Annotated in this window: 50 protein-coding genes and 2 pseudogenes (2 of these 52 cut by a window edge); 34 read left to right on the top strand and 18 right to left on the bottom strand. The window is 39.4% G+C overall.

What is annotated here, in order from left to right; translation table 11 throughout:
• A protein-coding gene (purH, locus tag MKY71_RS16420; protein WP_340733361.1) for a bifunctional phosphoribosylaminoimidazolecarboxamide formyltransferase/IMP cyclohydrolase crosses the window boundary here: on the top strand, positions 1–1,043 show its 3' portion. Its footprint begins 493 nt before the window's first position; 1,043 of the gene's 1,536 nt are visible here — the last part of the coding sequence; its start codon lies off the left edge, out of view; the stop codon is at positions 1,041–1,043.
• 371 nt (positions 1,044–1,414) lie between these two features.
• Positions 1,415–2,665, top strand: a complete 1,251-nt coding sequence (gene purD, locus MKY71_RS16415; protein WP_340733359.1) for a phosphoribosylamine--glycine ligase — start codon at positions 1,415–1,417, stop codon at positions 2,663–2,665.
• 53 nt (positions 2,666–2,718) lie between these two features.
• Here the strand turns inward: purD and MKY71_RS16410 are convergent, their stop codons facing one another.
• The 4 genes from MKY71_RS16410 to MKY71_RS16395 form a co-directional block, all read right to left on the bottom strand.
• Entirely contained in the window at positions 2,719–3,495 is a 777-nt protein-coding gene (locus tag MKY71_RS16410; RefSeq protein ID WP_340733357.1) for a multidrug ABC transporter ATPase, read from the bottom strand.
• Between the two features lie 14 nt (positions 3,496–3,509).
• Positions 3,510–3,752, bottom strand: a complete 243-nt coding sequence (locus tag MKY71_RS16405; RefSeq protein ID WP_339173883.1) for a hypothetical protein — start codon at positions 3,750–3,752, stop codon at positions 3,510–3,512.
• Between the two features lie 65 nt (positions 3,753–3,817).
• Positions 3,818–4,390 (bottom strand): hypothetical protein, encoded by a 573-nt coding sequence (locus MKY71_RS16400; protein WP_340733355.1) that lies wholly within the window; start codon positions 4,388–4,390, stop codon positions 3,818–3,820.
• 121 nt (positions 4,391–4,511) lie between these two features.
• On the bottom strand, positions 4,512–5,141 hold the full coding sequence (locus MKY71_RS16395; protein ID WP_339173879.1) for a hypothetical protein: 630 nt from the start codon (positions 5,139–5,141) through the stop codon (positions 4,512–4,514).
• Positions 5,142–5,393: 252 nt separating this feature from the next.
• Between MKY71_RS16395 and MKY71_RS16390 the strand changes: the two genes are divergently transcribed.
• Together MKY71_RS16390 and MKY71_RS16385 are read left to right on the top strand one after the other, a co-directional pair.
• Positions 5,394–6,407, top strand: coding sequence for a hypothetical protein (locus MKY71_RS16390; RefSeq protein WP_340733354.1), 1,014 nt, complete (start codon positions 5,394–5,396; stop codon positions 6,405–6,407).
• Between the two features lie 168 nt (positions 6,408–6,575).
• Complete coding sequence (locus MKY71_RS16385) at positions 6,576–7,193, top strand: exosporium glycoprotein BclB-related protein (RefSeq protein WP_340733352.1); 618 nt, start codon at positions 6,576–6,578, stop codon at positions 7,191–7,193.
• A gap of 128 nt (positions 7,194–7,321) precedes the next feature.
• On the opposite strand, the gene MKY71_RS16380 is transcribed toward MKY71_RS16385, so the two are convergent.
• Positions 7,322–7,552, bottom strand: a complete 231-nt coding sequence (locus MKY71_RS16380; RefSeq protein ID WP_339173874.1) for a YgaP family membrane protein — start codon at positions 7,550–7,552, stop codon at positions 7,322–7,324.
• Positions 7,553–7,865: 313 nt separating this feature from the next.
• Between MKY71_RS16380 and MKY71_RS16375 the strand changes: the two genes are divergently transcribed.
• The 14 genes and pseudogenes from MKY71_RS16375 to MKY71_RS16310 all read left to right on the top strand — a co-directional run bounded on the left by MKY71_RS16375 (position 7,866) and on the right by MKY71_RS16310 (position 25,618).
• Complete coding sequence (locus MKY71_RS16375) at positions 7,866–9,596, top strand: adenine deaminase C-terminal domain-containing protein (protein WP_340733350.1); 1,731 nt, start codon at positions 7,866–7,868, stop codon at positions 9,594–9,596.
• Between the two features lie 27 nt (positions 9,597–9,623).
• On the top strand, positions 9,624–10,682 hold the full coding sequence (locus MKY71_RS16370) for a DUF3048 domain-containing protein (protein WP_340733348.1): 1,059 nt from the start codon (positions 9,624–9,626) through the stop codon (positions 10,680–10,682).
• A gap of 18 nt (positions 10,683–10,700) precedes the next feature.
• Positions 10,701–11,015 (top strand): YerC/YecD family TrpR-related protein, encoded by a 315-nt coding sequence (locus MKY71_RS16365; protein ID WP_008408714.1) that lies wholly within the window; start codon positions 10,701–10,703, stop codon positions 11,013–11,015.
• Between the two features lie 166 nt (positions 11,016–11,181).
• The gene (locus tag MKY71_RS16360; RefSeq protein ID WP_339173864.1) at positions 11,182–11,871 is read left to right on the top strand and encodes a heptaprenylglyceryl phosphate synthase; all 690 of its coding nucleotides are present in this window, start codon (positions 11,182–11,184) and stop codon (positions 11,869–11,871) included.
• Positions 11,872–11,906: 35 nt separating this feature from the next.
• Positions 11,907–13,724, top strand: a pseudogene (gene pcrA, locus MKY71_RS16355) (DNA helicase PcrA); the annotation flags it as partial.
• A 650-nt stretch (positions 13,725–14,374) separates the two neighbouring features.
• Positions 14,375–16,150, top strand: a complete 1,776-nt coding sequence (locus MKY71_RS16350) for a reverse transcriptase domain-containing protein (protein WP_340716540.1) — start codon at positions 14,375–14,377, stop codon at positions 16,148–16,150.
• A gap of 112 nt (positions 16,151–16,262) precedes the next feature.
• Positions 16,263–16,703 (top strand): annotated as a pseudogene (locus MKY71_RS16345) (ATP-dependent DNA helicase PcrA); the annotation flags it as partial.
• A 12-nt stretch (positions 16,704–16,715) separates the two neighbouring features.
• Positions 16,716–18,713, top strand: coding sequence for an NAD-dependent DNA ligase LigA (gene ligA / locus MKY71_RS16340; RefSeq protein WP_340733344.1), 1,998 nt, complete (start codon positions 16,716–16,718; stop codon positions 18,711–18,713).
• Between the two features lie 18 nt (positions 18,714–18,731).
• On the top strand, positions 18,732–19,907 hold the full coding sequence (locus MKY71_RS16335) for a CamS family sex pheromone protein (protein WP_340733342.1): 1,176 nt from the start codon (positions 18,732–18,734) through the stop codon (positions 19,905–19,907).
• Positions 19,908–20,200: 293 nt separating this feature from the next.
• Positions 20,201–20,491 (top strand): Asp-tRNA(Asn)/Glu-tRNA(Gln) amidotransferase subunit GatC, encoded by a 291-nt coding sequence (gatC, locus tag MKY71_RS16330; RefSeq protein ID WP_079523753.1) that lies wholly within the window; start codon positions 20,201–20,203, stop codon positions 20,489–20,491.
• A gap of 17 nt (positions 20,492–20,508) precedes the next feature.
• Positions 20,509–21,972, top strand: a complete 1,464-nt coding sequence (gene gatA / locus MKY71_RS16325) for an Asp-tRNA(Asn)/Glu-tRNA(Gln) amidotransferase subunit GatA (RefSeq protein WP_339196243.1) — start codon at positions 20,509–20,511, stop codon at positions 21,970–21,972.
• A 1-nt stretch (position 21,973) separates the two neighbouring features.
• Complete coding sequence (gatB, locus tag MKY71_RS16320; RefSeq protein ID WP_339173851.1) at positions 21,974–23,419, top strand: Asp-tRNA(Asn)/Glu-tRNA(Gln) amidotransferase subunit GatB; 1,446 nt, start codon at positions 21,974–21,976, stop codon at positions 23,417–23,419.
• Positions 23,420–23,557: 138 nt separating this feature from the next.
• The gene (gene nagA / locus MKY71_RS16315) at positions 23,558–24,730 is read left to right on the top strand and encodes an N-acetylglucosamine-6-phosphate deacetylase (protein WP_340733340.1); all 1,173 of its coding nucleotides are present in this window, start codon (positions 23,558–23,560) and stop codon (positions 24,728–24,730) included.
• A gap of 15 nt (positions 24,731–24,745) precedes the next feature.
• Entirely contained in the window at positions 24,746–25,618 is an 873-nt protein-coding gene (locus MKY71_RS16310; RefSeq protein WP_340733337.1) for a GNAT family N-acetyltransferase, read from the top strand.
• 43 nt (positions 25,619–25,661) lie between these two features.
• Here the strand turns inward: MKY71_RS16310 and MKY71_RS16305 are convergent, their stop codons facing one another.
• Both MKY71_RS16305 and MKY71_RS16300 read right to left on the bottom strand, forming a co-directional pair.
• The gene (locus MKY71_RS16305) at positions 25,662–26,558 is read right to left on the bottom strand and encodes an alpha/beta hydrolase (RefSeq protein WP_340733335.1); all 897 of its coding nucleotides are present in this window, start codon (positions 26,556–26,558) and stop codon (positions 25,662–25,664) included.
• Positions 26,555–27,172 (bottom strand): YesL family protein, encoded by a 618-nt coding sequence (locus tag MKY71_RS16300; protein WP_340733333.1) that lies wholly within the window; start codon positions 27,170–27,172, stop codon positions 26,555–26,557. The genes MKY71_RS16305 and MKY71_RS16300 overlap by 4 nt, the downstream gene beginning before the upstream one ends.
• A 166-nt stretch (positions 27,173–27,338) precedes the next feature.
• Between MKY71_RS16300 and MKY71_RS16295 the strand changes: the two genes are divergently transcribed.
• The 4 genes from MKY71_RS16295 (at position 27,339) to MKY71_RS16280 (ending at position 31,301) form a co-directional block, all read left to right on the top strand.
• Complete coding sequence (locus tag MKY71_RS16295) at positions 27,339–28,640, top strand: sugar ABC transporter substrate-binding protein (protein WP_340733331.1); 1,302 nt, start codon at positions 27,339–27,341, stop codon at positions 28,638–28,640.
• Between the two features lie 69 nt (positions 28,641–28,709).
• A complete protein-coding gene (locus MKY71_RS16290; protein WP_339173841.1) occupies positions 28,710–29,627 on the top strand; it encodes a carbohydrate ABC transporter permease in 918 nt (305 codons plus the stop codon).
• 24 nt (positions 29,628–29,651) lie between these two features.
• Positions 29,652–30,455, top strand: coding sequence for a carbohydrate ABC transporter permease (locus tag MKY71_RS16285; protein WP_339173840.1), 804 nt, complete (start codon positions 29,652–29,654; stop codon positions 30,453–30,455).
• 9 nt (positions 30,456–30,464) lie between these two features.
• A complete protein-coding gene (locus MKY71_RS16280; protein WP_339196230.1) occupies positions 30,465–31,301 on the top strand; it encodes a Gfo/Idh/MocA family protein in 837 nt (278 codons plus the stop codon).
• On the opposite strand, the gene MKY71_RS16275 is transcribed toward MKY71_RS16280, so the two are convergent.
• A complete protein-coding gene (locus tag MKY71_RS16275) occupies positions 31,295–32,587 on the bottom strand; it encodes a transcriptional regulator (protein WP_340733328.1) in 1,293 nt (430 codons plus the stop codon). The genes MKY71_RS16280 and MKY71_RS16275 overlap by 7 nt on opposite strands.
• Positions 32,588–32,670: 83 nt before the next feature.
• Here MKY71_RS16275 and MKY71_RS16270 point away from each other — a divergent pair, with 83 nt between their 5' ends.
• From MKY71_RS16270 to MKY71_RS16225, 10 genes are all read left to right on the top strand, one after another.
• Positions 32,671–33,687, top strand: coding sequence for an NAD-dependent epimerase/dehydratase family protein (locus tag MKY71_RS16270; RefSeq protein WP_339196228.1), 1,017 nt, complete (start codon positions 32,671–32,673; stop codon positions 33,685–33,687).
• On the top strand, positions 33,688–34,767 hold the full coding sequence (locus MKY71_RS16265; protein ID WP_340733326.1) for a dihydrodipicolinate synthase family protein: 1,080 nt from the start codon (positions 33,688–33,690) through the stop codon (positions 34,765–34,767). It abuts the gene before it with no gap.
• Positions 34,736–35,749, top strand: coding sequence for a zinc-dependent alcohol dehydrogenase (locus MKY71_RS16260; protein ID WP_340733324.1), 1,014 nt, complete (start codon positions 34,736–34,738; stop codon positions 35,747–35,749). The genes MKY71_RS16265 and MKY71_RS16260 overlap by 32 nt, the downstream gene beginning before the upstream one ends.
• A 1-nt stretch (position 35,750) precedes the next feature.
• Positions 35,751–36,803 carry a Gfo/Idh/MocA family protein gene (locus tag MKY71_RS16255; RefSeq protein WP_340733323.1) on the top strand — a complete coding sequence of 351 codons (1,053 nt, stop codon included), beginning with the start codon at positions 35,751–35,753 and terminating at the stop codon, positions 36,801–36,803.
• Between the two features lie 9 nt (positions 36,804–36,812).
• Entirely contained in the window at positions 36,813–37,442 is a 630-nt protein-coding gene (locus MKY71_RS16250; RefSeq protein ID WP_340733321.1) for a peptide ABC transporter substrate-binding protein, read from the top strand.
• Positions 37,439–38,413 carry a Gfo/Idh/MocA family protein gene (locus MKY71_RS16245; RefSeq protein ID WP_340733319.1) on the top strand — a complete coding sequence of 325 codons (975 nt, stop codon included), beginning with the start codon at positions 37,439–37,441 and terminating at the stop codon, positions 38,411–38,413. The genes MKY71_RS16250 and MKY71_RS16245 overlap by 4 nt, the downstream gene beginning before the upstream one ends.
• Positions 38,414–38,487: 74 nt before the next feature.
• The gene (locus MKY71_RS16240) at positions 38,488–40,011 is read left to right on the top strand and encodes a hypothetical protein (protein WP_340733318.1); all 1,524 of its coding nucleotides are present in this window, start codon (positions 38,488–38,490) and stop codon (positions 40,009–40,011) included.
• Positions 40,012–41,586 carry an FAD-dependent oxidoreductase gene (locus MKY71_RS16235; protein ID WP_340733317.1) on the top strand — a complete coding sequence of 525 codons (1,575 nt, stop codon included), beginning with the start codon at positions 40,012–40,014 and terminating at the stop codon, positions 41,584–41,586.
• Positions 41,587–42,525, top strand: a complete 939-nt coding sequence (locus MKY71_RS16230; RefSeq protein ID WP_340733316.1) for a GNAT family N-acetyltransferase — start codon at positions 41,587–41,589, stop codon at positions 42,523–42,525.
• Entirely contained in the window at positions 42,526–43,386 is an 861-nt protein-coding gene (locus MKY71_RS16225) for an ROK family protein (protein WP_340733315.1), read from the top strand.
• A gap of 126 nt (positions 43,387–43,512) precedes the next feature.
• Here MKY71_RS16225 and MKY71_RS16220 read toward each other — a convergent pair whose 3' ends face one another.
• The 5 genes from MKY71_RS16220 to MKY71_RS16200 form a co-directional block, all read right to left on the bottom strand.
• Positions 43,513–44,595, bottom strand: a complete 1,083-nt coding sequence (locus MKY71_RS16220) for an ABC transporter ATP-binding protein (protein ID WP_339196212.1) — start codon at positions 44,593–44,595, stop codon at positions 43,513–43,515.
• Between the two features lie 75 nt (positions 44,596–44,670).
• Positions 44,671–45,522: a PucR family transcriptional regulator gene (locus MKY71_RS16215; RefSeq protein ID WP_340733314.1), complete on the bottom strand. Its 852-nt coding sequence runs from the start codon at positions 45,520–45,522 to the stop codon at positions 44,671–44,673.
• A 78-nt stretch (positions 45,523–45,600) separates the two neighbouring features.
• Entirely contained in the window at positions 45,601–47,085 is a 1,485-nt protein-coding gene (gene putP / locus MKY71_RS16210) for a sodium/proline symporter PutP (RefSeq protein WP_339173820.1), read from the bottom strand.
• A gap of 89 nt (positions 47,086–47,174) precedes the next feature.
• A complete protein-coding gene (locus MKY71_RS16205) occupies positions 47,175–48,149 on the bottom strand; it encodes a proline dehydrogenase family protein (RefSeq protein ID WP_339196209.1) in 975 nt (324 codons plus the stop codon).
• A gap of 300 nt (positions 48,150–48,449) precedes the next feature.
• A complete protein-coding gene (locus MKY71_RS16200) occupies positions 48,450–49,745 on the bottom strand; it encodes a sigma 54-interacting transcriptional regulator (protein ID WP_339196208.1) in 1,296 nt (431 codons plus the stop codon).
• Between the two features lie 168 nt (positions 49,746–49,913).
• Here MKY71_RS16200 and pruA point away from each other — a divergent pair, with 168 nt between their 5' ends.
• Positions 49,914–51,458, top strand: a complete 1,545-nt coding sequence (pruA, locus tag MKY71_RS16195) for an L-glutamate gamma-semialdehyde dehydrogenase (protein ID WP_339173815.1) — start codon at positions 49,914–49,916, stop codon at positions 51,456–51,458.
• An 87-nt stretch (positions 51,459–51,545) separates the two neighbouring features.
• Here pruA and MKY71_RS16190 read toward each other — a convergent pair whose 3' ends face one another.
• The 5 genes from MKY71_RS16190 to MKY71_RS16170 form a co-directional block, all read right to left on the bottom strand.
• The gene (locus tag MKY71_RS16190) at positions 51,546–52,454 is read right to left on the bottom strand and encodes an ABC transporter ATP-binding protein (protein WP_339173813.1); all 909 of its coding nucleotides are present in this window, start codon (positions 52,452–52,454) and stop codon (positions 51,546–51,548) included.
• Between the two features lie 2 nt (positions 52,455–52,456).
• Entirely contained in the window at positions 52,457–53,503 is a 1,047-nt protein-coding gene (locus MKY71_RS16185) for an ABC transporter ATP-binding protein (protein ID WP_339196206.1), read from the bottom strand.
• A 14-nt stretch (positions 53,504–53,517) separates the two neighbouring features.
• Positions 53,518–54,450 (bottom strand): ABC transporter permease, encoded by a 933-nt coding sequence (locus MKY71_RS16180; protein WP_339173811.1) that lies wholly within the window; start codon positions 54,448–54,450, stop codon positions 53,518–53,520.
• The gene (locus tag MKY71_RS16175) at positions 54,450–55,379 is read right to left on the bottom strand and encodes an ABC transporter permease (protein ID WP_008405519.1); all 930 of its coding nucleotides are present in this window, start codon (positions 55,377–55,379) and stop codon (positions 54,450–54,452) included. Before MKY71_RS16175 ends, MKY71_RS16180 begins: the two co-directional genes overlap by 1 nt.
• Before the next feature lie 149 nt (positions 55,380–55,528).
• Positions 55,529–57,148, bottom strand: a complete 1,620-nt coding sequence (locus MKY71_RS16170; RefSeq protein ID WP_339173809.1) for a peptide ABC transporter substrate-binding protein — start codon at positions 57,146–57,148, stop codon at positions 55,529–55,531.
• A gap of 355 nt (positions 57,149–57,503) precedes the next feature.
• Here MKY71_RS16170 and MKY71_RS16165 point away from each other — a divergent pair, with 355 nt between their 5' ends.
• Positions 57,504–57,671, top strand: the 5' end (the start) of a protein-coding gene (locus tag MKY71_RS16165; protein WP_340733311.1) for a thioredoxin family protein. Its footprint extends 390 nt past the window's final position; 168 of the gene's 558 nt are visible here — the first part of the coding sequence; it begins with the start codon at positions 57,504–57,506; its stop codon lies beyond the right edge, outside the window.

Here is a 57,671-nt window from a genome sequence, read left to right as displayed (position 1 = left end):
TAACAACACGTCGTCGTTTAGCAGCAAAAGTATTCCGCCATACAGCTGCATATGATTCGTACATTTCCAATCATTTATCAAATGCAATTGGCGAAGAGTTCCCGGAAAATATGACGTTAACATATGAACTGAAGCAAACATTACGCTATGGTGAAAACCCTCACCAAAAAGCGGCATTCTATGCAAAACGTTTAGGTTCGGATTTCTCGATTGCCTATGCAACTCAATTACACGGTAAAGAATTATCGTACAACAATATCCAGGATGCAAATGCAGCATTGCAAATCGTAAAAGAATTTGAAATGCCTGCAGCGGTTGCCGTGAAACATATGAACCCTTGTGGTGTCGGTACTGGTGAAACTATCGAAGAAGCATTCAACAAGGCATACGAAGCAGATTCAACATCGATTTTCGGCGGTATCATCGCATTAAACAAAGAAGTGGACAAAGCAACTGCAGAAAAATTATCAGGTATTTTCCTTGAAATCATTATTGCGCCAAGCTTTACTGCAGAGGCATTAGAGATTTTAACGCAAAAGAAAAATATTCGCCTGTTAACAATCGACTTCACACAGGAAAAGCAGGATCAATTCAATGTTGTTGCTGTTGAAGGTGGATTACTTGTACAGGAGCCGGACCGTTTAGGCTTTAAAGATGCCAACATTCAAGTTGTGACAGACCGTGAACCGACTGAAGAAGAGTGGGAAGCATTAAAACTGGGCTGGGCAGTTGTGAAGCATGTAAAATCAAACGCCATTGTTGTTACGGATAAACAAATGACATTAGGTGTTGGTGCTGGTCAAATGAACCGTGTTGGCGCAGCGAAAATTGCCTTTGAACAAGCTGGGGAAAAAGCACAGGGCGCGGCATTGGCTTCGGATGCATTCTTCCCAATGGGCGACACAGTGGAAGCAGCGGCTAAAGCCGGTATTAAAGCGATTATTCAACCAGGCGGCTCAATTAAAGATCAGGAATCAATCGATGCAGCAAACAAGTACGGTATTGCAATGGTATTTACAGGAGTTCGTCACTTTAAACATTAATTAATAAGTTAGCAGTAGAGAAATTATTAAATTTACGTTATAATAGAATAAAGTTTCGCTAATGTTCTGGCCGGACGTTAGCAGAAGCGTTTGCAAATGCTTTATTTATTCTTCTTTCTGGCCGGGAGAGGGGTAAATAAGACGATTGGGTGATTCTTGGCCGGGTCCCCATCGTAACCTAATTTTATTAACAACTGTATCGACTTTGGCCGGGAGGTACGCTGTTAATAATAAAATAATCATTGATTGTAAGATGCACAGCACTACTTTTGGTCGGGTAGCGCAGTGTAAACGACCATTAATGAAAAACGCTCGCCTAAAATTTGGCGGGCGTTTTTTTTATCCAAATTTCTATAAAAGGGGAAGCTAATATGAACATTCTTGTAATCGGTAGTGGTGGTCGTGAACATGCGATCGCGAAGCAATTCAACAATGCACCATCTGTACAAAAGGTATTCGTAGCACCAGGAAATGACGGAATGAAGCAGGATGCACAAGTTGTTGCAATCGATGCACTGGATTTCGCAGCACTTGCACAGTTTGCAAAAGAAAATGATGTGGCTTTAACATTTGTAGGTCCCGAGCAGCCATTAGCAGAAGGAATCGTTGACTACTTCAATGAGCAGGGCTTGGTTATTTTCGGTCCAACAAAAGCGGCGGCTAAAATCGAAGGTTCGAAGTCTTATGCAAAAGAGATTATGAACAAATATAATATTCCGACGGCATCGCATGAAACATTTACAGAAGCAGATAAAGCAGTAGCTTATATTAAAGCGCAAGGTGCTCCAATTGTTATTAAAGCGGACGGGTTAGCTGCCGGAAAAGGTGTAATTGTAGCCATGACGGAACAAGAAGCAATTGAAGCGGTGGAAGATATGATCGGTAACCAGCGTTTTGGCGATTCTTCTTCACGTGTTGTTGTGGAAGAATTCCTGGATGGCGAAGAATTCAGCTTCATGAGTTTTGTACATAAAGGGCAAATTTACCCAATGGTCATTGCACAAGATCATAAGCGTGCATATGACGGTGATAGAGGACCAAATACTGGCGGAATGGGTGCTTATTCACCTGTACCGCAAATTTCTGAAGACATTGTAAAAGTAGCATACGACACAATCGTTGAGCCAACTGTAAAAGCAATGGATGCAGAAGGTGTCTCATTCACTGGTATACTGTATGCTGGCTTAATTTTAACGTCTAAAGGTCCGAAAGTCATCGAGTTTAACGCACGTTTCGGTGACCCGGAAACACAAGTTGTATTACCACGTATGGAATCTGACTTCGGTGAATTTATGATTAGCTTAATGGAAGAAAAACCATTTGATCTACAATGGAAAGATGCAGCAATGCTAGGAGTAGTAGTAGCAGCTGAAGGCTATCCAGGAGATGTCGTAAAAGGCAATGCACTTCCTAGCTTAAATGACATCGAACTACCAGTATTCCATGCAGGTACGAAGCTGGTAGATGGCCAGTTCGTCGGGAACGGAGGCCGTGTGCTACTAGTCGCAGCAGAAGCAGCGGATTTAAAGGAAGCGCAGGAAAAAGTATATGCTGAACTTGCGAAAAAAGAGTGGACGAACTTCTTCTTCCGTGGGGATATTGGGTGGAGAACGTTTAAATAAAAGAAAGGCGATACGTTTTGACGTGTCGCCTTTTCTACTCTCTCAGTTGTCTGCTAAATATCGCTTTTTTTATGTTTCTCAATTTCCATGGCGAGTAATAGTAACTTGTCATCAAATTCATCGAGTATACGTAATTTTTCATCAAGCTCTGTTTCAAAACTGGTAGCTTGAATGAATAAATTTTGGAGCTGGTTTTCAAGATTGATGCGGGTTATGGATTGTTCATCGGTTGGCGAATAATTACTATGTTCAGGCTCTTTGATTTGTGCCATTTCTTCAAGGGTAAATTGAATTTCATCATTCTTATTTTTAATATCCTTTAATAGATCGTGCTGTTGATTGATCGTTTCACTCAGAGAAATTAATTGTTCATTGTTATTGTTCATGAATGAACGCAGCAAATGATCCAGTTCTTCTACGGCCTGGATATAGTTTTCTGAACGGGCTTCAGGAATTTCGGCTTTAGCTGTTTTTTCGATTGTTTCTTTTAATTGTTTGTTTTCTTTCTGTAAGTTTTCTTTTTTTTCCACGAGTGATTCAATGGAAGAAATCAATTTTATTCTTTGCTCTTCACGTAACTGAATATTTTCATGCAGCTCACTCAGCTCTTTTTCAAAGCTTTTCCTCATCATCATTAGTTCCATTGAAAGTTCTTTTTTCTCGTTTACTAACTGACTGAGTTCCTGCTCTAGACTATTTACCATTGAATAATAGTCCATACTTTGTAGGGTGGATATCTCGTTTTGATATTTCGCGATTTCTGATTTTAAAAAGATAATAGTTTGCTGCAGTTGTAGTACGTCCTTATTTTTCACACTTTCAATATCCACATGGATCCCTCCTATCATGTCATATCTTTCAGTAAGCCTATAATCTCCTGAAATTCTTTTTCATTTTCATTAATGAGCTGATTTATTTTTTCCACAGCTTTTTTTTCATCTTCTTCATTCACAGGGGATGAAGTTTCATATTTATTGTTTGATAACAAATAGGCCAATAATAAATTAAGTGAACTTTTTTCAAGAAAAATGAAGCTATTATTATTTTCCTGAAGCTCATCTTTTATCGATGAAAAATGTTCTTTCATGAATTGCTTTAATATCTTTTCGATTGGTAGTACTTCAGATTGTTCTTGTTTATCTTCAAATTCGTTTATGTTGTTTCCTCCTGTTCCAAATGAATGACACTTAAATTAATAGGGTTTACAACAGCAACCCCATCTTGAAACTGGTCACAATAAGTAAAGCCTGTAATACTTCCAGCATAAGATTTATTTGGAGCCCATCTTATCTGGAAATTTGTAAAAGAAATGATTTCATTCGGTTCGATTGATGTTTTGCTCACTGGTTTAAGCCAGTACTCGTTTTTGTTTGGTGTTTTTGAGAATCGCAGCCATTCATTCTGCCCTGTTAGCCGTTGTTGGAGCTTTTCGTGTACATACCGGCCACTAAATGAAAAAGGGGATGATTCAGGCAACGTTATACAAATAGAAGGGTTTAGTAATGGTTCATTACCGATATTGTAAATATGATAAGAGCCTAAACATAAACTCTCCTGATCTAATTGATGGGATATATTAAAAGTGGAAGTAAAATAACTAATAACCTTGGTATTGTTGGAGTTAGGAAGTTTTCCGATGAGTTCTTTTATTTCGTGGAGATAAGTTTGGGTTTGATTTTGCAGCGCATTTAACTTTATTTCGAAAGGGTGGGAGCGTTTGGGCACTGGAAATGCCTCCTCCTTACGGTTAAATTTTATTTGCTTATGTAAGCAAAATAAAGAAAGGGTGTTTCTCCCTTTCTTTATTATATGACGATGAAGTTGGTGATAACACTGATTCATAATATTATGGGAAAACAACAGCACAGTTGTTAGGGCGAGATGCTGGTGCACAAGCAAATGGTAAATCTGCTCGTGGTTCACAGTAGTCTGCCAAAAATTCTACTGTTACTGGGAATGTTGATTGAATGCTTTGGCAAACTGCGATTGAAAGTGATAGATTCTCAAATGTAATTGTACCGTCCCCGTTGTTGAAGAATGGACCAGTTGAGCATACGAAGCAATCAAGATCTGTATATGTTACATCAACATTTGTCCCTTTAGGTGCACACATTACAACATGTTCGCAGCGTGAAATTTCAAAGCCGTTACTTGTGTAAGTTGTTCCATTCGCTAATGTGATGCAAATTGTCACAGTGAAGTTCTTTTGAATCATAAGTTGTTGTAAATAAACAGATGTTCCGTCAATCGTAAATGTACGGTTTTCACGGCTCATAATAACAACAGGGTTAACTGCTGCTGGTACTACTTGGCATGTAACTTGAGCTCCTCCGACAACTGCATCTACTGGTAAGCCAGGAAACGTGATTGGGCTTGTTGGAGTGAATTCAAAAGACATATCTTTCACAACCCAGTCATACACCTTTTCCACATTAATACAGATAAGTTCTTGTTGCGTTGGCATTTTTTCCTTCATTGTTCTTGTCACCTCCTTCTATATTTTTATCTTTCGTTTGTATTTTATGACGCTTAAATAGAAGTGCATAGGCAAAGAAATAGTTTAGCTGATGGGAATTCCAGAATTAGGCGATGTTCAGCCGTTAGTTGATCATAGCCTATTTTTGTGACTTTTTAATTAAAAACAACAGCAAAGATGAAGTGTTTGTCACATACATGAGTTAACGTCAATAAAATATGAGGAGATGCGGATTGAAAGGTGGTGAATGAAATGGAAGAATCCACAACCTATACTCTCCAGGAAATTGAAAAGTTGAAATTAAAAATCTCTGGGTACAGAAATACATTGATGACATTGAAAATGGGGACATCGTTTGAAGATTTCCAAGTAATGAAAAATGAATTCGAAGCATTAAAAAGCCAATTAACCTATATTGAAGAATTAACAAAAACGATGGAAGAAAAACAACAAACACAAACGGTTATTTATGAAGAGCAAGCGAAACAATTTGAAATGCAGATTGCTGCATTGACTAAGACGGTTGAAAAAATGGGGAAAGAAATTATTTTAATATCGAAGAAGTTAAATGGTGTAAAAGAGGAAAAGGCGGAAGCGGAAATTAAAGTGCAGCCGTTAGTAGAAGAAACTAGTGCTCCAAAGCTTGATAGTACGATGAGATATCTTCAAAACGGGACTAAGGAAAGCGCACCTGCACCTGCTTTACCAAATCAGCCTTCATATATGCAGTTGAGAAACTTAACAAATCAAGTAATCCAACTGCAAAAAGAGGAAGAAAAACCGAAAGCGGAAGAACAGATTGAATATAAAGCAGATCAAGTTGATGAACGCTATTTTAACCAGCATTATTTCCAAAAAAATTACCATCCACCACATCAAAGTGTAAGTAGGACTTCTTTAAATAAAGCTTCGCTCAAACCAACTAAATCATCAAAAGGTGATGCAGCCTTTTTACCGACTTTAAATAAAGTTTCAGACGACTCTGGGTCAGCGAATGATCCTGAAGAAACGCCTCCAGCTCTCATTAAGAACGTAACTGAAAGTAGTATCGTAAGTCCTCAACTTCTTGAAGTTGAGTCTGTTGTAATTGAAGAGTTACAAACAGTTGATTTAGATGAAACAAACGAAGGCAGTTCAATATGGGATGAAGAGCAGCTGGAAAGTATGGAATTAACGTTTGAAGAAAGTACGGATAATTCAGATTCTGGGGAAGAAAAGACAAAGAAACAATGGAATTCCTCGTTCTTTAATATTTTCCGAAAATAAATAGAAAAGCTTTTTAAAATCATCCTTTCACTAGGATGGTTTTTTTTTGCCCGAACAAGCTGTCGATTCGCCAATGCAAAAAACTAAAATACAAAATTTGATTACTAGTTAATTGCCCTTTGATTCTATTGATTGGTGAATAGAATAATTGCGAAGGAGGTGAAAAATATGTGTATGTGTTCTAAAAGTATGAACATGAGTAATTTACATCCGTGTGGATCAAATTGCGTAAACTTAGGACCTTTCAGAGCTATAAGACCTGGCTGTACACCACCAAATACAGGGTCGATCATTCCATTCTCTTCCGGTATTACACCAGCTGTTTTAACTACGCTTGCCGGGGGACTAGTTGGTACAACGAGTTTGATTGGATTCGGTACTGCGATTCCTGGAGTTACAATTGTAGGGAATACAATTGACTTGTCTGGTGTTGTTACTGAAGCATTTGCGGTTCCACGTAATGGTAGTATTACAGCAATCTCTGCATCATTCACTGCATTAGCTGCCCTTGACCTTGGTTTAGGATCGGTATCGGTTACAGCTCAAATTTACCGTGCACCTGCAGGAAGTTCAGTATTCACTGCTACAAATGCTAGAGTTACGTTGACACCACCATATGAAGGGCTTATCTCTATTGGTCAAACATCTTACGGATCAGCAAATGTGCCACCGGTTCCTGTTGCACAAGGCGACCGTTTATTAATGGTTTACTCAATTACTGGAACAGGAGTTACATTAGCTGCTGCACTGACAGGTACGGCAAGTGCTGGTATTACAATTTCATAAACGCATAAAAGTTATTACTGAAACCTATAAACCCGAAAGCGCTATATTCTTTCAATCGATATAGCGCTTTTTTAATTTATTGCTACTTTACTTACATAAAATTATTCCATATACCTTAGATCCACCTCTTAATCATTGACGGGCATCATTTCGTTCATCTGCTCTGATTTGGCCATTGCAACGACTGGGCAATATTGATAATATCCTTCCGCCACTTTCATCGAACCGGCAACAATCATCATTTTGCCAACCGTACATTGTGGTTTATGAGCGATTCTCCCGACACCGAATGCGGTCATGGCAACACCGCACATCATACGGATAAAAGCGTTTGTTTCGGAAATATTAGGGGTTAGCAATTGTCGTTCACTCCTTTTTTTAGAAAATTTCAAAATTATTTTGGAAACACTTTGCTTTATGAAAGTGCTATGTTACGATTAATTCACCAAAAGGAATATTGTAGCAATTGCCTACATAAAGCAAAATATATTGAATTAAGTATGTGTTCTTCTTTTAAATCGATACGCATTAATCTAGCTTCAGCAGCTGTTAACGACAATTGCTGAAGCTACTTGAATCGCAGCAGTATATTTTTTAGAGCTGGTATAAGCATCTTGGAAAAGTTATGAGCGTCCTTATATTATGGTGAGAAAGTTGAAAGGAGTGCAGAATATGCCGGAAATTAGTTGGAAGTTAAATAGTATTAGAGAGCAAGTTAGTATCATTGATGGGCATGCTGCTCCGAGTCTAGTTTTAAAAAATGCAAAGTACTTACATAGTATGATGAAAAGTTGGGCAACGGGAAACATCTGGATATCCAATGACCGCATCGTTTATGTAGGGAAGGAACTGCCTGCAAATATTGAAGGAACAGAGGTTGTTGATCTCGCTGGAAAAGTAGTGGTACCAGGCTATATTGAGCCGCATGTGCATCCATTCCAATTGTACAACCCTCACAGTTTCGCAGAATTTAGTGCACAGACCGGCACAACCACATTCATTTCAGACAATATGACACTTGTTTCTTTAATGAAAAATAAGAAAGCGTTTTCTTTTATGGACGAGCTTGCCAAATTGCCGTTTTCATTTTACTGGTGGAGTCGCTTTGATTCGCAAACAGAGCTTGAAAATGAAAGGGAACTATACTCAAATGCCTCAGTATTGGAATGGCTTGACCGTCATGACGTACTGCTTGGCGGAGAGCTGACAGGATGGCCTCGTCTAATGCGTGGGGATGACCAAATGCTTTACTGGATTCAGGCAGCTAAGCATAAAGGGAAAAAAATCGAAGGACATTTACCGGGAGCATCTGAAAAAACATTAGCTAAAATGCGTTTACTTGGAGTCGATGGTGATCATGAATCCATGACGATTGAAGATATTGAAGCGCGCTTGCAGCATGGTTATGCTGTTACTCTCCGCTACTCTTCTATTCGCCCGGATTTACCGCTATTATTAAAAGCGGTGGTCGATAAAGGCTACGAAATATTTGATCAGTTGATGATGACGACAGATGGATCCACACCAAGTTTCCATGAAGATGGTGTGATGGATAAATGTATTCGTGCAGCCCTTGAAGCTGGTGTGCGTCCGGTTGATGCCTATAATATGGCAAGTTATAATGTTGCGCGCTATTATAATATGACAAATCTGCACGGACTGCTTGCTACAGGGCGATATGCAAATATTAATATTTTGGCGGACGAATATTCGCCGACACCTGAAGCAGTCATATCAAAAGGCGTATGGCTTAAGAGAGACAATCATGATTTGAAAGCATTTCCGGCTGTTGACCTATCACTGTTCGGTGATTTGAAAATCGATTTTGATTTGCATGATGGAGATTTTCAATTCTCGATGCCGATTGGCGTGGAAATGGTGAATGATGTGATCACAAAGCCGTATAGTATAAAAAATCTCGGATATCATCATACATTATCTACAGCACATGATGAGAGCTATTTAATGCTTGTCGACCGCAATGGGAAATGGCGTATCAACTCGATGATCAAAGGATTTGCGACACATGTAAAAGGATTTGCTTCATCGTATTCCAATACCGGAGATATTATTTTAATCGGAAAATCGGTACAGGATATGCAGCATGCATTCCAGGAACTGAAAAAAATGAATGGCGGGATTGTACTTGTTGAAGACAATCAAATTGTAACAAGTATTCCATTAACATTGGCCGGATCTATATATGATGGGTCAGTGGAAGAAGTAATACCGCTGGAACTTGCATTAAAGAGTGCTTTGAAAAAACGTGGTTATCACCATACAGATGCAATTTATACATTGCTGTTTTTACAATCGACACATTTACCATATATTCGAATTACGACACGTGGGATTTTTGATGTCATGAAAAATAAGGTTATGCTACCTGCTGTAATGCGATAAACCGAAAAAAATGAGAGGAGTAGCACGATGAAACGCAGTATATTTTTGTTAGCGCTATTAGGCATAACCTTAACGGCAGGTTGTTCCGATAAAGAACAAACAGAGGAGCCTGTTGTAGAGATAGAAGAAACAGAGGTAGAGAAAGATATTATCGTAGCGGAGGCGGAAGAAATTTTGCCATTTGTTACACCATTTACAGGGGAACGTGTGGCAGAAGAAGTGACGATGCGCCCAATACTTGCAACGATTAATAATCATCCGCAAGCACGTCCGCAATCTGGACTTGCACAGGCGGATGTTGTATATGAAATGCTGGCGGAAGGTGATGTGACACGCTTTTTAGCACTTTACCAGTCTGAACTTCCTGAATCTATCGGACCGATTCGCAGTGCGCGATCGTACTTCGTTGATATCGCAAAAGGACTGGACGCATTTTATATTGCACACGGATACAGTCCTGAAGCGAAATCGATGCTTGAACGAAGAGTTGTCGATAATATTAATGGAATGCACTATGATGGTACTTACTTCAAGCGTTCATCATCACGGGTGGCTCCGCACAATTCCTATATTTCGGGTGAAAATGTAAAGGCCGGTGCCGAAAAAACGGGGACTTCACTACTTTATCAGAAAAAAGTGTCCTACCCATTCTATGAAGCCGAAGATAGTGTTAAAATAGGAACAACGGCTAATGAAGTATCGATGAAATATAATAATAGCGGTTCATTTAACAGTCAGTATGTTTACAATGCCGAAACGAATCAGTACAAGCGTTATTCTGCAAATGTAGAAACAATCGATTACGAAACAAATGAATCCATCGAATTAGCCAATATTTTATTTTTTGAAATGCCTCATCGAATTGTAGATAGCGCGGGGCGACGCGAGATTACAATTACAGGTGGCGGCAACGCGTATGTAGCCCAGGCTGGGACGATACGTGAAGTAAAATGGAAAAATGCAGATGGCCTGCTCGTGGCAGTTGAAGAAGATGGATCGGAAGTAAAGTTAGTTCAAGGAAAGACATGGATACATTTCGTACCAACATCTCCCGGTTTAGCGGCATCTGTTATATATTCAGAGTAGAGAGGAAATGGTGGGCACATGCAAATTGAAAAAATTCGCGGTCATCAAACAGATCAGTTATTTAAAGCTGTTCTAGAGTTAAAAGATATTGAGGAATGCTATAAATTTTTCGATGACTTGTGCACGATTAGTGAAATCCAATCATTGGCACAGCGATTTGAAGTTGCACATTTATTACGTTTGAAAAAAACGTATGAAACAATTAAAAAGGAAACTGGTGCTTCAACAGCAACAATTTCCCGTGTACGTCGTTGCTTTGATTACGGAAATGACACTTATGATGAAATGCTGGGCCGTCTTTATCCGGACGAAAAGCCATTTACGTCAAAGTAAAGAAGCGCCCAATCATAAATATATGAGCAAGCTTAAAAGACTGAGCAGATTCACCCGCTCAGTCTTTTAATATTTCATCGATTTTCGTTATACTAAGAGATGGTCAATAAAAACTAAGATAATGAAAAGTTCTATATAAAATTTTTGAGAATAGGTGGATTTATTCATGGAATATTTAAACTGGAGACATGTATTTAAACTGGACCCCGCAAAGGAAATCTCGGACGAAGCATTAGAGCAGATTTGCGAATCGGGTACGGATGTTATATTAGTTGGCGGGACAGATGATGTGACATTGGATGGCGTTTTGGATTTGCTCGTTCGCGTCCGTCGTTTTTCAGTACCGATTGCGCTTGAAATTTCAAATGTGGATAGCATTACACCGGGGTATGACTATTATTTCATTCCATCCGTATTGAATAGCCGTGATACAAAATGGGTGAAAGATCTGCACCATGAAGCGATTAAAGAATACGGCGATGTACTGATTTGGGAAGAGCTTGTAGCAGAGGGCTACTGTGTACTGAATCCGGATTGTAAAGTGGCACAGGTGACAGATGCAAAAACGGATTTGACGGTAGAAGATGTAGTGGCCTATGCACGAATGGCTGAAAATTACTTTAAATTGCCGATCTTTTATTTAGAGTACAGCGGTGCATATGGCGATATCGAAATGGTGAAAGCAACAGCTGAAGTTTTAAATGAAACAAAGCTCTTTTATGGAGGCGGCATTACGTCGGTAGAACAAGCGAAGGAAATGGCAGCACATGCCAATACTATAGTTGTTGGAAATATTATTTATGATGATTTAAAAGCGGCATTAAAAACCGTACAAGCAGTAAAAAGTGTTATATAATAGGAACAAATGTTCTTTAGATAGGAAGGTGCAATATGGAGCATATAGCAAAAAATTTAGTAGCGGGAATGAACCCACAGCAAGCTGAAGCGGTGAAAACAACGGAAGGCCCGCTTCTGATCATGGCGGGTGCCGGTTCTGGAAAAACACGGGTGCTGACTCACCGTATAGCCTATTTAGTCGTTGAGCGCGAAGTGTATCCTTCTAAAATTCTGGCCATTACGTTTACAAATAAAGCTGCCCGCGAAATGCGTGAACGAATTGACGGGATTTTAGGAAACGGAACAACGGAAAGCATGTGGGTATCTACATTCCACTCAATGTGTGTACGCATTTTGCGACGTAATATTGACCGGATCGGCTATTCGAAAAGCTTCTCAATTCTAGACAGTTCAGATCAGCTGACGGTTATAAAAAATATATTGAAACAGGATAATATCGATCCGAAAAAATATGATCCGCGAGCTATTTTAAATACAATCAGTTCGGCAAAAAACGAATGCATTACTGTGGACGGCTTTGAAGCGAATATGAATCCGCATAACCCATTCGAAAAGATTGTCGCACAAGTATATAAAGGCTATCAGAAACGATTAAGACAAAATCAAAGTCTCGATTTTGACGATTTAATTATGCTGACAATCCGTCTTTTCAATGAAGCGCCGGACGTACTTGAATTTTACCAAAACAAATTCCAGTATATTCACGTTGATGAGTATCAGGATACGAATAAATCGCAATACTTGCTCGTGCAATTACTGGCGAAGAAATTCCGAAATATTTGTGTTGTAGGGGATTCGGACCAATCGATCTATCGTTGGCGCGGTGCCGATATTTCGAATATATTATCGTTTGAAAAAGATTACAAAGAAGCAAAGGTTATTATGCTTGAGCAAAACTACCGTTCAACAAAGCGAATTTTACAAGCAGCAAACAGCGTCATTGAAAAGAATAAAGACCGCTATAAAAAAGTACTGCGAACAGAAAATCCGGAAGGCGAAAAGATCCAGCTTTATAAAGCTGGCAATGAGCAGGACGAAGCGCAGTATGTCGTACGCACGATTCAAAAACTCATGAAGGATGAAGATTACAAACTGGATGATTTTGCTATTTTATATCGTACGAATGCACAGTCACGTGTAATCGAGGATGTGCTCGTAAAATCGAATATGAACTACCAAATCGTTGGCGGTACAAAGTTCTATGACCGAAAAGAGATTAAAGATTTGCTTGCTTACTTACGTTTAATTGCAAACAATGATGATGACTTGTCGCTTGCTCGAATTATCAATGAACCTAAACGTGCGATCGGTGCGACTTCATTTGATAAAATGCTTGTTTATGCGATGGAACGCGACCGCTCAATTTTCGATGCGATGGGTGAGCTTGTATTTATGGGGCTTTCAGGGAAGGCAGCCAATTCCGCTGAAAATTTCTATAATATGATTCGTTCATTGAGCGAACGTCAGCATGAACTATCGGTAACAGAGATTGTGGAAGAAGTGCTTGAAAAATCAGGATACCGTCAAATGCTGAAAGCGGAAAAATCGATTGAAGCGGAAAGCCGACTTGAAAATATCGAAGAGTTTTTAACAGTAACCCAGGCTTTTGAAGCGCGCAGTGAAGACCAGTCATTAGTGGCATTTTTAACAGATCTTGCACTCATTGCTGATATTGATTCTTTAGATGAAGAGGAAAAAGCGAAAGGTACGATCATTTTAATGACGATGCATGCCGCAAAAGGGCTGGAATTCCCTGTTGTGTTCATTATCGGGATGGAGGAAAATATTTTCCCGCATTCACGTTCATTGGAAAGTGAAGATGAAATGGCCGAAGAACGCCGCTTAATGTATGGTATGAAACGTTTGCCAGAAATCGCTTAGGCGAAGGGATTGGCAGGGTTAGCAAGAATATTTTTGCTAACAACAACTGATATTACGACACCACGGCGGAGAACCCAAATAATCTCCGTGACAAGATGGAAGCTGATACTCCCACATGCAACACTGGTAACAGGTTGTGTGAAGTTGGGTGAAGTCGCGCTAAGTAGCCCTAACAGGTTAAGCTGAGGAAATGTTAAACATTACTGCGAAGATGGTGCGGGCTGGGCAGCTGTATATGGTTAGGATTTAGATAGCTAATGACGAACCACTGAATGTACGTCTCGTAGAGCGGGCAATAGAAATGTTGTCTAATTAACTATATTCCAAAAGATATTTATCGTACAGAGTCTGATGGATAGAACTAATGGGTTGTTCTACTTATTGATATAGTCGGGATAAAGGTGGAACCTAAGTACAGTTATATACCTAGTAATATCGGAACGTTTGAGACCCCTAACGTTTTAGTAATCGCTCGGGGATTGCAAATCGCATGAAAGAGCATGAATAGGGGAGTCAGTAGGGGCATAGTACTGTTGAAGCTTCGTAATGGAAGTGGAAGGAAGGCCCCAAGTCTAACATCAATAGTAATCGCTATCCCTTGTGGAAAGAAGGCGATACAGTTGAAAGTCAAAGAAAAGGATATTTGGCGATATGGTATTAATGATGTCGAACAAATATTATTTGAAAAAGCATTAACAAAAACACGATTTAACCACTTATGGCAATATGTCATTGATGAACAAAACATTATATGTTCAATTAAAATAATAGGTAGCAATAAAGGCAAGAAAACAGCAGGTCCAGATGGTATAACCTTTAATGACATTATGAAATTAGATATTGAAGATGTTATAAAGGAAATCAAAAATCGATTATTTGGTTCAAAACAAGGTAAAGCAAGACGTGTAATGATACCGAAAAGCAATGGGAAAATGCGACCGTTAGGCATAACAAATTTATATGACAGGATTGCACAGCAATGTGTTAGAAATATCCTTGAACCAATTCTTGAAGCACAATTTAATCCTGAAAGTTTTGGTTTTAGGAAAAATCGCAATGCCCAAGAATGTATGTCCTATATCGCAACTACTTTACAATACAACAATGAAGGACACATATACGACTGCGACTTGAAAGAATACTTTGATACAGTACAAATTGACAAAGTGTTAGATAAGTTAAAGTTAAACCATAATATACATGACTTAGCATTTTTAAAATGTATAAAACGGTTAATGTGGATTGATTTGATACAGCCAAAAGAGAAATATAACGGAATTGGATTAAGGCAAGGTACGATTTTAGGTCCGATACTCGCTAATGTAATGTTTCATGATTTTGAACTTCGACTTCATGAAATAAATGATTTTAAGCGAGACAATGGACGCCAAATTATCCAAAACCCTAATATTCATAGAAACCACGGTAGGTCATACAAACGTGGTCGTGAATTTTATTTTAACTGGTTGCAAGAACGTAGAGTAGTAAAAATCATTCGATATGCAGATGATTTTGTACTAATTAGTAAAGGGAAATACGATATATATGATGTGATTATGATGTTTGAAGATTGGTGTAAGGAAAATGGATTGGAAATAAACAAGGATAAAACCAAGTTAATAACCATTCATGGAGACACTGAACTAGAATTTCTAGGCTTTAAATATCGTAAAACGAATAGTACTAAACCAAACTCATTCATAATTTCGGTTAAAGACCAAAAGAAACTTTGGAAAGAAACGAAAAGTAGGCTTGAATGGTGTCTTTGGAAAGGTAAGTTAGATTATTTTATTGTATATATGAGAGGTATTTTTAATTACTATACAATCTGCACGAATTTAACATGGCTCATAAGTAGAATTCACTTATTGTTAATTAAGAAAATGATAAGGCGACGGGAAGTTAAAATTGATATAGTCCGTAACCCACATGTGAGCTTTATGGTCAATGGGCAACTACTTGATTTATGGGAGATGCGGCAACATAGCGTGAAAAGTACAGCTGATTACATGTATGAAGTTCACAAACTATGGGAACCGAATCAAACAAAATATAAAGCACTTGAATGGGTGAACTATTTCTTTGATAACCGAACGAAAACCGGGAAAAATAGTAGTAATATTATTTATATCCCAAGTCTACTGAACCAGCAAAAGAAAGAGCCGATTTTAGATAAAGACTATTTAGCAATGGACCCGCAAGAAATTCATATACATCATAAAATACCACGAAGTTTAGGTGGTACGGACAGTTATAATAATCTCATAATGTTAAGTAAAACTTCACATAAACTAGTCCATGATGTGAATTTAAAATTAAAAGATTTACCTGCCTATATTAACTTAAAACAATTGAACAAATATAGAAAATTATGTGGTTATGAAGTATTAAAATAATGCGAAATTGACTATTGATGGTTAGATGGAACGCCGTGTGCGGGGAAACTCGCACGCACGGTGTGGGGTGGGGGAAAAGCTGGAGATAACTTCAAAGGCTTACCTATCACCATTCGGTGCAACTCGGGCAGAACAGCGTCTTTACTTGTCTTGTGCGGGCTCCCGTACAATATTTGGCCGTACAGGCTACAATGCCCCATCACGTTTTTTACGTGAAATTGATGAAAATGTGTTAGAGCAAGTTTCAAAAGCAAATACTACATCTTATCGTGATGATTCATTACCATTTAAATCGAACCGTTATGACCGTATGCCGAAGCGTACATTAGGAAGTGTGCAGGCACCTGCTTCCCAGACATCACGTCTGAATTCAACTGGCGGCGATAAGTTTGACTGGAAAGTAGGCGACAAAGCTGCCCATGGTAAATGGGGTGTCGGTATGGTCGTAAGCGTAAAAGGTGAAGGGGATGGTATGGAACTGGATATCGCTTTCCCATCACCAACTGGAATAAAACGTCTACTAGCAAAATTTGCGCCGATTACGAAAGCTTAGGAGGAACATTGGATGAATGAAATAGAACAAAGAATTGCGGAATTGAACAAGCTTCTTCATGAGTATGGCTATGCGTATTACGTACTGGATAAACCGTTAGTTGAAGATAGTGTATATGATCAGCTTTTGCATGAGCTTATCGCATTGGAAGAAGCAAATCCGGAATTTATTTATCCTGATTCTCCTACTCAGCGTGTCGGTGGCACGGTGTTGGAAGGCTTTAAAAAGGTAACGCATGAAACAGCGATGCTCAGTTTGTCGAATGCTTTCAATGAAGAAGATTTGCGTGATTTTGACCGGAAAATCGAGCAGGCAATCGGCAAAAATTACTCATATGTATGTGAACTGAAAATTGATGGCTTAGCCATATCTTTGCGCTATGAAAACGGGGTATTTGTACAAGGCGCTACACGTGGTGACGGAACAGTAGGGGAAGACATTACAGCAAACCTGAAAACAATTCGTGCCATCCCATTGCGTTTAAAAGAACCTGTAACATTGGAAGTACGCGGTGAAGCTTATATGCCGAAAAAATCTTTTGAGAAACTGAATGAACGTCGTGCGGAAAATGGAGAAGAGCTATTTGCAAATCCTCGAAACGCGGCAGCAGGATCATTGCGTCAATTAGATCCGAAAATCGCAGCAAGCCGAAATTTATCGACATTTATTTATGCAGTCGGCGGAGACGGAGAAAGCTATGGAATCGATGGGCATTGGGAAATGCTCAAGTATTTGGAGGAGCTAGGTTTTCCATCAAATAAAGAACGCGAGTATTGCGAAACAATTGAGGACGTTTTGGCGTTTATAGAAAAGTGGACAGAAGCGCGCCCAAATTTATCATATGAAATTGATGGGATCGTCATCAAAGTAAATCGCTATGCCCATCAAGATGAGCTTGGTTTTACAGCAAAATCGCCTCGATGGGCAATTGCCTACAAATTCCCGGCAGAAGAAGTTATCACAAAATTATTGGATATTGAACTGACGGTAGGACGCACGGGTGTTATTACTCCAACAGCGATTTTAACACCGGTACTTGTTGCGGGAACTACTGTAAGCCGTGCATCATTGCACAATGAAGACCTGATCCGTGAAAAGGATATTCGAATCGATGATACCGTCATCGTACGAAAAGCAGGAGATATCATTCCGCAAATCGTCGGAGTCGTTTTAGAACAACGCCCTGATGACGCTGTACCATATAAGATGCCGACACATTGTCCTGCGTGTGATGAAGAAATTGTACGTATCGATACTGATGTAGCACTGCGTTGCGTGAATCCTCAATGTCCTGCACAAATTGCGGAAGGTGTGAAGCATTTCGTATCACGTAATGCGATGAATATCGACGGTCTTGGTGAGAAGGTAGTCGAACAGCTGCTGCGCGAAGACTATATTCAAGATGTAGCGGGATTATATGAGCTTACAGTAGAGCAGCTGATTAATCTGGAACGAATGGGACAGAAGTCGGCCACCAATTTAGTTGAAGCGCTGATTCAGTCCAAGGAAAATTCGCTGGAACGATTACTATTCGGTCTCGGTATCCGCCATGTTGGCGAAAAAGCAGCCAAGATTTTGGCGGCTCATTTTGAAACAATCGATGCACTAATGGTTGCTACAGAAGAAGAACTGAAAGATATTCATGAAATTGGCGATAAAATGGCTGAATCGATTGTAGCGTATTTTGCAAATGAGCAAGTACAACAATTAATCGAACGCCTAAAAGGATTTGGCTTAAATATGTCCTATAAAGGCAAGAAAGTTGTCGTGGAAGCAGGGGCAAATCCTTTTGCAGGAAAAACAATTGTACTGACAGGTAAATTACAGCAATTGACACGTAACGAAGCAAAGGCGAAAATAGAACAGTTAGGTGGTACGGTTGCAGGGAGTGTAAGTAAAAAAACAGACCTTGTAATTGTCGGAGAAGATGCTGGCTCGAAGCTTGAAAAAGCCCAAAGCTTAGGCATTGAAATTTGGGATGAAGTGCGCCTAATCGAACAATTAATATAGTAAAGGGGACTTGCTCTCATGAAACGTTATCGCTGGATACCTGCGATAATTGTAGCGGCGATGTTGTCAGCGTGTGCGCCAAACCTTACACCTGATACAGAACTGACGCAAGAATCAGATACAGAAAAAGCTGTGGAAACAACTATTATCCCGAACATGCAAATAAACGATAAATTTTATCGCACATTGATTCCTTATAAGGAAAGTGCAAGCCGTGGTTTAGTTGTTTCCAATATTTATACGAAGTACGATATGAAAGAAGTCGAAACAGGCTTAATGCGTATTTCGCAAAATCATTTCGATACGGAAAACTATTATTTCCAGGAAGGTCAGTATTTAGATGAGAATACATTGAAATACTGGTTAGCCCGTCCAAACCAAACGGAAGACAAAGGACCCGAGTACCAAGGTCTAAACCCATCAAGCATTGATGAGGCAACAGGCAAGGAAATGGATCCGAATGTTAAAGCGACAGAAGCACCGGTTTATTTGGCACATATTGTGGAGCAAAATTATTTAACAAAAACCGATGAGAACAAAGTAAAGCTGGCAGGTGTTTCAATAGGTCTAGCGTTAAATTCAGTTTACTATTATCAAAAAGAGCAGTATGGCGAGTTTTTTGAACAAAAAATTCCCGATGCAAAAATAGAAGCAGAAGGTAAGAAAATTGCACAGGAAGTTATCAATCGATTGCGTGCCCGTCCGGAACTGGCAGATGTTCCGATCGTCATTGGTTTATTTAAACAAGCAGAAAGAAATGCGATTGTACCAGGAACATATACTGACTATAACTTCGCGGATAAAGGGAAAACAGAATTGGGTGAGTGGAAAGCAATCGATGAAAAATACGTTACTTTCCCTATGAGTTCGCCGGATGATGTCTACCGTGATTTGAATACGAACTTCCAAAACTTCAAACAGGATGTCGACAAATACTTCTCGAACTTCACGAGTGTGTTTGCGACTGGATTTTATCAAAACAAAAAAGTTCAGAAGCTTGATATCGAAATCCCGATCCAGTTTTACGGAACAGCTGAAATTACAGGATTTACACAGTATTTGACGGGCTTAATGCTTAATCATTTACCGCTTGACCTGTATATTTCGGTAAGTATTACTTCTGTGAACGGACCGGAAGTGCTAATTATTAAAGAACCGAATGAAGATAAGCCTTTTGTTCATATTTATGAGTAAAATCTTCCGAAAAATACCATACTTTTACGAGTGTGGTATTTTCTTTTTACACAGAATTTCTACTTCACCGCGTTAATGCGTTAATTTGGCGAAAAATCGTCATAAGTGGAGGATTGTTTGCTGGATTTTTTCCTAAAGCGGAGATTTTTACAAGGAAAAATGTTATCATTATGGGCATGGTTTATGTAGAATCAGCGGGTATCCAAAACAATCACTGACTCCACATATAGCCCCGGCAGATGATACGGATTTTGCTGAGGGATATTTGATTCGATAACTTGGAGGTGTAACAAATGGCAAACATTTCAAAAGAAGAAGTAAAACACGTAGCACACTTAGCTCGCCTTGCTATTACAGAAGAGGAAGCAGAGAAATTTGCTGAACAACTAGGGAAAATTACAGATTTCGCAGAGCAATTAAATGAGTTAGATACAACAAATGTAGAACCGACTTCTCATGTTTTACCTTTAGTGAACGTACTTCGTGAGGACGTAGCAAAAGAAGGCTTACCTCTTGAAAAAGTAATGCTGAACGTAAAAGAACAAGAAGCAGGTCAAATTAAAGTACCATCAATTATGGAGTAATAGGAGGAACCACTCGCATGACAGTATTTGAGCGCACATCAGCACAATTGCAAGAGAGCTTAAAGTCGGGTGAACTGACAATTGCGGATTTAACAAAAGAAGCATTTGACCGCATTGAAAAGTTGGACGGCGATGTACAAGCTTTCTTAGCATTAAATAAAGAACAAGCAACTGCAAAAGCAGCTGAATTAGATCAAGTTCCTTTTGAGGAGCGCGGTCCATTATTCGGTATGCCGATTGGCGTAAAGGACAACATCGTAACAGAAGGATTGGAAACAACTTGTGCTTCTAAAATTCTGGAAGGCTTTATGCCAATTTACGATGCAACAATCGTAAAAAAATTACGTGATGCAGGCATGATCACAGTCGGTAAGTTGAACATGGATGAATTCGCAATGGGTTCTTCAAACGAAAACTCGGCTTATAAAACTACTAAAAACCCATGGAACCTTTCACATGTACCAGGTGGTTCTTCAGGTGCATCTGCAGCAGCGGTTGCAGCGGGTGAAGTACCATTTTCATTAGGTTCTGACACGGGTGGTTCAATCCGTCAACCAGCAGCCTACTGTGGTGTTGTAGGAATGAAACCTACATACGGTCGTGTATCTCGTTTTGGTTTAGTTGCATTCGCATCTTCTTTAGATCAAATCGGACCAATTACACGCAATGTAAAAGACAATGCGTTATTACTTGAAGCAATCTCAGGTGTAGATGAAATGGATTCTACTTCTGCAGATGTGCCGGTACCAAACTATGCGGCTGCTTTAGATGGTAATATTAAAGGCTTAAAAATTGCTGTTCCAAAAGAATTCCTAGGTGAAGGCGTTGGGGAAGCAGCGAAACAGTCAGTGCTTGATGCATTGGAAGTATTAAAAGGCTTGGGTGCTACAGTAGAAGAAGTATCTTTACCGCATTCTAAATATGCATTAGCAGCGTATTACATCCTTTCTTCATCAGAAGCATCTTCAAACCTTTCTCGTTTTGATGGTATTCGCTACGGCTACCGTTCAGAAAACGCGAAAAACTTATTGGAGCTGTACAAACAATCTCGTGCTGAAGGTTTTGGCGATGAAGTAAAACGTCGTATCATGCTTGGAACATATTCATTATCTGCTGGTACGTATGATGCTTACTACAAAAAAGCACAACAAGCACGTACTTTAATTAAAGCCGATTACGACAAAGTGTTCGAAAACTATGATGTAATCATCGGGCCAACTGCACCAACACCAGCATTCGCTATTGGTGCAAACATTGATGATCCATTGACAATGTACGCAAACGACATTTTAACAATTCCAATTAACTTAGCAGGTGTACCGGCAATTTCAGTTCCATGCGGTTTTGAGAATGGATTACCACTAGGTTTACAAATTATCGGTAAGCATTTCGATGAAGAAACACTTTACCGTGTGGCATATGCGTATGAGCAACAAACAGATTTCGCAAAACAAACTCCAGCATTATGGGAGGTAAAATAAGATGAACTTTGAAACAGTCATTGGTTTAGAGATTCACGTTGAGTTAAAAACAAACTCAAAAATCTTCTCTAGCAGTCCAAACAGTTTTGGTGCGGAACCAAACACAAATACAACAGTAATCGACCTAGGCTATCCAGGTGTTTTACCAGTATTGAATAAACAAGTAGTAGATTACGCGATGCGTGCTTCATTAGCATTAAACATGGAAATCGAACAAGAAACTAAGTTCGACCGTAAAAACTACTTCTACCCGGACAATCCGAAAGCTTACCAAATTTCACAATTTGATAAGCCAATCGGTAAAAACGGTTGGGTAGAAATCGAAATTCCAGCTAAAGGTGATACACCAGGCTACAAAAAGAAAATCGGTATTACACGTCTTCACATGGAAGAAGATGCTGGTAAATTAACACATGCTGACGGCTATTCTTTAGTGGACTTAAACCGTCAAGGTACACCACTAGTAGAAATCGTTTCTGAGCCGGATATCCGTACACCGGACGAAGCATATGCCTACCTTGAAAAAGTAAAATCGATCATCCAATATACAGGCGTTTCTGACGTACGTATGGAGGAAGGTTCACTTCGTTGTGATGCAAACATTTCAATCCGTCCATACGGTCAGGAAGAGTTCGGTACAAAAACGGAGCTTAAAAACTTAAACTCATTCAACTTTGTACGTCGTGGTTTAGAGCATGAAGAAATCCGCCAAGCAGAAGTATTAATGGCTGGTGGCGTTATTGAGCAGGAAACACGTCGTTTTGATGAGAAAACTGGTAAAACAATTCTTATGCGTGTTAAAGAAGGTACTGATGATTACCGTTACTTCCCAGAGCCGGACTTAGTGCGTCTTTCAATTTCTGATGAATGGGTAGAGCGCGTACGCAACGAAATTCCTGAATTACCGGATGCGCGTAAAGCACGCTATGTTTCTGAATTAGGTTTAAATGATTATGATGCAAACGTACTTGTAGTAAACAAGGAGATTTCAGATTTCTTTGATGCAACTGTAAATGCAGGGGCTGATGCGAAATTAACAGCTAACTGGTTAATGGGAGATATTTCTGCATACTTAAACGCTGAGCAAAAAGAGTTGAAAAATACAGCTCTAACACCTGAAAACTTGGCGGGTATGGTGAAATTAATTACGGACGGTACAATTTCTTCTAAAATCGCGAAAAAAGTATTCACTGAGTTAGTAACAAACGGTGGAGACGCAGCGAAAATCGTGAAGGAAAAAGGTTTAGTTCAAATTTCTGATCCAGAAGTAATCCGTGGTTTCGTAACAACTGTTCTTGATAATGATGCAAAATCAGTAGAAGACTTCAAAGCTGGTAAAGACCGTGCGATTAAAGCACTTCTTGGCCAAATTATGAAAGCTTCTAAAGGACAAGCAAACCCACAATTAACAAACCAAATCTTAATGGAAGAAATTAATAAACGTTAATTTTTTTCTTATAAACGGCAGTCCATTTTCTAATTGGGCTGCCGTTTTATTTCGTTATAAAAGGAATTTTCTTGAAAAATGTCAAGCATAGGCTAATAATGGGGAATGTATAAGATGTGGTAGAGGAGGGAAATGTTCATGGAAAGTACATGGTGTATTGGACCGCTTCAAATTGTCCGGGAACAGCGGATAGAGGAGAATTGTTTTGGGGTTATTGAAGGCAAAAAAATCGTCCGGTTTTGTAAAAAAGACGAATTACCTGAACAAATCGATATTGTGGAAACAAAGTCGGCATATAAAATGATGCCGGGAATGATTGATCAGCATATTCACGGGATATCCGGTGCTGATGTGATGGACGGAACGGAAAGCAGTCTGAACACAATCAGTACAGCGCTTGCGAAATTTGGAGTGACAACCTTTTTAGCAACAACGATGACGGCAGCAGAAACCCAAATCGAGCGCGTTGTAAAATCGATTGCCGATGCGAAGAACAATGTAAAAGGTGCCAAAATTGCCGGCATCCATTTAGAAGGACCTTTCATTAATCCGATTCAAAAAGGGGCACAATCCGACGAGTTTATAATAAAGCCTTCAGTAGAGATTTTCGATCATTTAAACGAGTCTTCCCAAAACGAAATTAAACTTATTACACTTGCATCAGAGTTAGATGAAGGCCATAAGCTTACGACCTATTTAAAAAATAAAGGGATTGTAGCATCGATCGGTCATTCTGATGCCAAGTATACGGAGACAAAGGCATTATTGGAACAGCAGCTTATTCAGAATGCCACTCATTTTTGCAATGGGATGAGATCTATTCATCATCGTGAGCCGGGCTTGCAGGTTGCGTTACTGCAAAGTGAATGTATGCTGGAGATTATTGCTGACGGATTTCATATTCACCCGGACATGATTCGTTTTATTTACGACACGGTTGGTGAAGACCGAATGATATTAATATCTGACAGTATGCGGGCAACCGAATTAGCTGACGGTATTTATGATTTAGGTGGACAGGAAGTTCGTGTAGAAGACGGCTTGTGTAAATTGGTTGGAAGTGATGCGCTTGCAGGAAGTACGCTCAATTTAAATAAGTCCAGAAAAAATATGAAAGAGTGGCTCGGACTTTCAGATTTGACACTGGCCAAACTGAGTTCAACAAACAGTGCAAAACTGTTAGGATTATATGAAAATAAAGGGTCAATTGAAGTCGGTAAAGATGCTGATTTTTACATCGTAAATGAAAATGAGGATGTTATATTAACTGTTTCAGAAGGAGAGATTATTTATGGAAATAATAAGCTCTAAAAAAGAGGGATGGAAATGAATTTTGTTAAAGGAGAGGCTGTGCGCCTTAACCCCCAGCTGAAAAAAAGTTTCTTTCAACTGGCAAACGATACTTTTGGGCTGGATTTCGAACAATGGGATGAGCAAGGGTATTGGAATGATACATACTGTCCCTATACATTTGAAGTAGATGGCGAAATAGTAGCGAATGTTTCTACAAGTAGCGGAACAATGATTTTGGATGGCAGGCAGTATGAAGCTGTTCAGATTGGGACTGTTATGACAAATCCAAAATTCCAAGGAAAAGGATTATCCCGTCAGCTTATGGAAAAGGTGATGGAAGATCATGTGAATGCACATATCATCTACTTATTTGCAAATAAGACAGTGCTGGACTTTTATCCGAAATTTGGTTTTGAAACGCGTATACAGTCTACTTTTACCGTGGATAAAAAGGATATTGGGCCAGTTCATACGGAAGTAAAGAAAGTGAATCTGGATGATAAGCCTACAAGAAATGTATTTTATGAAACAACGGTATTTAGAAAACCTGTCAGTCAGAAAATGAGTATGGTTCAGAATGAAAATATCGTGATGTTCCATGCATTGACGCAATACCGGGACTGCATTTACTATGTACCTAAGTTTCAGGCATTTGCCATCTTGAATGAAACTGCCGAGTATACAGAGTTAATCGACGTCATATCTAAAGAGCAGGTGGATTTACAGGAAATACTCGGTTGCTTACCTATTCGGTCTGAAAAAATCAGACTGTGCTTTACCCCGGATAATTTACAGATTCCTGTTTTGCAAGATGTGCTCATCGATGAGGGAGCAATGTTTGTTAAAAATCAAAAAGATATTATGTACCCGAATAATGTGCTTTATCCATACAGTGGTCTGGCATAAAAAATGGAGACCCGCTATACTGGTGCGGGTCTCCATTTTACGGTTACTTCAATAATTTCGATGTCATGTCCAAAAGTCGCTTTTTTGCTTGGCGGGCAATTGGTATTTCTTCCAAGTCGAATCCATGTGTACATCCTTCGTAAATATCAAATTGGACTTGTACACCGGACTGCTGTAGCTTATCTACAAATTCAGATACTTCCTCATAAAATATGTCATGCGTCCCGATAAACGTATAAATCGGCGGAAGTCCTTCAACCTTTGCATAAAAAGGCGATGCATAGGGCGGAATCTTTTCATAATCCGGTAAATAAGCATGCCAACTTTTTTTATTTTTTTCGGCATTCCACATAGCAGGTGAAGTAAATTTTTTGTGGAATGGTCTTTCCTTTATATCAAGCATCGGATACAACGGCAACACCGCCGCTATTTTTGGTCCTTTTTCATCCCGCGCTTTTAGAGCAACGGCCAATGCCAAGTTCCCACCTGCACTGCCACCGCTTACAATAATTTTCGTTCGGTCTATATTCAAATCACCTGCATGCTCACTTATCCACTCTAATAATGTATAGCCGTCGTTTAAAGCAGCAGGATAAGGCTTTTCAGGAGCGAGGCGGTATTGCGGAATGAATACTACCGCTTGGAAGTTATGTACAAAATCCGTTACATAAGGTACGCTGTCATCCGGACTGCCGAACACCATCCCTCCACCATGAAACCAAATAAAGCCCGGCATATTTTGTACTGCATTCGCCGGCTGTATACGAACGACTCGTAGATTGCCTAGCATCATTTCTTCGATTAAACAATTTTCAAGCTGGTAGTTCTGCTGGGAATAATGGACAAAAGTTCTGTTTTGGATCAGTTCCTCAAATGTACGAGAATTTTTTAATTTACGTTCAATTGTTTCGACGAGTTCAGGATGCAATCCATTCATCATGTTGCAGCCTCCGATACTTTCCGCTTTTCAATTTTACTGAAGGAACGTAGAGAGAATTTCATAACGAGCCAACTCAGTACACTCCCGGCAAATAAAGGGATTGCACCCGGCATAATATTGAAAATACCATAGATCAATAAAATACTTAACGCATTTAAAATGACCGTGAATGGTGAAGTGATCGTAAATAAAAATGCTTGTTTGATCATTGCCAAAAAAGCCAGGTCAAAATGTACATACACTGGAAAGAAGAAAAACAACGTTCCAAAAATTAAAAAGGCAATAATAAAAGTTGGTATGAGAAGGAAAGATAAGGAGTCAACCATATAAATCGCATAAAAGTCGATCGCTAAAATCAAAACGATAATATAACTAATTCCCGCATACCCATTTCCCCTAAGCCACTCGGTTTTATACACTTCCCAAAATGTTTTCGTAATTGGCTTATCAATATCAAGGTGAAACTGTCTTACTATTGTAAATAAAGCAATTGTCGCCGGAAATATACCGAAAATAAAAAGGCCAATCGCTGAGAAAAACAGCCAAAGAAAGTTTAAGTAAATAATTTTTAATAGCTTTACACCTAAACTGTAAAACCCATCCCAAAATGTCATAACAATATCCCCCTTAACTTTATTATAAAATAAAAAGTCTGAAAAATTGAGCTATTTAAATTAAGGACTTTTAATGGACTTGAGTTCCTCCTAATTTTTTTGTAGTCTGGAAAAAATAGCTATTTTGCTATTTTACACAAAGGAAAAATAAAAAGGGGGATGGGTTATGAGTAATACAATTTTTAAAAGATTAGGACTGCTCTTTTTAGTATTAGTGCTTTCTGTTGTAATGGCTGCATGCAGCGAAGATGAAACAACAACAAATGCGGATACAGATACGGATAGCGGAAGTGCTAGCACAGATACAGACTCTTCAGGATTGTCAGGCGAAATCACAGTTTGGGCGCACCCTTATACAGATGGCTCAACAGGTGAAGGGGATATGTGGAAAACATTTGCATCGGATTTTGAAGCTGAAACAGGGGTAAAAGTAAACTTCGAACAAATTCCATGGGCAAATCGTGACCAAAAAATCTTAACGGCTTTAGCAGCTGGCCAAGGTCCGGATGTATTCTATGTAATTCCTGACCAAATGCCACAATACGCAGAACAACAATTAATTTTAGATATATCTCAATATGTTACGGATGAAGAATTAAGCGGTTTTGTACCAACTGCTATCGAAGCAACAAGTTGGAAAGGTAAACAATATGGGATGCCAATTTTACAAACAGCGGAGTCTTTAATTTATAACAAAGACATTTTAACGGAATTAGGCGTAGATGAAAACAGCCTACCGACAACATGGGATGAATTCAAAGCTTTAGCAGAAAAAGCAAAAGCAGCTGGTTATTATGCATTCTCATATGCAGGTGGCGGTTCTTTAAACAACACGCTTTATCCGTTTTTATGGCAAGCTGGCGGTAATGTAATTGATGAAGATAACAATATCTTAATTAACAAGCCAGAAGCAGTTAAGTCATTTGAATTAATCAATGAAATGTATACAAAGGGCTGGATTCCGCAAGATTCAGTTACAGCGCTTGATCATGACTCGCTTTACTTAGGCGGGAAATTATTAGCTATAAACGGCTCTGGTATTTCGGTAAACCGTTTATTAGATGAGAAGCCATTTGAGTTTGTTATTGCGCCACCATTAAAAGATGCAGAGCAGTTAACTTACGGTACTGTTGGTATGTTTGTAGGTTCGGCGATTTCTAAAAATCCTGAAGCTGCAGCAGAGTTCATGAAGTACGTTACAAACACAGAAAACCAACGTACATTCAACAACATTACACAATATATCCCGACTCGTGATGAAGCGAAGGATATTTTTGATTCACAACAATATATGGCTCAATTAGCAGGCTACACAGAATTTGCGAAACCAGGTGTGATTCATCCGGAAGGACGTAATATTATGCCTTTAGTTCAAGCAGAGATTCAAGCAATGCTAGAAGGTAAACAATCTCCTCAGGAAGCTGCAGATAAAGCGGCAGAAGCAATTGATAAGTTAATTAACAAATAGTTCAAAAGGAGAGTTTGGTCGTGAAGATCAAACTCTCTCATTACTTAAAGTACAGAAAGGGTGAGGCATGTGACCTCTACAACTTCTAAACAATCATTTAGTGCACGAATCAAGAGGGAGTTAAACAAAAATTTATTAGTCTATGTCGTGCTCATTCCAGTAATCATTCATTTTCTTATCTTTCAAATCTATCCATTTGCTTTAAGTTTTTATTTAACGTTTCATGACTGGAAAATTATCGGAGACCCTGAATTTGTCGGGTTAAAACATTGGAAAAATTTATTTGATGATGAAATCGCTTGGAAAGCAATATGGAATACAGTTAAGTTTTCCATCTATTATATAGTTCCGACAATGGCACTTGGTCTAATTTTAGCAGTGATCATTAATTCGGGAGTTAAATATTCAGGATTTTTTAAAGGATTGTTCTTCCTGCCTGTAGTTACATCATTCGTAATTATCGCAGGGATTTGGGGATGGTTATTCCGCGGTACAGAAGATGGTTTTATCAACTATTTAATCGGTTTTGTCGGAATCGATCCACAGCTGTTTTTATCCAGTTCTTCGCAGGCGCTTCTTGTCCTGGCAGGATTAAGTATTTTTAAAGTAGCGGGAACGACGATGATTTACTATTATGCGGGATTACAATCCATCGACCGTCAATTGTATGAAGCGGCTCGGATTGATGGTGCAAGTCCGTGGAAAATCTTCTGGAAAGTTACATTCCCGATGTTAAAGCCGATCCATTTTTACGTAGCGATTACAACGACAATCGGGTCATTTCAGATTTTCGATTCGGCATTCCTGTTAACGAATGGCGGACCGAACTACTCGACAACGACAATCGTGTATTACTTATATCATCAAGGATTCACAAGCTTGAACTTAAGCTATGCAGCAGTTTTATCATATGTATTGTTCTTTATCATTCTTATTATTGCGTTAATCCAACGTAAATATATTGGGAAAGATCCAAATTATTATTAAGCTGGTGCGGGAAGGAGCAGATAAATGAAAAAAGTAATCTCTTATACAGCATTAGCAATATTAGCAATCATTTTTATAATGCCATTCATCATCATGGTGTTCGGTTCATTAAAAGAAGTGAAACAGGCACAGATTGATCCGCTGTTTTGGCTGCCGACCAATCCATCAATTCAAAACTATATCAACATATTCTCAAATGGGATTTTTATACGATGGATCTGGAACTCTATCGTTATAACTGTCATTCCGGTTATAACTCAAATGCTTTTTGCGGCATTGCTCGGTTATATTTTTGCGAAAAAGCAATTCTGGGGTAAAGAGGCGATTTTCTGGATTTTCATGGCCGTTATCATGATACCTCAACAGTTATTTATTATTCCCAAATATATTATGTTCGCCGATTTTGGATGGATAAATACATATTGGGCATTAATTGTACCTGAATTATGGGCAATCATGGGCGTATTTTTAGTACGACAATTTTTACAGGGAATACCGAAAGATTTGGAAGAAGCCGCCTATATTGACGGAGCGAACGATTGGCAAATCTTCTTCAAGATTATTTTACCATTATCATTCCCGGTAATTGCGACAGTAGGAACTTTTGCCTTTATTTCAAACTGGAATGACTTATTCCAGCCGTTAATTTACTTAACAAATGAAAAAATGTTCCCTGTTACAGTTGGTCTTGCCTCGATGCTTGGAAAAGAGGGGAACTTCGGTGTCGAAATGGCAGGTGCAACAATTTCATTTATCCCGACATTTTTAATCTTTATTTTCTTCCAACGTTATTTCACAGAAGGGATTACAATGTCAGGTATTAAATAGGGGGCTTCTATGAAAATAGGGATAATCGGAACGGATTCAACCCATGCAATCGCGTTCAGTGAAAGGCTGCAGAAAAAAGGTCACAAGCTATTCGCTTATCGGGGAGGCTCTGCAATTGATTTGAGCAGAAACCGGATTGAACGAATCTCTGCGGAGTTGAATGATAGTGGAATTCCTTTTATGACAACACTACAGGAACTGTCAGATATTTGCGATGCGTTTATCATTACATCGGCTGATGCATCACAACATTTCGGGCAATTTGCAGATTTGGCTGCTTTGGAAAAACCTATTTTTATCGATAAACCACTGGCACTAAATTATGAGCAGGCGAGTTCTATTGTAGAACTTGCCAATGAAAAGGGAACGCCCTTGATGAGCTGCTCGGCTTTGCGATTTGCTGATGAAATTCAATTGGCAAAATCTAAAGAGAGCATCGAGGCAGTGGATATCATCTCACCACTGCCGATGCTGCAGGAATTTGACTATTTCTATTATGGAATCCATGCAGTGGAAATGATCAGTGCGTTAAAAGGCACATCTGTCAAAGACATAGCCGTTACCTTTAATGAGCAGCAACACTTTATCACGTTCACCTTTCAGGATGGGACGGTCTCTTCAATTAGAGGGTACTTACAGCATCGTCAAAGTTTTCAATTTGTAGCACATACACAGCAGCAAAGTGAATGGTTTGAAATTGCTGAAGGCGATCTCCGATTTTATGATCGACTGATTGATATGATAGAACAATTTTTTATTGAGAAAAAAAGCCCTATTGATCAAACCGATATGTTGCAAACAATAAAGCTGCTGGAACGAATAACGAATATTGCCGGAGCTCACTGATTCTTTATATCTTCTAAAAACTGAATATAATAGATGCGTTTAGGACGACCGCGGTGGGCTACCTTTTCCTCGCCGATAATATCGACAAGCCCCGCATCCAGCCACTTTAACAGGATGCGATTGGCGCTGCGTAAAGTAATGTTCAATGTTTGGGCAAGTTCTTCAGCCGTATAAATAAACTTTTGATGTTTCATAATACGGCCCATTAATTTGGATATATACGAAGCAGACATCCCGGCTTTTTCAGCCCGCTCCAATAACTTCACATCTGTTATGACTAGCGGGTACTGTTCATAGTTAATAAAAACGGTCGTATCAATCGGACCGATCACACTATTATCTTCTCGCACGATATAGCATAGGTTTGGTCCATTTTCATTTGCCTGGTAGAGAGCCTGTTTGGCATGACGGCCGGAATCATTTGCATTGATTCCAAAGCCGATACCGATTGTGCAATTGATTTTCAGCTCTTCTTTGAAACGGGAAAGCAGCGGCAAATGCTTGTAACCTAATGTTTCACGCTCAAATTGCCCACGGGTCGTAATAAAACTGTATTGCAGCGGATTCAGCATAATTAAATGACCATCCATTTGCTGCGTGAACTGCTTTAGTATTTGCTCCACTTTCGACTGATCCTGGTTGGCAATCGCTTCAAATTGAATCAAACCGTATACGATTTGGCTTTCCTTGTTTTGTCGCCCTTTAGAAGCCAATAAGACCCGCTCAAAAGCGACGATCAGTTCCTGCTTTGTTGGAATTAAATAGCGACATTCGATATTACGTTCACTTAATGATTCATAGACAGAGGCAATTGTGGTAACCGGGAAATAGCCTTGTTCAGCATGCTTTATATGATTTTCCAGTATGGCATCAACCGTTTCACCTTCAGAAAACACATAGTCAATTTTATGGTGCAACTGATGTGTAATCGACAATATGGTGCTTTGTTGCAGCAGGTCAAAACAATACTGTTTCTGTTCATTCTGTATTTTATGGGTTAACAGCAATTCGTATATCTGAAGCGCTCTGCTATTAATTTGATAAAGCTGCAAAGATGAATCATAGAATTTCAACTGCTGAAAAATATAAGGATCTGCAGCGACAAGCATTTCATATTCATAGATGAACCGCTGTAACTCGTCCGTCATTATAAAGTCCTGTGTTAAATAATAATGTGGTTGGATATTAGGGAATCCACGTAATGCTTCTTTAATTGTATCCTGCAAAATTTCAGGGACAATAATTCCTATTAAACTTTGCGAGGTATACGGAATGGCCTTATTCATTATGTCTGTGCCTCCAAAAATCCATATTAATATAATTTTACAGAAAGATTTAAGAATATTCAATTTATAAAGGGGTGACCACTATGCAAACGGTACAACAATTAGAAGAATTCATGACAAAACCATCCGAAGCATTAGTAGAGGATATTAAAAAAATAGATGGTGACATTTTGATTTTAGGAATTGCAGGGAAGATGGGGCCTACTTTAGCGAAGATGGCGAAACGTGCTGCTGAAGAGGCGGGAATCGAGAAACGGATTATCGGTGTTGCTCGATTTTCAAATAAAGAAATGAAAGAAGAGCTGGAATCCGCGGGGATTGAAACCATTACATGTGATTTACTGGATGAAGCGCAGCTTGCGCAGTTGCCGGATATTCCGAATATCATTTTCATGGCGGGCAATAAGTTCGGCACAGTTAATAACGAACACTTCACATGGGCGATGAATACATACGTACCAGGTCGTGTAGCAGATAAATTCAAAAACTCAAATATCGTCGTATTTTCTTCAGGCAATATTTATCCATTTACACCTGTAGCAGCAGGGAATTGCGGAGAAGATGTAACGCCGGTACCTGTTGGTGAATATGCCATGTCCACATTGGGAAGAGAACGTATTTTTACGAATTTCTCCAATCGTTTTCAGACAAAAATGCTTATGTTCCGATTAAATTATGCGATTGATTTACGATACGGGGTTTTATTGGAAATTGCCAAATCTGTTTACAATAATGAGCCGGTTGATGTCACGATGGGGAGTGTCAATGTCATCTGGCAAGGGGATGCAAACGAATACGCAATTCGCTCGCTCTTACATTGTGATTCACCTGTAAAAATTCTGAATGTCACAGGACCGGAGACGTTATCTGTTCGCTGGCTGGCGAAGGAGTTTGCGAAACGCTTTAATAAGGAAGCTATAATTATAGGGGTCGAACAGGAAACAGCATTATTAAATACAGCGGCCCATGCCCATAAATTATTTGGCTATCCTCGTGTATCCATTGAGCAAATGCTTGATATGGTTGCAAATTGGGTGGAATTAGATGGTGCCACATTAAATAAACCAACGCATTTCCAAGAACGGAAAGGGGCGTTTTAAATGAATGAAGCGGTAAAAAAAGCGTTGTTTGACGGTGCATTTATTCCGGCACATCCATTAGCGTTAAACGAAGACAAATCATTGGATGAAGTAAGTCAGCGTGCATTGACGAGATATTATATTGATGCGGGTGTCGGAGGCTTGGCAGTTGGTGTTCATACGACACAATTTGAGATCCGCGATCCCCAATTCAACTTGTATGAACGTGTTCTTTCAATTGCAATTGATGAAATGAAGAAGGCGCATGTACCGGAATCCTTCATTAAAATAGGTGGTGTTTGCGGTCCGGTAGAGCAGGCGAAACAAGAAGCGACAATTTTAAAAACGCTTGGTTATGATCTAGCTTTACTAAGTATGGGGGGACTGCAGCATTTGTCGGAGGCGCAGCTATTGGAGCGTACGAAAGAAATTGCCAAAATCATTCCGGTAGTTGGCTTCTATTTACAGCCATCAGTTGGCGGGCGTGTATTCACTTATGAATTTTGGCGGGAATTTGCCAATATAGAAAATGTATATGCGATTAAAATGGCACCATTTAACCGTTATCAAACATTAGATGTAGTTCGTGCAGTATGCAATAGCGACCGCCGGGATGAAATCGCTCTTTATACAGGGAATGACGATAATATTGTCATTGATCTATTAACTGAATATGCATTTACGATTAATGGTGAAACCGTTAAAAAGAAAGTAGTAGGCGGGCTGTTAGGGCATTGGTCGGTATGGGCGAAAACTGCCGTTCAATATTTTGAAGAGATTAAGATCATTAGAGAAAAAGAGCAAATTGATGCAAGCTGGTTAACAAGAGCCATTGAAGTGACAGATGCGAATGCGGCTTTCTTTGACCCGGCACATTCCTTTAAAGGAAGCATTGCAGGAATTAATGAAGTATTGACAAGACAAGGATTGCTGAAAGGAAACTGGTGTTTGGCAGATCATGAAGTATTAAGTGAAGGCCAAGCTGATGAAATTACGCGTGTCTATAACATGTATCCGCATTTGAATGATGATGCATTTGTTAAACAAAATTTAGCAAAGTGGAAATCAGGTGAAAAGAGTGAAAGCTTTACAAGCACATGATGGTGTCGTGAAAATAGCTGTGATTGATCAACCGGAGCTTTTTGAAACGGGAGTATTAATAGAAACCTATTATACTGCTGTATCGCCAGGGACTGAAAGGTTATTAATTGAGGGAAGCAAACAAGGTGTACGTCAGCTTGGATATAGCGCTGTTGGGAAAGTGAAGGAAGTTGGGGATAATGTCACAACTGTTCAAGTAGGCGATATTGTTGCCTGCTACGGTGCCCCTTATGTCGGGCATATGGAGCAGCTTGTTGTACCGGAAACATTAGTAGCGAAATGCTCTGCCGACGTATTGCCAAAGCATGCGGCATTTGCAGCACACGGTACGATTGCTATTCACGCGATACGCCAAGGACAGCTGCAGTTTGGTGAAACGGTCGTGGTAATCGGATTAGGTGTACTTGGCCAAATGATTGCAAAGATCTGTGCAGCAGCAAGTTATGACGTCATCTGCTATGAACCTAATGAAAAAAGAGCTGAAATGCTGAAAGGTACATCAGGCATTGAAATTTTTTCGGATTTAAATGAAATGGAACAGCATATTTTGGATTATACAAAAGGGCATGGTGTAGATGCTGTTCTGCTATGTGCTGGAGGCAAACATTCTGAAACTACCCCGCGCAGTCTTGAGTGGGTTCGGAAGCAGGGAAGAATCGTTATTGTCGGTGATGTAGAACCACAGTTTAATCGAGAACAATTATTTATAAAGGAAGCAGTCATTACGATTTCAAGAGCAGGCGGACCAGGCCGTTATGATGCCCGCTATGAAAGAGAAGCGATTGACTATCCGTATCATTATGTTCGCTGGACAGAAGGGCGAAACTTGGCGGCCTATATTCGTTTACTGGAACGAAAGGCGATCGATGTTTCTGATTTTGTGCAACTGGAAATTCCTTTTGAACATTCAGCCGGTGTGTATGACAGATTAGAGAGCAGTGAGGCATTGACCGCCATCATTGAATATTCGGGAGGGAATTAACATGTTAAAGGTTGGCGTAATTGGAGGAGGATCTATTTCCGAGTACCATTTAAAACCTTATTTTGAAAATCCCAATGTAGAGATTGTTGCGATTTGTGATAGTGATGAACGAAGACTGCATGCATTAGGCAAAAAATACTGTGTAGAGAATTTATATTTAAAAGTGAGTGAGTTTCTAGCAAACGAGGAAATTGATGCAATCAGTATTTGTACATGGAATAACTCCCATGCTGAAATTGCAATTCAGGCACTCCAAATGAACAAGCATGTTCTGCTTGAGAAGCCATTAAGTTTATCGCTTGATGAAGCTTATGCAGTCGAAGCGGCGGTAAAAGAGTCGGGTAAGATTTTACAAGTTGGTTATGTACGCCGGTTTGCAACAAATGTAGGTGTCCTTAAAAAATTTATTGATGCAGGTGAACTGGGAGAAATTTATTATGCGAAGGCTTCATGCATACGCCGATTAGGGAATCCAGGCGGCTGGTTCAGCGATATTAAAAAATCGGGCGGCGGGCCTTTAATTGATTTAGGAACGCATATGATCGATCTTTGCTGGTATTTAATGGGGAAACCAAAGCCGATTTCTGTTTCAGGTAATACGTACAAAAAATTAGGAAATCGCGCCCATATAGAAAATTTATCTTTCTATAAGGCGGCTGATTATGACGCCGAGCATAATGATGTGGAAGATCTTGCGAATGCGCTCATCCGTTTTGAAAATGGTGCTACTTTATATGTGGATGTAAGTTTTACACTACATGCTAAACAAGACGAAGTATCTGTAAAACTTTATGGTGAAAATGGCGGTGCCGAAGTAGAACCTGAACTTGCTATTGTAAAAGAGCAGCATGAAACGATTTTAAATATTACACCACAGATCGATTTGCTAAGTTTCGATTTTGCAGGTTCATTCATCAACGAGATCAATCATTTCGTGGATTGCTGTATTAATAATGTGCAGCCTATTTCTACAGTAGAAGACGGGGTTGAAGTGACAAAAATGTTGGCGGCGATTTATGAATCGGCTGCAACAAATCAAGAAATAAAATTGTAGGTGATTGTAATGAAAATCGTATTGGAAAAAGAACAGCAGCTACTTATGCACTCCCCACTGTACCGATTTACAAACGAGAACAGTGATGAGCCTAATACCGTAACAATTTTGCAACAGCCTGAAGCAGACGCCTATAAGCCATTTTCAACAGTAGAAAAACAGGGTTGGATATACTTCGATTTATGGTCGTATTCATTTGCGATTCCATTACATGAAGTGTTGAAAGCACATGATACGGTTAAAGGTGTCCTTCGACTACGCAGAACGACAAATAATTTCTCGTATATAGAAGAAGATATCCTTGCTTTATCGGAATGGTTTGGAAACGTCCGGAACGTATCGGTACGCTCGAATGAAATCGGAGAAAATCATTATACGATTGTTTTGTGTGAATTCGGTGAATCGATGATGGCCCATTTAGAATACCGGACAGGTCAGGACCGGATTGAATTTGAATGGAGCAGCCATCTGCATATTGCAGAGTTTGATAGTTTACAAATGACGGGCGACAGTGACAACAACCGAAACCTGTTCAAAAATATAGATGCAGTTCATCAGTATGCGGTGAAATGGGATGAAGCCTATGATGAAAAGCTGAATGCTGTACGACTGCTCCTGCAAAGAGGTGAACTGCGATGAACATTGGCATTATGAGCTTTGCACATATTCATGCTACGAGCTATGCAACGGCAATTCAGCGTATACCGGGAACAAAACTAACCGCTATTTATGATACGGATACAAATAGAGGTATGCATGCGAGTAAACAATATGATGTGCCATTTTTTGCAGATATGAATGGGTTTTTAGCTGAGAATCTCGATGTTGTGCTAATTTGCAGTGAAAATGTATTGCATAAAGAGATGGTAATTGCGGCAGCGAAGGCAAAGAAACATATTTTATGTGAAAAACCGATTGCTACGAATATCGATGATGCAAAAGAGATGATCGATGTATGTAAAGAAAACGGTGTTCATCTGTCAATCGCGTATCCAGTACGATACAGTGCGCCGATCCGGGACTTGAAAGCGGCTATTGATGCGGGTGAACTTGGAGAAATCGTGGCAATCCGTTCTACTAACCGCGGGCAGAACCCGGGCGGATGGTTTGTCGATGAGGAGCTGGCAGGCGGTGGTGCGGTATTGGATCATACCGTCCATATGGTAGATATTATGCGCTGGTACATGAACAGCGAAGCAAAAGAAATTACCGCATTTGCGAATAACTATTTCACCGATCTTGATACCGATGATGCAGGAATCATGACAATTGTATTTGATAATGGAGTGGTTGCCTCACATGATGCAAGCTGGTCAAGATTCCCGGAATTTCCGACATGGGGTGATGCGATGATTGAAGTAATCGGAACGAAAGCATCACGCAAAGTCGATGTGTTCAACGAGAAGCTTAACCTGTACGGGAAAGGCAGTAAATCACTAACACATTTATATAGCGGAAATGATACCGACTTCGATTTAATTGTCGACTTTCTAAATTCAATTCAACAACAGAAGCAACCGCTTATTTCCGGATATGACGGACTGAAATCATTAGAAATCGCGTTGGCAGCATATGAATCAAACAACAGAAAGCAAGCAGTAAAACTATAGGACAATTCTAAGGATACTCGCAGCGGGTATCCTTTTCTTTCAACAGAAGCTGCTAAGGAAAGGAATCGATGCAGATGAACAAACTAAAAAATTATAAAAATGAAATTGAACAGTTTGCATTTGAGGAACTAGAACGCTTTTATACGGGAGATAAACCAGTCGTTTTTGAACGGTTGAATACTTCTGGCACTGGTGATGAATTTGTAATTGATCACACGGAAAAAAGCTATGTGATTCGCGGGAATACAAGTCGTTCCTTATTATATGGAGTATATAAACTGATTGAAAAGGTAGAAGGGCTTGTTTTTCTGGACTTGGAGAAGGAGAAAAAAATCGGTATTCAAGGGCTGACAAATACGTATGAAGGCAAACCGAAATTCAGTCGTCGGGGGAATGTATTTGAAACAATCGATGACATCCCTTTTTTAAAGAGGATGCTCGATGCCGGAACAAAGAACGGGCTAAATGAAGTGTTCTTTACATTTTTCCTATGGGATGAAGTAAAGGAGGCGCTTTTACCGGAAATAAAAAAACGCGGGATTGATGTTACGTTAGGTGGACATAGTTTACGTTATTTATTGGCAAAGGCAAATGGAGTTAGTGTTTCCGGAAAGGTTGCTGCTGATGGGGCGGTAAATGATTTAGTTGGCGAGGAAACAGAATTTACAGCGGCCAATGCGCTAAAAAATCAGGATTTTTTACAGGATGAAAAAGCACAACAATCCGTCATCGAAGTAATTGTATCCTATTGTGAAGCAGAACCTGTTATTTCTCGAATCTCTCTTTGGCCGGAAGATGTAGGAGCAAAAGGTGAAGAAGCAAAGCTCTTTTTAACTCAATATATGGCTTTTACCGAAAAGCTTCAGCAAGCATTAGCCGCTGCAGGTCTACAAGTGAAAGTGGAGCATATCGTCTATAACGCCGGACTAAGTTGGGAAATGCTTGAGCGTAAAGAACAGCCGGTGAGCTCGGCCGATGTTTTATATGCTTATTGGGGTCGAAATTATGCACATAGTTATGAATCAGAACGTGATGAGCGTGCATGGGAAAGTCTAATGGATTGGCGCGGGTCAACTGATAAACAGATTACGGTTTTTGAGTATTACAGTGACCACTTTATGCTAAGTGAACTTTTCCCGCTATTATTTAAACGAATAGCAGCAGATATTGAAAAGTATAAAGAAGCCGGCTGTGATGGAATAGTCAATTTAGTCGTTCCGCTTCATAAAATTGCAAAGGCCCAACCGCATATGGAGCAATACGATTATCAGCAATACCAGCAATTGAATAATATTGTATTTGCACGGTCGCTATGGGAAGGTGTAGAAACTGTCCCGTATTTACTGTCACCGCCAATGCAGCAGCTAGCCGAGGAATTGGAACATATTTTTGCACAAAACAGCCAATATAATGCCGTATTTTTCCCTAGCCGTGTTGTAGAAGCCAAAAATCCGGAAGCAAAACGTGAAGTACTGGCGTTATTAAGCAAGATGGAACAGTTACTGCAAAAGGAACAAATAGAAGCACCACTTCAACAATATGTGGAGTCATTACAGCGAGTCGTTCAGACAACGAAATTACGTTGGGAGGCTTTATAAATGTGGGAAACGGTTTATTATTACCGTAAAAGAGATAAAAGACAGCAGCATTACAAGCAGGATGTTTTAATATACGGAGCGACGCCGGCAGGCATTACAGCAGCGATTACCCTGAAAAAGAAAGGATATGATGTGCGTATTGCTGAATGCAGCCGTTTTGTCGGCGGGATGACGACAAGTGGACTTGGGGCAACGGACTTAGGTGCTGAGCAGGCGATTGGCGGATTAGCAAAGCAATTTTATGATGAAATCGCACTCCACTATCGTATCGAAAAATGTGTACGTTTCGAACCACATGTAGCAGAACGTATATTCAAAACATGGTTGGATGATCATAGAATTGATGTCCAGACGGAGCAATTTATTGAATCGGCTTTACTTGAAGGCGGGCAAATCCAGCAAATTATTATGACAGACGGAACAACCTATGAAGCGAAGCAGTTTGTTGATGCCAGTTATGAAGGTGACCTGCTGGCACTTGCAGGGGTTGAATACATTGTAGGAAGAGAAGCGAGTACAGATTATAAGGAAATTTATAATGGGGTTCAATTTGGTACACAGCATCACAAGTTTGAAAGTTTTATTGATCCATATATAGAAGAAGGCAATCCGGAGAGCGGACTATTATATGGAATTTCAGATGAAGTTGTGAATGAGCAAAATGGTGCTGGGGATCACCGGATTCAAGCATATAATTTCCGGATGTGTTTATCGAAGGAACAAAAAGTGCCGCTCCCAAAACCGAATGGATATGAGCGTAATCATTATGCACTGCTGTTGCGCTATATAAAGGCAGGACATTGGGATGCGATGAAGTTACATACCCCTTTAATGAACGGAAAAACGGATTTAAATAATCATGGGGCATTTTCGACGGATTTTATCGGAATGAATTACGCATTTCCTGATGCGACTTATGAAGTAAGAGAAAGAATGTATCAGCAGCATGTAACGTATATTGCGGGGCTCCTTTACTTTTTAGCCAACGATGAAGAAGTGCCGACAGCTATTCGTGAGGAAGTTAGCCAATGGGGATTGGCGGCAGATGAGTTTACCGAAACAGGCAATTGGCCGCGCCAGCTGTATATAAGGGAAGCAAGAAGAATGATTGGCGAATATGTCATGACAGAACACAATGCACTGCAGCGAATAACTTGCGAACAACCAATTGCAATCGCATCTTTCCATATGGATTCCCATCATTGCCGGCGCGTCGTCGTCAATGGGCGAGTAATGAATGAAGGCGATATCCAAGTACCGGTAAAACCATTTACAATCGATTTGCGCTCGCTTTTACCAAAAAAGGAGCATTGTACAAACTTAATTGTTCCAGTATGCCTAAGTGCGTCACATATTGCCTATGGTTCGATTCGTATGGAACCGGTATTTATGATGCTTGGGCAAGCGGCCGGTACTGTAGCGGCAATTGCACTGCAGGAAGGAAGACCAGTTCAGGACATTCCATATGAACAAGTAAAACAACAGTTAACAGTACAAGGTCAAGTTGTTGAATGGGATGAAAGCTTTATCGATGATCCATTACGTCGCATGGAAGAAACGTTTGGAGGGAAATAGATGCTAAAGCCAGTAACGAAGGATTCTCACCAGGACATCATAGATTTATGGAATATTTGTTTGCCTGACTTTAAGTTATCGGATCGCTTGCTTGAACAAAATACATGGCAATCACCTTATGTTTTAAAAGAAGGAAGTGTGATAAAGGAAATAGACGGGAAAATTGCCGGAGTTGTTATTGCAAAAGTTTGGCACAAAACACATGAGGTTTCTTTAAATAAGGAACACGGCTGGATTCAAATGTTGCTCGTGCATCCGGATTACCGTCAGCAAAAAATTGCGACAGAGCTTTATCAACATGCAGAACAGGCCCTTCTTAATAACGGAATAAAGAAAATTCAGCTTGGCGGGGATTTAGGCCACTTATTATGTGGCATCCCGCTTAGCCAACGTACAGGAATTGCATTTGCCGAAAAGTACGGCTTTAAGAAAGTTGTGGAGAGTGTGGACTTTACCAAAACGGTAACAGAGCCATTATCACTGCCTGAAAAAAATAATGTTCAATTTGTTCTATTGGAAAAAGGGGAACAACAGCAACTCATCGATTTTATGAACAAATCTTTTCCCGGGCGTTGGACTTTTGAAGCACAGGACTATTTCGCTCACGGAGGAACAGGAAGAGATTATGTTGTTGTGAAATGGGAAGGTAAGATTGTTGGCTTCTGTCGTATAAATGACGAGCATAGTGCGTGGAAAGGGCCGAACTATAACTGGGCAGAGCAGTTTGACCGATTAGGTGGTATTGGCCCACTAGGTGTAAATGAAGATTACCGGAAATTTGGGTTAGGAAGAGCGGTTATTGAAGCTGCAGAATATTATTTGCAGCAACGAGGGAAAGAAACGTTCTTTATCGATTGGACCGATTTAATCGCTTTTTATGAAAAGCTCGGGTATACGATTTGGAAAGACTACGGAATTTTTGTAAAGCAGGTGGACTAAATGTGGATTTTAAGTGCTGATATCGGAGGAACAAAATTAGCACTTGCTTTATCGAAGCAAGAACAGCCGGAAAAACTAATAAAGCAAATGGAAGTAAAGAGTCCCCAACAGTCTGAATCTTTATTTGAGGCAATGATTTCAGGTTTTCATAAGCTTCTGGAAGGTGAAGAGGGGGAGGTTATAAAAGTAGCGGTCGGTTTACCGGGGATATTAGATATACAGCAAGGGCTTGTCGTTTTTCAGCAAAACTTGCCCTGGCGTAATTTTCCGCTCGTCCAAATGCTTGAAGAGGCATTTCCGAAAGCCGAAGTTTTTATGGAAACAGATATGATGACAGCAGCAAACGGTGAATACAAAATCCGTCATTTTGAAAAAGAGACATTCATTTATGTCACAATCAGTACAGGAATTGCATGCTGTGTCATTCATGAAGGGAAGTTTCTAAGAGGGGCCGGAATTCCCGGGGAAATCGGTTTTTCATTAACAAGCACAGGTGCCTACTTTGAAGAAGTGTGTGCTGGACCTGGATTATTGAAGAAGTTGCAGCAGGATACAAATGCAGAAGGAACCTTACAGCAATTCTTTGACCGCTATTATGAAAAGGATGAGCGTATTGTGCCGCTTATACATGAATGGCAGCAGGAAATTGCTCAGAAGATTCATAGTTTCATGCTGCTAATAGATCCGCACGTTGTGGTACTGGGCGGAGGCGTTATGAATCATCATCCGCAAATTGTGGATGAAATTTCACGCTTAGTTGATCAGTATTTCAGCTTGCCATTTTTTGAACATAAAAAAGGCAGAGTACAAGCAAGCATAAATAAAGGCAATGCAGGACTGATAGGCGCAGCGATGCTATAAAATTAAGTGGAAAGCGTCCCGGAATGGAAATCAATTTTCACGCACAGCAAAAAAAGCTATTTTTCTCTCAGAGAAAAATAGCTTTTTTGGATTATGTCCGAGTCTTTTCATCTAATTATTCACTAATCAGCGAATACGCATTTCAGTTGCCGGATCAAAGAAGTGTGCTTTCGCTAAGTTGAAGTTCAGTGAAAGCTCTTCGCCCATAGCAACATCTGCATCCGGATGTATTTTACCTACAAATTGCTGGTCATCAATTGACGCATAAACAATCATTTCTGCACCGGTTAATTCACTTACTTGCACTATAGTTTTAACGACACTGCTTGTGTCCTGTTTATTGCCGTCGTTAATATCTTCAGGACGGATACCTAAAATGATTTCTCGATTTGTATAGTTTTGTTCTTTTAATACTTTTAGTTTTTCATCTGGAATGCGAACTTTTTCGCCGCCGATTTCAAAATATTCCCCAACAACATTCCCGCGAAGGAAGTTCATCGCCGGTGAACCAATAAACCCGCCAACAAATACATTTTCAGGAGTATCGTATACTTCACGCGGTGTTCCGATTTGCTGAATGACACCGTCTTTCATTACAACAATACGTGAAGCCATCGTCATCGCTTCCGTCTGATCGTGCGTAACATAAATAGTTGTAGTATTTAAACGATAATGGAGCTTCGTAATTTCAGAGCGCATTTGTACACGAAGTTTTGCATCCAAGTTCGATAATGGCTCGTCCATTAAAAACAGTTTCGCATCACGAACAATGGCACGTCCTAATGCAACACGCTGGCGTTGACCACCTGAAAGGGATTTCGGCTTCTTGTCCAATAAATCCGATAAACCTAAAATTGCAGCAGCTTCACGTACTTTTTTATCAATCTGGTCTTTTGAGAATTTACGCAGTTTCAACCCAAAAGCCATATTATCATATACATTCATATGCGGATAAAGAGCGTAGTTTTGGAATACCATTGCAATGTCACGGTCTTTCGGTTCCACTTCATTCACTCGTTTACCTTCGATACGGAGTTCCCCTTCCGAAATGGATTCCAGTCCCGCTACCATACGTAAAGTAGTGGACTTCCCGCAACCAGAAGGACCAACAAGTACAAGAAATTCACCCGGCTCAACCTTTAAATGGAAATTTTCAACAGCTACATAGCCGTCAGGATAACGCTTTACAATATGATCAAAATCTAACATAAAAAACCAGTCCCCCTTTTTTCATATTATAAAAGATTAAGAGGGAAAATCCTTTGTGCAATGTGCTTAAAATTTTCAGATTTCTTTTGTTAATTTATTTAATTGTGCTGCTAAATAGGCTAATAACAGGTCATCACTACGCTTTAAATCCAAAGAAGTTTCTTCAAAATACCGTTGTGTACGATACAACAATGTATTGCGATGTATATGTAATTCCTTTGCGGCAGAGGACATATTTCCATTATGAGAAAATAGGGTTGTAATGGTGGTAATCATTTCATCATTTAAATTATTAAACAATGTATGCTGCAAGTATTGCTGTAATGGAACATTTAATTGTAATGGCAATAAAGTTAAGAAGCTTTCAGAAAAAGTATAGATTCTTTCATGTTGCCGTTCTAAGATGGCCTGAAATATTTTTTGCTCCGATGTGAAAGAGTGGTGGAGCATTTCACAAACCGGCAGCATTTGACCTATAAAAAGTTGTCCATGCAAATAAAAGTCATTTTCCAGTATGGCTATGAATCCCTCCAGTTCCTCCCGTGAATAATCTTTAAACAATATAATCCAGAAAGTATTTGGAGAAATTTCAAGAAGGTAAGCATCATCTATAAAGAAAAGTTCGATCGCATACTTTAATTGCTCGGCATCCTTATTGATATGATATTGTAAAATCCGAATAGAAGTATAAGTAAGCGGCTTTGGTACAACACCTTGCGTTAATAATAATAACCACGGATCTGTTTGCTCACTGCATTCATAGTAAAAATGTTTTAACAAAAAAGCATCTCGTTCCGTAATTTCGCTTTTGGCAATCTCATACCAGCACGCATTAGGTGAATCATAAAAAACGACAGTTGCAGAATTTTGGATTGCCGGGTATGTATGATGTTTCTTAAGGGAAGGGAATAGTTGTGCAAGTTGCATAAAGTACCTCCATTAAAAGTTTTTCCGGATATTGAAAAAACGGTATATCTTATAAAAGATCATACCGTTTTATTGATACTATTGCTCTTCTTTTAAAATACGCTGCGTTTCATTGAATTCTTCTTCGATTTCCGCATTTGGTTTATACGTCACAATACTTACTACAACTGCAACGACTAAACATGCGATGAAGCCAGGTACAATCTCATAAAGCATACTTGTTAAACTTTCCGTACGTCCCCAAACGAATGCGACTGCCGCACCGGCAACCATTCCGGCAAGTGCTCCGTAGTTTGTAAGCTTACGCCAGAACAGAGAAAGTAAAATGATTGGACCGAATGCAGCACCGAAACCGGCCCATGCGAATGCTACAAGACCTAAAATTGTACTTTCAGGATTCCATGCAACAATTGCCGCAATAATAGATACGAATAGTACAGCGACACGACCTAAAAATACATAATGTTTATCTGTCGCAGTCTTGTTGAATAAAGCTTTATAAATATCTTCAATAAGTGCTGAAGAAGTAACGATTAATTGGGAAGAAATTGTACTCATTACTGCTGCTAAAATTGCTGCAAGTATAATTCCTGCAATGAACGGGTGGAATAAAATTTGCCCTAGTACGATAAATACCGTTTCAGCATCCTTTAATTCCGTACCTTGCTGCTGGAAGTAAGCTACACCAACCAATGCTGTTGCAAGGGCACCTATTAAACTGAAAATCATCCAGCCAATACCAATACGTCGTGCGCTTTTCGTTTCTTTAACAGATGAAATCGCCATAAAGCGTACGATGATATGCGGCTGACCAAAATAGCCAAGTCCCCATGCAAGAGAAGAGATAATAGCCGCCGCAGTAACAGTAGATGGAAGAAGGCTGAACATTTCCGGATCTACCGCTTTAATAGAATCGACCGTTTCTCCAATACCACCAGTTAAGAAAATTCCGAAAACTGGAACCGCAATTAAAGTAACAAGCATAATAATACCTTGAATTACATCTGTATAACTAACAGCCAGGAATCCGCCAAATAATGTGTAGGCAACAACTACCGCAGATACGAATAAAAGACCTGTATGATAATCCATTCCGAACGAGCTTTCGAAAAACTTGCCGCCTGATACCATTCCGGAAGATACATAGAATGTAAAGAATACTAAAATGATAATCCCTGATGCGATACGTAATAGTTTTGTGTTGTCACGCAAACGATTATCCAAATAACTTGGAATTGTGATGGAATCCTTTGTTACATGTGTATAAATACGTAATCGAGGTGCTACAAGTAACCAGTTTAAATAGGCACCGACTGTCAATCCGATTGCAATCCAAGCTTCCACTAGTCCTGATAAATAGATTGCACCTGGAAGCCCCATTAATAGCCAGCCCGACATATCCGATGCTCCGGCACTTAAAGCTGTTACGGCTGCACCTAGACCACGCCCGCCTAGCATATAGTCTGTCAGGTTACTAGTTTTTCGGAAGGCATACCAACCGATACCAAGCATTGCAATCATGTAAAGAATAATGGCTAACAACTGATAGCTATAATCCGACATAAAGACAACTCCTTTATTGATAATTTTTGACTAGTTTAACATGCTTCAATAGATGGTCGTCAACGCAATAAAATATGGCGCATCTGAACTTATCTGTACTTTTTAGACATACGTCCAGCTAAAAACGCACCTGCTGCAACCGCTAAAATTGTATTTGTTTTTTTCGTAAATACTTGTTTTGTGACAAGTGTCAGGTTTTGCGGGCGTTCAGCTAAGCGACGCATAAAGTAACCATACCAATCATTACCAAACGGTACATACGTACAGAAGTTGTATCCTTCTTTAGCAAGACTCAACTGCATTTCTTTACGGAAGCCGTAAAGCATTTGGAACTCAAATTTATCATTCGGAATATTATGCTTTTGGACAAATTGTTTAACATGATTAATGACATTGTGATCATGTGTCGCAATTGAAGTGAATTTGCCATGTAGTAAATGGTATTCAATTTGCTCGATAAACTTGCGGTCAATATCGGCTTTATTTTGATAAGCGACAGATTCATCTTCTTTGTAAGCACCTTTTACGATACGTAAGCGGTAATCTTTAAAGCGTTCGACATTTTCATCTGATTCAAAAAAGTATGCTTGAATTACTGTTCCGACATTATTGTATTCAGCGTGGATCTTTTCCAATAGCTCAAATGAAGGATGTAGACGAGCATAGTTTTCCATATCGAAGTTAACAAAAATTTGATATTCATTTGCCAATGCAACGATCTCTTTTAAATTTTCAAAGCAGAATTCAAAGTCAATATCCAACCCTAATTGTGAAGGTTTTAGTGAAATATGTGCATCAAGGTTTTCACTGTGAATGCGTTCGATTACGGCCAAAATTTGTTCTTTTGCAGCAAGTGCAGCAGACTTTTCAAACACAAATTCCCCTAGATTATCAACCGTGCAAGAAATACCTTGTGCATTTAAATGCTTGATGCTTTCTATCACTTCATCGATATTTGTACCTGCAACGACACTTTGCGCCCCCAGCTTAAATCCGTACTTTTGAGCTGCAGAATTTAATGTTTGATTCTCTGAAAGTGCGATAAAAAAATCTTTTAATGACATTTTAATCAATCCCCCTGCGTTGAAAAAAGTATTTTATTGTTATTGAGGTGAGTATAAAACAAAAAATTTAAAAAAGGAAACAAATTTTGAGAGGTTCAGGGTTTGCTAGAAGGAAAATCGAGGAATACCAACGATTTTTAGCACAAAAAAATTTTGCTGAAATACTTTATTGAAACGTTTACATTCTCTTAAATACGCAATTTATATAACGTGCAATAAAATGTTGCACAAATAGAAATGAAAAAGAGACCCCTGTGTCAGGCGCCTCTTTAATGGTAAATTATAGAATATATTACCATTTCATTTGCGTTTTAAACGGTATTGTAAACCTTGCCGGTGGATGCCGAGTGCTTTAGCTGTTTGTGAAATATTTCCATCGTTTAGCTGTAAGGCATGCGAAATATAATAATCTTCAACTTTACGCATATATTCATCAAGAGGCTGCAATGTTTGTCCGGAGAAGTCGAACAATTTTTGCTCCTCGGTAGTATGTGGCACGGCTTGCTGGAGCTTCCACTTGAAATATGCTGGTATATGTATAAGTTCGACATACTCTTCCGTTGTGAGTAGTGAGCTGATATCATCCAGTAATACTTCAAGTTCTTTTAAATTTCCTGGCCAGTCATAGTTCATAAATATTTCCTCGATATCAGGTGCCAAACCTTTCACAGGGCTGCCATACGCAATACGTCGGCGAGCGAAATAATCATCCACGAAAGGTTTGATGTCTTCACGACGCTCACGTAAAGCCGGCACTTGAATAGTCAGGTTGGAGAATAAGTAGTACAGATTTTTGGAAAGGTGACCTTTCTGTATTAAGTCAATCGGGTCTTCACCAATACTTGCTATAAATACATGGTTTCGTTCGGAATGTTGCTCTAGAAGCTCCACGATACGGTTCTGTGCTTCATCTGATAAAAATTCAATCCGTTCGGCAAAAAACGTATAGTTTTTTTCTTCGGCAATATATTTTTCAATTTGAGTGAGCAATGTTTCTTCATTGCGGCGGCAAATAAGTGTAATAAAGCGTTCGTTTTTTTCTGCCAGCTCATGATGAATCCCTTCTGCAATCATATCTTTCCCCGTCCCAGATTCACCGACAAGCATGACCGGAATACGTCCTAGCGCAGCAATTTTGGCTTGCTGGATTACTTGCTTCATCGATTTTGAGACAGCAGTAATGATATCAAAAGTTAATGGAGCGCCGTAACGGCTTAAAGGACGGTCCATTAAAAATTCCTGCTGTGTAATATCGCGGGAAAATTGGATAGCGATTTTCGTCCCATCATTTAGGGTATATGGATAATAGTCATTCATCAGTGCCACTTCTTCACCACGGGCATTCCAGAACGTTTGCTTAATATGTTTGAAACTTTGACCTGAAGCTAAAACTTTTTGCAGCATATTTTGCTCCAAGTTGAAGTCTAGCGACTGTGATAAAAAGCGCTGTGTAATTTGTTCAAGTGATTCACCGGTAAGTTCGCGCATTTTTTTGTTGTAAACGATGACTCGTCCATTTTCATCAATAGCGCAAATTCCGGTTTCAATTTTTTCAATCAAAAACTCAAAAACACTAGAGCGATCTAGTTGATTCATGCGGTGTAACCCCCTCCATTTCATTTTAGCATGGGAATGTCGTATTGAGATAATTTGCGTAATTTAGAAAAAATAATTGCTTTAAGCATTATTATATTGCATAATTCAAATTAAGTAACATAATATGATGCAAAAATATATTGCACTTAATATCGGAGGTAATGATAAATGATTAACTATAAACATGAACCATTTACAGATTTCTCGGTAGAAGAAAACAAACAAGCTTATTTGGAAGCGCTTAAAAAAGTAGAATCACAGCTTGGTGCCGACTATCCTCTAATTATCGGTGGCGAACGTATTACGACAGAAGAAAAAATTGTATCATATAACCCGGCAAAGAAAACAGAAGTGATCGGCTCTGTTTCAAAAGCTTCAAAAGACTTGGCTGAAAAAGCGATGCAAGAAGCGGATAAAGCATTCAAGTCATGGAAAAAAGTTAAACCTGAAATCCGTGCAGACGTTTTGTTCAAGGCAGCGACAATTATTCGCCGCCGCAAGCATGAATTTTCTGCCTGGTTAACGAAAGAAGCAGGTAAGCCATGGAATGAAGCGGATGCAGATACTGCAGAAGCAATCGACTTTTTAGAATATTATGGCCGTCAAATGCTTGAAATGAAAGATGGACGTAAAGTAGAAAGCCGTCCGAATGAATACAACCGTTATGATTATATCCCTCTAGGAATCGGGATTGTTATTTCACCTTGGAACTTCCCGTTTGCTATTATGGCAGGTACAACAGTAGCGGCTGTAGTTACTGGTAACACAGTACTATTAAAACCAGCATCAACAACACCGGTTGTCGCGTATAAATTCATTGAAGTGCTTGAAGAAGCAGGTTTACCGAAAGGTGTAGTAAACTTCGTACCTGGTAGCGGGGCGGAAGTAGGGGACTACCTAGTAGACCACCCGAAAACACGCTTCATCAGCTTTACAGGTTCTCGTGATGTCGGCTTACGTATTAACGAACGCGCATCAAAATTAAGCCCAGGTCAAATTTGGATTAAGCGTGTTATCGCTGAAATGGGCGGTAAAGATACTATCGTTGTTGATAAAGATGCAGATTTAGAGTTAGCTGCACAGTCCATTGTTAAATCAGCATTCGGTTTCTCTGGACAAAAATGTTCAGCATGTTCACGTGTCGTAATCGTGAAAGATGTATATGATCAAGTTGTGAAACGTGTGGAAGAGTTAACGAACTCATTAACAATCGGTGATCCTTCAGATAACAACAACTTTATGGCTACAGTAATCGATTCGGCTGCATTCAAAAAAATCAGCGAATATATTGAAATCGGTAAAACAGAAGGCCGTTTAGTTGCTGGCGGTACTGCAGATGATTCAGTTGGTTACTTCGTACATCCGACAGTATTTGCCGATGTGGATCCGGAAGCACGTATTATGAAAGAAGAAATCTTCGGTCCAGTAGTAGCGATTACAAAAGCAGATTCATTCGAAGAAGCGATTGATATTGCAAACAATACGGAATACGGTTTAACAGGTGCAGTAATTACAAACGACCGTATGAACTTAGAGTATGCTCGTGAAGAGTTCCATGTTGGAAACCTTTATTTCAACCGTGGCTGTACAGGTGCAATCGTTGGTTACCAACCATTTGGTGGCTTCAACATGTCAGGTACTGACTCTAAAGCAGGCGGACCGGATTATTTAACATTGCATATGCAAGCAAAAACAACATCAGAAGCATTTTAATTATTAAGTTATAGTCATTGGAAATTTCCTTATTATATAGAAAGAACTCCTTCACATTGCCTCGTGAAGGAGTTTTTTATTGTTCTTTTATTTAGCCCAGTCTTTTACTTGTGATTCTGTACCAAATACGAAATGGCCAGGGCGGGCTTCGATAACTTTAGCTGCTGGATCATGTTCAACATGTTTGTACGGGATACGTGTACGATTGCGTTCGTAAGCCGGATCTGGCTGAGGAACTGCTGATAATAGAGACTTCGTATAAGGGTGGATTGGATTGTTGTAAATCTCATCCGCGCTTCCAAGTTCTAATATTTTTCCGCGATACATAACCGCAATTCGGTCTGATATATATTTTACCATCGATAAATCATGGGCGATGAATAAATAAGTTAATCCGCGTTCTTTTTGAAGCTGCTTCAATAAGTTTACTACCTGTGCTTGGATAGAAACATCAAGCGCAGAAATCGGTTCGTCTGCAATGATGAAGCTTGGGTCTAAACTAAGTGCACGGGCAATGCCGATACGTTGACGCTGACCACCAGAAAACTCGTGGGCATAACGGTTGGCATGCTCGCGTGTCAGTCCGACTGCTTCCAGCAATTCACCGATACGGGCTTGGCGTTCTTTTTTATTCTTATAAAGACCATGGATTTCAAAGCCTTCTGCAATTAATTCACCGGCCGTCATACGAGGGTTTAAACTCGCATAAGGGTCTTGGAAAATCATTTGCATTTCACGGTTGAATTGCATCAATTCTTTACGTGATTTCATTTCTGAGATGTTTTTGCCTTTGAAGGTGATTTGGCCTTCTGTAATATCGTAAAGGCGGATAATCGAGCGTCCAGTCGTTGATTTACCACAGCCTGACTCTCCAACTAAGCCTAATGTTTCGCCTTCATACACATCAAAGGAGATGCCATCGATCGCTTTGATCGGCTGTTTGGCAGTGCCAAAATATTGTTTTAAGCCTTTTACTTCTAATATTTTATTTGCCATAATTACATGCCCTCCTGTTGATAGCCTTTAATACGGCGTGCTACCGCATCAGGTACAGGCATTTTTGGTGCATCAGGATGCAGTAGCCAAGTTTTCGCGTAATGTGAATCCGATACTTTAAACATTGGAGGTTCCACTTCAAAATCGATTTTCATTGCAAACTCATTACGAGGTGCAAATGCATCACCTTTAGGCGGATCGATCAAGTTTGGCGGTGAACCCGGAATCGCCATCAACAGCTCATCCGTAGAGTTGTTCAAGTCCGGCATAGAGCCAAGCAGCCCCCAAGTATACGGGTGCTGAGGGTTGTAGAAAATATCTTCGACAGTACCGTACTCAACGATTTGACCGGCGTACATTACCGCAACTCGGTCTGCAACATTTGCTACAACACCTAAGTCATGTGTAATGAAAATAATCGACGTATTTGATTTCTTTTGAAGTTCTTTCATCAGCTCTAAAATTTGAGCCTGAATCGTTACATCAAGCGCTGTTGTTGGCTCATCGGCAATTAACAGCTTCGGATCTGCTGCAAGTGCGATAGCGATAACAACACGTTGACGCATCCCGCCAGACAGTTCGTGAGGATAAGACTTATAACGTTTTTCAGGGAAAGGGATACCTACTTGATCAAGCAGCTCAACCGCACGTTTTTTTGCTTCGTCCTTACTCGTAACTTTTTTATGCTTCAGAAGCACTTCGGTAATTTGCGTACCGATACGCATTGTTGGATTTAATGCAGTCATTGGATCCTGGAAAATCATTGAAATATCATTTCCTCGAACTTGCATCATTTCTTTTTCAGATAAAGGAATAATATTGCGGCCATTGAAGTTGATTTCACCACCGGCATAAATACCAGGTGGCTGTGGAATTAACTTCATCAGTGCATTACTCGTTACGGATTTTCCGGAACCGGATTCACCAACGATCGCTAATGTTTCGCCTTCGTATAATTCAAAGCTTACTCCGCGTACGGCTTGTACGACACCAGCGTACGTTTTGAAATTAATACGTAAGTCGTTTACTTCTAATACTTTTTTCTTCATTGCGTACACTCTCCTTATTTACGTAATTTCGGATCAAGTGCGTCACGTAAGCCGTCTCCAACTGCGTTAAATGCGAAAATTGTAATCGAGATTAAAGCTGCAGGGAACAATAATCGCCATGGTGCAGATTGAAGTGCTTTGAAACCTTCAGAGGCCATCGTACCCCAGCTGGCTAAAGGAGCCTGAACCCCTAAACCTAAGTAGCTTAAGAAACTCTCTGTGAAAATTGCACTTGGAATAGTCATTGTCATTGTTACTAAAATAGCACCCATTGCATTTGGGATTAAGTGACGTTTAATGATGTGCCATTGATTTGCGCCTAATGTACGAGCAGCAAGTACGTACTCCTGATTTTTAATTTTCAGTACTTCACTTCGTACAATTCGCGCCATGTTTACCCAACCGGTAATGGAAAGGGCGATAATCATAGGAACTAAACCAGGCTCCATAATTACCAATAAAATAATTACTACTAATAAATAAGGGATTGCCGTTAATACGTCTGCGATACGCATCATAATGTTATCGACACGGCCGCCTGCCAAACCTGCAATACTTCCCCATAAAACCCCGATAATCAAATCAATGACAGCGGCAGTAATACCGATGAATAATGAAATTCGGGCACCTTCCCATGCACGGACGAAAATATCACGCGCAAGGTCATCCGTTCCGAACCAATGTGTTGCAGAAGGAGCGGTATTGTATAATCCGACATTCTGTTCATATGTATAAGAAGAGAATATCGGCGCAAAAATTGCAAAACCTGCAATGATAATAAGAAGGGCTAATCCAACTACAGCTAACTTGTTATGAGAGAAGCGATAAAATACTTCCTTCCAATAAGATACTTGCTTTTTAGAAAGGGCATCTGTATTTTCTGAACGACCGACAACATCGAACATGTCAGCTGATACTTTTGGTATTTGCTGTTCGTTTTGAGCCATTATTTTTTCGCTCCTTTCAATTTAATACGTGGATCGATGACACTGTATAAAATGTCTACGATTAATACAGCCAGCAATAAAATTAATGAATAGAACACAGTCGTACCCATAATTACCGTATAGTCACGGTTTGTAATACTTGTTACGAAATGGCGGCCAAGTCCCGGTACCGCAAAAATCTGTTCAATAACGAACGAACCAGTAATAACACCGGCAAATAGTGGACCTAAATACGTTACAACCGGTAATAATGCATTACGTAAAGAGTGCTTGAAAACAATTGTCCATTTTCCTAAACCTTTTGCACGAGCAAGCTTTACATACTCACTATTGTTTTGCTCCAACATACTAGAACGTGTAAGTTTAGCAATAAATCCGGCATGGGTAACAGCAATCGCCAATGAAGGTAAAATTGTATAGGCGAATCCTTTCCAGCCACTAACCGGGAACCAGCCGGCTTCAAATGCCAGGTAATACTGTAACAGTCCGGCCAAAATGAATGAAGGAACCGAAATCCCCAAAATTGCGAAAATTGTTGCGGCATAATCTCCAAAGCGATTATGATACAGTGCAGAAACAACGCCTAGTAAAACACCAAGGCCAATTGCCAATACCATCGCCTGAAGACCTAAAGCAAGGGATACAGGGAAGCTCTCTGCGATAATGTCATTTGTGGAACGGCCTTTATATTTCATCGACTCCCCAAAATCAAATGTCATCGTGTCTACTAAATAGTCTTTATATTGGATATACCAAGGATTATCCAATCCGTATTTCGCGTTTAACTGTTCTTCGATTGCAGGTGGCAATTCACGTTCGCTCGTAAACGGGCTACCGGGAGCAAGCTGCATTAAGAAAAACGTCGCTGTAATAATTAAGTACATTGCAAGTACGATATAAAGTAATCGTTTAATAATGAAGTTAAGCAATGTCCGTACCTCCTTTTTATACTATTTTGAAAATTTGATAAAACTATGAAAGGGAGTGCCCGAAATATCATTTCGAGGCACTCCCTATTTACGATGATTTTTTGAAAATGATTTCGACCATCGCAGGAGTAAATACTAAATAGTAAAAATTACTTCACTTTAACATATTTAAGGTTAACGTTACCTAAAGCATCTGGAACCATGTTTTCTACTTCGTCAGATACAACGTTTAAGTTCGTGTTGTAGTAAATTGGAGCTACTGGCATTTCTTCCATAATTACCGCTTCTGCAGCCAATAATTTTTCTGTACGTTTTTCCGGATCTGTTTCAGTGATCGACTCATTTAATAATGCAGTGTACTCGTCATTTGACCAACCAGTTTGGTTATTGCCGTTATCAGCAGAGTTGTACATTTCTAGGAATGTGTACGCATCATTGTAGTCAGCGCCCCAGCCAAGACGACCAATTTGGTAATCGCCATTTCCGATTTTATCTAAGTATACTTGCCATTCTGAGTTATCAAGTTTAACAGTAATACCTAAATTTGATGACCAGCCTTGTTGAATGAATTGTGCGATAGCAGAGTGCGCCTCAGAAGTGTTGTATGAAACTTTTACTTCTAAATCTTTAGCGCTAGCTAAGCCTAATTCTTTCAGACCAGCATCTAAATATTTCTTCGCTTCTTCGAAATCAGCATCTTTGAAGTAACCTTCGTCATCGCCGAAGCCTTCAACAGAGTTTGGTACGATACCTAGTGCAGGTTCTTGTTCGCCTTTTACTACATTACTGATTAAGCCTTCACGGTCGATTGCCAATGCTAATGCTTTACGAATGTTTTCGTTTTGCATTACTGAATCTTCTGTATTGAATTTGTACCAGTAAATAGATGACATATCAGAAACATTTAATTTGTCTTCTGATTTTAAACGGTCGATTGCATCAAGAGAAATTGTCCCGTAAGGAGCTCCTAGGAAATCGATTTCTCCAGCATCGAACATTGTCATTTGAGTTGTTTCTGATTCAACCATTGCAATGTTTACTGTATCGATATCTACGTTTTCAGTATCCCAGTAAGTATCGCTTTTCTCTAAAACGATATCGCCTGAGTGGTTCCAAGTAGTTAAGTTGAATGCACCATTTGATACATATGTATCTGCTTCTGTGTACCATTTTGGATCCGCTTCAGCTGTTGCTTTATGAATTGGATAGAACGTTTTGAATGCTGTCAATTCCAAGAAATATGGAGTTGGAGCGTTTAACGTTACTTCTAATGTTTTTTCATCGATTACGTTAATCGCCACATCTTCAGCAGTACCTTTACCAGTATTGTAAGCCTCTGCTCCTTTAATAGGGTAAAGGATTGAAGAATATTCAGACGCATTTTCCGGGTTTAATGCCCATTTCCAAGCGTAAGCGAAATCTTCAGCCGTTACTTTTTCACCGTTTGACCATTGTGCGTCACGTAAAGTGAAAGTATAAGTTAAAAGATCATCAGATACTTTATAGTCTTCAGCAGCAGCTAAAACTGGCTCGCCATCAACCATTGTTGTTAAACCTTCAAAAGTGTTTTCTAAAATTGCACCAGAAGTTGTATCTGAAGCCAATTGTGGATGTAATGAAGGTGGCTCTGAAGTGATTAGTAAATCTAATTCTTTTTCACCATCTCCAGATGATGTAGATTTTGATTCTTCTCCACCACCACAAGCTGCAAGTAATGCAGATAATGAAAGTGCTGTAGCAGTCAATGCGACCTTTTTATTGCGTTTCATAAATAAACCCTCCTAGAAAATCATGTAAATTAAATTTTCTGATAATTTTTTGATGCGTTATTTTAATATATCAGAATATTTATAAGAAATATATACTACATCAAAAATATTTTATAGATACTAATAAATAAAACAATTAAGAAAATTTTTAATTATTTTACTATAAGGTATTATTATTTGGGTAAAATTTTAATTAGTTTCTATATTCTCGAATATATTAAATATTTGCTGTTTCATACAAGTGATTTAGAAAATTTAGAATTGTATTATTGTGTAACAATTTTGACACATAAAACTTTCTTTTTTTCTTTAAAACGTGCAAAATAGAAGAGAGAATTTGAAAGGTGGTATAAATATGAAAACAGAACAACAATACTTCGAAGAGAGCACATCAATGAAGGAATATATGGATGCAATGTCCCAATTGAAAGAACAAAGCTTTGCAATTTACGAGCGCTTTGAACTTCCGGAGGATGCAGCTTTTATTGGAAAATTGAAAAATGCCAATGTCCATATTTTAGCG

Source organism: Solibacillus sp. FSL W7-1324, assembly GCF_038008025.1.
Lineage (GTDB): Bacteria > Bacillota > Bacilli > Bacillales_A > Planococcaceae > Solibacillus.
This window is presented reverse-complemented; position numbering and strand designations above follow the sequence as displayed.

Bases quoted from the DNA above. Each gene is read 5' to 3' on its own strand.
- MKY71_RS16215 (WP_340733314.1), bottom strand. From the start codon at position 45,522: ATGCAACTTGCACAACTATTCCCTTCCCTTAAGAAACATCATACATAC.
- MKY71_RS16240 (WP_340733318.1), top strand. From the start codon at position 38,488: ATGAACAAACTAAAAAATTATAAAAATGAAATTGAACAGTTTGCATTT.
- MKY71_RS16170 (WP_339173809.1), bottom strand. From the start codon at position 57,148: ATGAAACGCAATAAAAAGGTCGCATTGACTGCTACAGCACTTTCATTA.
- MKY71_RS16200 (WP_339196208.1), bottom strand. From the start codon at position 49,745: ATGAATCAACTAGATCGCTCTAGTGTTTTTGAGTTTTTGATTGAAAAA.
- MKY71_RS16270 (WP_339196228.1), top strand. From the start codon at position 32,671: ATGCAAACGGTACAACAATTAGAAGAATTCATGACAAAACCATCCGAA.
- gatB (WP_339173851.1), top strand. From the start codon at position 21,974: ATGAACTTTGAAACAGTCATTGGTTTAGAGATTCACGTTGAGTTAAAA.
- MKY71_RS16365 (WP_008408714.1), top strand. From the start codon at position 10,701: ATGCAAATTGAAAAAATTCGCGGTCATCAAACAGATCAGTTATTTAAA.
- MKY71_RS16335 (WP_340733342.1), top strand. From the start codon at position 18,732: ATGAAACGTTATCGCTGGATACCTGCGATAATTGTAGCGGCGATGTTG.
- MKY71_RS16245 (WP_340733319.1), top strand. From the start codon at position 37,439: ATGAACATTGGCATTATGAGCTTTGCACATATTCATGCTACGAGCTAT.
- MKY71_RS16310 (WP_340733337.1), top strand. From the start codon at position 24,746: ATGAATTTTGTTAAAGGAGAGGCTGTGCGCCTTAACCCCCAGCTGAAA.
- MKY71_RS16235 (WP_340733317.1), top strand. From the start codon at position 40,012: ATGTGGGAAACGGTTTATTATTACCGTAAAAGAGATAAAAGACAGCAG.
- MKY71_RS16230 (WP_340733316.1), top strand. From the start codon at position 41,587: ATGCTAAAGCCAGTAACGAAGGATTCTCACCAGGACATCATAGATTTA.
- MKY71_RS16180 (WP_339173811.1), bottom strand. From the start codon at position 54,450: ATGGCTCAAAACGAACAGCAAATACCAAAAGTATCAGCTGACATGTTC.
- MKY71_RS16255 (WP_340733323.1), top strand. From the start codon at position 35,751: ATGTTAAAGGTTGGCGTAATTGGAGGAGGATCTATTTCCGAGTACCAT.
- MKY71_RS16305 (WP_340733335.1), bottom strand. From the start codon at position 26,558: ATGATGAATGGATTGCATCCTGAACTCGTCGAAACAATTGAACGTAAA.
- gatC (WP_079523753.1), top strand. From the start codon at position 20,201: ATGGCAAACATTTCAAAAGAAGAAGTAAAACACGTAGCACACTTAGCT.
- MKY71_RS16370 (WP_340733348.1), top strand. From the start codon at position 9,624: ATGAAACGCAGTATATTTTTGTTAGCGCTATTAGGCATAACCTTAACG.
- MKY71_RS16395 (WP_339173879.1), bottom strand. From the start codon at position 5,141: ATGAAGGAAAAAATGCCAACGCAACAAGAACTTATCTGTATTAATGTG.
- MKY71_RS16190 (WP_339173813.1), bottom strand. From the start codon at position 52,454: ATGGCAAATAAAATATTAGAAGTAAAAGGCTTAAAACAATATTTTGGC.
- purD (WP_340733359.1), top strand. From the start codon at position 1,415: ATGAACATTCTTGTAATCGGTAGTGGTGGTCGTGAACATGCGATCGCG.
- MKY71_RS16300 (WP_340733333.1), bottom strand. From the start codon at position 27,172: ATGACATTTTGGGATGGGTTTTACAGTTTAGGTGTAAAGCTATTAAAA.
- MKY71_RS16295 (WP_340733331.1), top strand. From the start codon at position 27,339: ATGAGTAATACAATTTTTAAAAGATTAGGACTGCTCTTTTTAGTATTA.
- MKY71_RS16405 (WP_339173883.1), bottom strand. From the start codon at position 3,752: ATGAAAGAACATTTTTCATCGATAAAAGATGAGCTTCAGGAAAATAAT.
- MKY71_RS16205 (WP_339196209.1), bottom strand. From the start codon at position 48,149: ATGTCATTAAAAGATTTTTTTATCGCACTTTCAGAGAATCAAACATTA.
- nagA (WP_340733340.1), top strand. From the start codon at position 23,558: ATGGAAAGTACATGGTGTATTGGACCGCTTCAAATTGTCCGGGAACAG.
- MKY71_RS16225 (WP_340733315.1), top strand. From the start codon at position 42,526: ATGTGGATTTTAAGTGCTGATATCGGAGGAACAAAATTAGCACTTGCT.
- MKY71_RS16375 (WP_340733350.1), top strand. From the start codon at position 7,866: ATGCCGGAAATTAGTTGGAAGTTAAATAGTATTAGAGAGCAAGTTAGT.
- putP (WP_339173820.1), bottom strand. From the start codon at position 47,085: ATGTCGGATTATAGCTATCAGTTGTTAGCCATTATTCTTTACATGATT.
- MKY71_RS16385 (WP_340733352.1), top strand. From the start codon at position 6,576: ATGTGTATGTGTTCTAAAAGTATGAACATGAGTAATTTACATCCGTGT.
- MKY71_RS16250 (WP_340733321.1), top strand. From the start codon at position 36,813: ATGAAAATCGTATTGGAAAAAGAACAGCAGCTACTTATGCACTCCCCA.
- MKY71_RS16220 (WP_339196212.1), bottom strand. From the start codon at position 44,595: ATGTTAGATTTTGATCATATTGTAAAGCGTTATCCTGACGGCTATGTA.
- MKY71_RS16280 (WP_339196230.1), top strand. From the start codon at position 30,465: ATGAAAATAGGGATAATCGGAACGGATTCAACCCATGCAATCGCGTTC.
- gatA (WP_339196243.1), top strand. From the start codon at position 20,509: ATGACAGTATTTGAGCGCACATCAGCACAATTGCAAGAGAGCTTAAAG.
- MKY71_RS16265 (WP_340733326.1), top strand. From the start codon at position 33,688: ATGAATGAAGCGGTAAAAAAAGCGTTGTTTGACGGTGCATTTATTCCG.
- ligA (WP_340733344.1), top strand. From the start codon at position 16,716: ATGAATGAAATAGAACAAAGAATTGCGGAATTGAACAAGCTTCTTCAT.
- MKY71_RS16275 (WP_340733328.1), bottom strand. From the start codon at position 32,587: ATGAATAAGGCCATTCCGTATACCTCGCAAAGTTTAATAGGAATTATT.
- MKY71_RS16360 (WP_339173864.1), top strand. From the start codon at position 11,182: ATGGAATATTTAAACTGGAGACATGTATTTAAACTGGACCCCGCAAAG.
- MKY71_RS16185 (WP_339196206.1), bottom strand. From the start codon at position 53,503: ATGAAGAAAAAAGTATTAGAAGTAAACGACTTACGTATTAATTTCAAA.
- pruA (WP_339173815.1), top strand. From the start codon at position 49,914: ATGATTAACTATAAACATGAACCATTTACAGATTTCTCGGTAGAAGAA.
- MKY71_RS16285 (WP_339173840.1), top strand. From the start codon at position 29,652: ATGAAAAAAGTAATCTCTTATACAGCATTAGCAATATTAGCAATCATT.
- MKY71_RS16390 (WP_340733354.1), top strand. From the start codon at position 5,394: ATGGAAGAATCCACAACCTATACTCTCCAGGAAATTGAAAAGTTGAAA.